The 56,621-nt window shown below is 61.9% G+C and carries 53 protein-coding genes (2 of these 53 cut by a window edge); 29 read left to right on the top strand and 24 right to left on the bottom strand.

What is annotated here, in order from left to right; all coding sequences use genetic code 11:
• Window positions 1-381: the 3' portion of a NifU family protein gene (locus EOC94_RS09570; RefSeq protein ID WP_095483050.1), read on the top strand. Its footprint begins 189 nt before the window's first position; only the last 381 of its 570 coding nucleotides appear in the window; the start codon falls outside the window, past its left edge; its stop codon occupies window positions 379-381.
• Window positions 382-482: 101 nt separating this feature from the next.
• Here EOC94_RS09570 and EOC94_RS09565 read toward each other — a convergent pair whose 3' ends face one another.
• Complete coding sequence (locus tag EOC94_RS09565) at window positions 483-1,100, bottom strand: L,D-transpeptidase (RefSeq protein WP_127290054.1); 618 nt, start codon at window positions 1,098-1,100, stop codon at window positions 483-485.
• A gap of 225 nt (window positions 1,101-1,325) precedes the next feature.
• On the opposite strand from EOC94_RS09565, the gene cueR reads away from it, so the two are divergent.
• Entirely contained in the window at window positions 1,326-1,748 is a 423-nt protein-coding gene (cueR, locus tag EOC94_RS09560) for a Cu(I)-responsive transcriptional regulator (RefSeq protein WP_127204054.1), read from the top strand.
• A 44-nt stretch (window positions 1,749-1,792) separates the two neighbouring features.
• Here the strand turns inward: cueR and EOC94_RS09555 are convergent, their stop codons facing one another.
• The gene (locus EOC94_RS09555) at window positions 1,793-2,119 is read right to left on the bottom strand and encodes a GYD domain-containing protein (RefSeq protein ID WP_095483041.1); all 327 of its coding nucleotides are present in this window, start codon (window positions 2,117-2,119) and stop codon (window positions 1,793-1,795) included.
• Between the two features lie 151 nt (window positions 2,120-2,270).
• Here EOC94_RS09555 and EOC94_RS09550 point away from each other — a divergent pair, with 151 nt between their 5' ends.
• Entirely contained in the window at window positions 2,271-2,570 is a 300-nt protein-coding gene (locus EOC94_RS09550; protein ID WP_127204055.1) for a DUF1330 domain-containing protein, read from the top strand.
• Window positions 2,571-2,647: 77 nt separating this feature from the next.
• The gene (locus tag EOC94_RS09545; protein ID WP_127290427.1) at window positions 2,648-3,148 is read left to right on the top strand and encodes an MmcB family DNA repair protein; all 501 of its coding nucleotides are present in this window, start codon (window positions 2,648-2,650) and stop codon (window positions 3,146-3,148) included.
• A gap of 324 nt (window positions 3,149-3,472) precedes the next feature.
• Here the strand turns inward: EOC94_RS09545 and nhaA are convergent, their stop codons facing one another.
• From nhaA to EOC94_RS09520, 5 genes are all read right to left on the bottom strand, one after another.
• The gene (gene nhaA, locus EOC94_RS09540) at window positions 3,473-4,669 is read right to left on the bottom strand and encodes a Na+/H+ antiporter NhaA (protein ID WP_127290052.1); all 1,197 of its coding nucleotides are present in this window, start codon (window positions 4,667-4,669) and stop codon (window positions 3,473-3,475) included.
• A gap of 94 nt (window positions 4,670-4,763) precedes the next feature.
• Window positions 4,764-5,327, bottom strand: a complete 564-nt coding sequence (locus tag EOC94_RS09535; RefSeq protein ID WP_082982096.1) for an ActR/PrrA/RegA family redox response regulator transcription factor — start codon at window positions 5,325-5,327, stop codon at window positions 4,764-4,766.
• 64 nt (window positions 5,328-5,391) lie between these two features.
• Window positions 5,392-6,717: an ActS/PrrB/RegB family redox-sensitive histidine kinase gene (locus tag EOC94_RS09530; protein ID WP_185928210.1), complete on the bottom strand. Its 1,326-nt coding sequence runs from the start codon at window positions 6,715-6,717 to the stop codon at window positions 5,392-5,394.
• 84 nt (window positions 6,718-6,801) lie between these two features.
• Window positions 6,802-9,264 (bottom strand): ATP-dependent helicase HrpB, encoded by a 2,463-nt coding sequence (gene hrpB, locus EOC94_RS09525; RefSeq protein WP_127290048.1) that lies wholly within the window; start codon window positions 9,262-9,264, stop codon window positions 6,802-6,804.
• Window positions 9,265-9,355: 91 nt separating this feature from the next.
• Window positions 9,356-10,246 carry a DMT family transporter gene (locus EOC94_RS09520; RefSeq protein ID WP_127290046.1) on the bottom strand — a complete coding sequence of 297 codons (891 nt, stop codon included), beginning with the start codon at window positions 10,244-10,246 and terminating at the stop codon, window positions 9,356-9,358.
• Window positions 10,247-10,272: 26 nt separating this feature from the next.
• On the opposite strand from EOC94_RS09520, the gene EOC94_RS09515 reads away from it, so the two are divergent.
• From EOC94_RS09515 to dhaK, 13 genes are all read left to right on the top strand, one after another.
• Complete coding sequence (locus EOC94_RS09515; RefSeq protein WP_127290044.1) at window positions 10,273-10,962, top strand: PIG-L deacetylase family protein; 690 nt, start codon at window positions 10,273-10,275, stop codon at window positions 10,960-10,962.
• Between the two features lie 242 nt (window positions 10,963-11,204).
• Entirely contained in the window at window positions 11,205-12,536 is a 1,332-nt protein-coding gene (locus tag EOC94_RS09510; RefSeq protein ID WP_127290042.1) for an extracellular solute-binding protein, read from the top strand.
• Between the two features lie 231 nt (window positions 12,537-12,767).
• Window positions 12,768-13,715: a sugar ABC transporter permease gene (locus EOC94_RS09505; protein ID WP_095485038.1), complete on the top strand. Its 948-nt coding sequence runs from the start codon at window positions 12,768-12,770 to the stop codon at window positions 13,713-13,715.
• Window positions 13,712-14,662 carry a carbohydrate ABC transporter permease gene (locus EOC94_RS09500; RefSeq protein WP_095484294.1) on the top strand — a complete coding sequence of 317 codons (951 nt, stop codon included), beginning with the start codon at window positions 13,712-13,714 and terminating at the stop codon, window positions 14,660-14,662. Before EOC94_RS09505 ends, EOC94_RS09500 begins: the two co-directional genes overlap by 4 nt.
• Before the next feature lie 346 nt (window positions 14,663-15,008).
• The gene (locus EOC94_RS09495; RefSeq protein ID WP_127290040.1) at window positions 15,009-15,212 is read left to right on the top strand and encodes a hypothetical protein; all 204 of its coding nucleotides are present in this window, start codon (window positions 15,009-15,011) and stop codon (window positions 15,210-15,212) included.
• A gap of 3 nt (window positions 15,213-15,215) precedes the next feature.
• Entirely contained in the window at window positions 15,216-16,328 is a 1,113-nt protein-coding gene (locus EOC94_RS09490) for an ABC transporter ATP-binding protein (RefSeq protein WP_126103878.1), read from the top strand.
• Window positions 16,321-17,340, top strand: coding sequence for an ABC transporter ATP-binding protein (locus EOC94_RS09485; RefSeq protein WP_127290038.1), 1,020 nt, complete (start codon window positions 16,321-16,323; stop codon window positions 17,338-17,340). The genes EOC94_RS09490 and EOC94_RS09485 overlap by 8 nt, the downstream gene beginning before the upstream one ends.
• A gap of 29 nt (window positions 17,341-17,369) precedes the next feature.
• Window positions 17,370-17,972, top strand: coding sequence for a dihydroxyacetone kinase subunit DhaL (gene dhaL, locus EOC94_RS09480; protein WP_127290425.1), 603 nt, complete (start codon window positions 17,370-17,372; stop codon window positions 17,970-17,972).
• Window positions 17,969-18,358, top strand: coding sequence for a dihydroxyacetone kinase phosphoryl donor subunit DhaM (gene dhaM / locus EOC94_RS09475; protein ID WP_127290036.1), 390 nt, complete (start codon window positions 17,969-17,971; stop codon window positions 18,356-18,358). The genes dhaL and dhaM overlap by 4 nt, the downstream gene beginning before the upstream one ends.
• 21 nt (window positions 18,359-18,379) lie before the next feature.
• A complete protein-coding gene (locus EOC94_RS09470; protein ID WP_127290034.1) occupies window positions 18,380-18,682 on the top strand; it encodes an HPr family phosphocarrier protein in 303 nt (100 codons plus the stop codon).
• On the top strand, window positions 18,666-20,252 hold the full coding sequence (ptsP, locus tag EOC94_RS09465; RefSeq protein ID WP_127290032.1) for a phosphoenolpyruvate--protein phosphotransferase: 1,587 nt from the start codon (window positions 18,666-18,668) through the stop codon (window positions 20,250-20,252). The genes EOC94_RS09470 and ptsP overlap by 17 nt, the downstream gene beginning before the upstream one ends.
• An 8-nt stretch (window positions 20,253-20,260) precedes the next feature.
• Window positions 20,261-20,686: a hypothetical protein gene (locus tag EOC94_RS09460; RefSeq protein WP_095484299.1), complete on the top strand. Its 426-nt coding sequence runs from the start codon at window positions 20,261-20,263 to the stop codon at window positions 20,684-20,686.
• A gap of 34 nt (window positions 20,687-20,720) precedes the next feature.
• Window positions 20,721-21,707, top strand: coding sequence for a dihydroxyacetone kinase subunit DhaK (gene dhaK / locus EOC94_RS09455; protein ID WP_127290030.1), 987 nt, complete (start codon window positions 20,721-20,723; stop codon window positions 21,705-21,707).
• Window positions 21,708-22,098: 391 nt separating this feature from the next.
• On the opposite strand, the gene EOC94_RS09450 is transcribed toward dhaK, so the two are convergent.
• Window positions 22,099-22,890: a DUF2259 domain-containing protein gene (locus EOC94_RS09450; protein ID WP_127204060.1), complete on the bottom strand. Its 792-nt coding sequence runs from the start codon at window positions 22,888-22,890 to the stop codon at window positions 22,099-22,101.
• Window positions 22,891-23,034: 144 nt separating this feature from the next.
• On the opposite strand from EOC94_RS09450, the gene EOC94_RS09445 reads away from it, so the two are divergent.
• Both EOC94_RS09445 and EOC94_RS09440 read left to right on the top strand, forming a co-directional pair.
• Window positions 23,035-24,942 carry a propionyl-CoA synthetase gene (locus tag EOC94_RS09445; protein WP_127290029.1) on the top strand — a complete coding sequence of 636 codons (1,908 nt, stop codon included), beginning with the start codon at window positions 23,035-23,037 and terminating at the stop codon, window positions 24,940-24,942.
• 100 nt (window positions 24,943-25,042) lie between these two features.
• Complete coding sequence (locus EOC94_RS09440) at window positions 25,043-26,122, top strand: acyltransferase (RefSeq protein ID WP_127290027.1); 1,080 nt, start codon at window positions 25,043-25,045, stop codon at window positions 26,120-26,122.
• A gap of 307 nt (window positions 26,123-26,429) precedes the next feature.
• Here the strand turns inward: EOC94_RS09440 and EOC94_RS09435 are convergent, their stop codons facing one another.
• The 6 genes from EOC94_RS09435 to EOC94_RS09410 all read right to left on the bottom strand — a co-directional run bounded on the left by EOC94_RS09435 (window position 26,430) and on the right by EOC94_RS09410 (window position 34,138).
• Window positions 26,430-28,808: a polysaccharide biosynthesis tyrosine autokinase gene (locus EOC94_RS09435; protein ID WP_127290025.1), complete on the bottom strand. Its 2,379-nt coding sequence runs from the start codon at window positions 28,806-28,808 to the stop codon at window positions 26,430-26,432.
• Window positions 28,809-29,079: 271 nt separating this feature from the next.
• Window positions 29,080-29,976 carry a UTP--glucose-1-phosphate uridylyltransferase gene (locus tag EOC94_RS09430; RefSeq protein ID WP_127204063.1) on the bottom strand — a complete coding sequence of 299 codons (897 nt, stop codon included), beginning with the start codon at window positions 29,974-29,976 and terminating at the stop codon, window positions 29,080-29,082.
• A gap of 57 nt (window positions 29,977-30,033) precedes the next feature.
• Entirely contained in the window at window positions 30,034-31,002 is a 969-nt protein-coding gene (locus tag EOC94_RS09425) for a glycosyltransferase family 2 protein (protein ID WP_245329811.1), read from the bottom strand.
• Window positions 30,992-31,942, bottom strand: coding sequence for a glycosyltransferase family 2 protein (locus tag EOC94_RS09420; protein ID WP_127290023.1), 951 nt, complete (start codon window positions 31,940-31,942; stop codon window positions 30,992-30,994). The genes EOC94_RS09425 and EOC94_RS09420 overlap by 11 nt, the downstream gene beginning before the upstream one ends.
• On the bottom strand, window positions 31,942-32,940 hold the full coding sequence (locus EOC94_RS09415; protein ID WP_127290021.1) for a glycosyltransferase family 2 protein: 999 nt from the start codon (window positions 32,938-32,940) through the stop codon (window positions 31,942-31,944). The genes EOC94_RS09420 and EOC94_RS09415 overlap by 1 nt, the downstream gene beginning before the upstream one ends.
• 25 nt (window positions 32,941-32,965) lie before the next feature.
• Window positions 32,966-34,138, bottom strand: coding sequence for a glycosyl transferase family 1 (locus tag EOC94_RS09410; RefSeq protein WP_127290019.1), 1,173 nt, complete (start codon window positions 34,136-34,138; stop codon window positions 32,966-32,968).
• 189 nt (window positions 34,139-34,327) lie between these two features.
• Between EOC94_RS09410 and EOC94_RS09405 the strand changes: the two genes are divergently transcribed.
• Both EOC94_RS09405 and EOC94_RS09400 read left to right on the top strand, forming a co-directional pair.
• Window positions 34,328-35,824, top strand: coding sequence for a lipopolysaccharide biosynthesis protein (locus tag EOC94_RS09405; RefSeq protein WP_095484308.1), 1,497 nt, complete (start codon window positions 34,328-34,330; stop codon window positions 35,822-35,824).
• A 38-nt stretch (window positions 35,825-35,862) separates the two neighbouring features.
• On the top strand, window positions 35,863-36,885 hold the full coding sequence (locus EOC94_RS09400) for a phosphoribosyltransferase family protein (RefSeq protein ID WP_095484309.1): 1,023 nt from the start codon (window positions 35,863-35,865) through the stop codon (window positions 36,883-36,885).
• A gap of 115 nt (window positions 36,886-37,000) precedes the next feature.
• Here the strand turns inward: EOC94_RS09400 and EOC94_RS09395 are convergent, their stop codons facing one another.
• The 8 genes from EOC94_RS09395 to EOC94_RS09355 form a co-directional block, all read right to left on the bottom strand.
• A complete protein-coding gene (locus tag EOC94_RS09395; RefSeq protein WP_127290017.1) occupies window positions 37,001-38,080 on the bottom strand; it encodes a glycosyltransferase in 1,080 nt (359 codons plus the stop codon).
• A 96-nt stretch (window positions 38,081-38,176) separates the two neighbouring features.
• Window positions 38,177-38,626 carry a hypothetical protein gene (locus EOC94_RS09390; protein ID WP_095484310.1) on the bottom strand — a complete coding sequence of 150 codons (450 nt, stop codon included), beginning with the start codon at window positions 38,624-38,626 and terminating at the stop codon, window positions 38,177-38,179.
• Complete coding sequence (locus EOC94_RS09385) at window positions 38,623-40,083, bottom strand: GMC family oxidoreductase (RefSeq protein ID WP_127290423.1); 1,461 nt, start codon at window positions 40,081-40,083, stop codon at window positions 38,623-38,625. The genes EOC94_RS09390 and EOC94_RS09385 overlap by 4 nt, the downstream gene beginning before the upstream one ends.
• A 100-nt stretch (window positions 40,084-40,183) precedes the next feature.
• Window positions 40,184-41,515: a UDP-glucose/GDP-mannose dehydrogenase family protein gene (locus EOC94_RS09380; RefSeq protein WP_127290015.1), complete on the bottom strand. Its 1,332-nt coding sequence runs from the start codon at window positions 41,513-41,515 to the stop codon at window positions 40,184-40,186.
• A 61-nt stretch (window positions 41,516-41,576) separates the two neighbouring features.
• Entirely contained in the window at window positions 41,577-42,446 is an 870-nt protein-coding gene (locus EOC94_RS09375) for a glycoside hydrolase family 16 protein (RefSeq protein WP_127290013.1), read from the bottom strand.
• A 164-nt stretch (window positions 42,447-42,610) separates the two neighbouring features.
• Entirely contained in the window at window positions 42,611-43,009 is a 399-nt protein-coding gene (locus EOC94_RS09370) for a hypothetical protein (RefSeq protein WP_095484313.1), read from the bottom strand.
• A 368-nt stretch (window positions 43,010-43,377) separates the two neighbouring features.
• The gene (locus EOC94_RS09365; RefSeq protein WP_127290011.1) at window positions 43,378-44,391 is read right to left on the bottom strand and encodes a glycosyltransferase family A protein; all 1,014 of its coding nucleotides are present in this window, start codon (window positions 44,389-44,391) and stop codon (window positions 43,378-43,380) included.
• Between the two features lie 533 nt (window positions 44,392-44,924).
• A complete protein-coding gene (locus EOC94_RS09355) occupies window positions 44,925-45,266 on the bottom strand; it encodes an exopolysaccharide production repressor exox (RefSeq protein WP_245465532.1) in 342 nt (113 codons plus the stop codon).
• A gap of 534 nt (window positions 45,267-45,800) precedes the next feature.
• Between EOC94_RS09355 and EOC94_RS09350 the strand changes: the two genes are divergently transcribed.
• Together EOC94_RS09350 and EOC94_RS09345 are read left to right on the top strand one after the other, a co-directional pair.
• A complete protein-coding gene (locus tag EOC94_RS09350; protein ID WP_095484316.1) occupies window positions 45,801-46,475 on the top strand; it encodes a sugar transferase in 675 nt (224 codons plus the stop codon).
• A 162-nt stretch (window positions 46,476-46,637) separates the two neighbouring features.
• Window positions 46,638-47,846 (top strand): polysaccharide biosynthesis/export family protein, encoded by a 1,209-nt coding sequence (locus EOC94_RS09345; RefSeq protein ID WP_127290009.1) that lies wholly within the window; start codon window positions 46,638-46,640, stop codon window positions 47,844-47,846.
• 787 nt (window positions 47,847-48,633) lie between these two features.
• On the opposite strand, the gene EOC94_RS09335 is transcribed toward EOC94_RS09345, so the two are convergent.
• Both EOC94_RS09335 and EOC94_RS34055 read right to left on the bottom strand, forming a co-directional pair.
• Complete coding sequence (locus EOC94_RS09335; protein ID WP_127290007.1) at window positions 48,634-49,896, bottom strand: O-antigen ligase; 1,263 nt, start codon at window positions 49,894-49,896, stop codon at window positions 48,634-48,636.
• Window positions 49,893-50,234, bottom strand: a complete 342-nt coding sequence (locus tag EOC94_RS34055; protein ID WP_185928199.1) for a hypothetical protein — start codon at window positions 50,232-50,234, stop codon at window positions 49,893-49,895. The genes EOC94_RS09335 and EOC94_RS34055 overlap by 4 nt, the downstream gene beginning before the upstream one ends.
• A gap of 122 nt (window positions 50,235-50,356) precedes the next feature.
• Between EOC94_RS34055 and EOC94_RS09325 the strand changes: the two genes are divergently transcribed.
• From EOC94_RS09325 to EOC94_RS09300, 6 genes are all read left to right on the top strand, one after another.
• Window positions 50,357-51,286: a TIR domain-containing protein gene (locus tag EOC94_RS09325; RefSeq protein ID WP_127290005.1), complete on the top strand. Its 930-nt coding sequence runs from the start codon at window positions 50,357-50,359 to the stop codon at window positions 51,284-51,286.
• A gap of 147 nt (window positions 51,287-51,433) precedes the next feature.
• Entirely contained in the window at window positions 51,434-52,186 is a 753-nt protein-coding gene (locus EOC94_RS09320; RefSeq protein WP_127290003.1) for an SDR family NAD(P)-dependent oxidoreductase, read from the top strand.
• 47 nt (window positions 52,187-52,233) lie between these two features.
• Complete coding sequence (locus EOC94_RS09315) at window positions 52,234-53,580, top strand: glucoamylase family protein (RefSeq protein WP_127290001.1); 1,347 nt, start codon at window positions 52,234-52,236, stop codon at window positions 53,578-53,580.
• Window positions 53,581-53,704: 124 nt separating this feature from the next.
• The gene (locus EOC94_RS09310) at window positions 53,705-54,355 is read left to right on the top strand and encodes a bifunctional DNA primase/polymerase (protein WP_127289999.1); all 651 of its coding nucleotides are present in this window, start codon (window positions 53,705-53,707) and stop codon (window positions 54,353-54,355) included.
• 20 nt (window positions 54,356-54,375) lie between these two features.
• Window positions 54,376-56,508: a glycosyltransferase gene (locus EOC94_RS09305; RefSeq protein WP_245465531.1), complete on the top strand. Its 2,133-nt coding sequence runs from the start codon at window positions 54,376-54,378 to the stop codon at window positions 56,506-56,508.
• A gap of 40 nt (window positions 56,509-56,548) precedes the next feature.
• Window positions 56,549-56,621: the beginning of a glycosyltransferase gene (locus EOC94_RS09300; RefSeq protein ID WP_127289995.1), read on the top strand. The gene runs 1,502 nt beyond the window's last position; 73 of the gene's 1,575 nt are visible here — the first part of the coding sequence; the start codon lies at window positions 56,549-56,551; the stop codon falls past the right edge of the window.

Below are 56,621 nucleotides of genomic sequence, written 5' to 3'. Positions count from 1 at the left end.
GTGACCAAGGACGGTCCCGACTGGCAGCATCTGAAGCCGGCGATCCTCGGCGCCATCATGGAACACTTTATGTCCGGCGCGCCTGTCATGGCCAAGGCCGGTCCCGCTGCAGAGACCAGCCAGACCGGCGAATTCTACGACAAGGCCGACGAGGAGCTGGTCATCACCATCAAGGAACTGCTCGACACGCGGGTGCGCCCGGCCGTCGCCCAGGACGGTGGCGACATCACCTTCCGCGGCTTCGAGAACGGCACCGTATTCCTGCACATGAAAGGCGCCTGCGCCGGCTGCCCGTCATCGACGGCGACGCTGAAGCATGGCATCCAGAACCTGCTCCGGCATTTTGTGCCCGAGGTTCAGCAGGTCGAGCAGGTCTCTTAAGGACTCCATTCGCCTTCTCGCGACAACAAAAAACCGGGCCGAATTGCCCGGTTTTCTGTTTTGGGACGTCAGTTGTTGCCTAGACGGTCCGCGTATGAGTTCTAAAGAACGATAACCTTGGCGCCGACGGAGGTGCGGTCGTAAAGGTCGATGATGTCCTGGTTCATCAGGCGGATGCAGCCCGACGACATCGCTTTGCCGATCGAGTTCCATTCCGGGCTGCCATGCAGGCGGTAGCCCGAATCGCCGCCTCTGTTGAACAGATACAGCGCGCGCGCGCCGAGTGGGTTCGTCAATCCCGGCTCCATGCCGCCGGCAAACTTGGCGAGATCCGGCTGGCGCTTGATCATCGCCGAAGGCGGCGTCCAGGTCGGCCATTCGCGCTTCACCGCGATGCGGGCGGTGCCGCGCCATTCAAATCCCTCGCGGCCGACGCCGATGCCGTAACGCATCGCCTCGCCGCCGCCCATGACGTAATAGAGAAACTTGTTCTGCGTATCGACGACGATAGTGCCCGGCTTTTCATCGGTGTCGTAGCTCACCACCTGCCGACGGTACTTGAACGGCACCTTTTCGATCGGAATGCGCGGCAGTTGATAGCCCGCATCGGTCATCGGGCCATAGTTGCTGGTGAATATCTGCGAGCCGATGGTGCTGCAACCAGCAATAGCCGTCGACAGCGCAAGTGCGGCGACGATTGCGAATGACTTCATGCGCATGAAAAGGTCCGATGCCCCGCCCGAAATAGAGCGGCTCGAGACGGCCGCTTTGTCACCATCATTCATGCTGGCATTTGCTTTGCTTGCCAAGCGCGCGATGCCTATATGCAGGGGCTTACGCGCCGGTAAGTGCGTAACTGTGGCTTTTCGGCAACGGCCTTCGCTAGATTGTGAAGGAAATTCAATGGGGCGGCTCGCCGGACCGCCGAAGGTCGAGGAACTGTCATGAATGTCGGAGATGCCGCCCGCCGTTCCGGCCTGCCGGCCAAGACCATCCGCTACTATGAGGAGATCGGCCTGATCCGTCCTGCGCGCGCCGGCAACGGCTACCGCGACTATTGCGGCGACGACATCCACCGGCTGACTTTTCTGCGCCGCTCGCGCAATCTCGGCTTTTCCATCGACGACTGCCGCCAATTGATGGCGCTCTACCAGGACCGCAGCCGCGCCAGCCATGATGTGCGCGAGATCGCCGCCGCGCATGTGACGGCGATCGAGGAGAAGGTGCGCGAGCTGCAGTCGATGCGTTCGACCTTGCAGAAGCTGATCCATGCCTGCCACGGCGACGACCGGCCGCACTGCCGTATCCTGGATGATATTGCCGGGGCTGCGCTGGCTGGAGATAAAATCGCTTCCGCGGCGGCATGAGCGACCAGCCTCCGGCACTCCGCGAGGCCGCAAACGGACGGCCCTTACGACCCCGGCGGGCGATACCGGATCGACTTTGCCTTCCCAAGCGCTTGCATCGTCTCTTCGACGCTTAGGAGGACGGTGGTCTCATGCGAGCTGAGCGCCCCGCCCGCACCGATAGCCAGCATGACAGATGCCATCGAGACATTGTCTGGCGCCTCCCACAGATTCCAACCATCGTGCTCTCCGAAGGCGTACCAGAACCCGTGCAGCTTTCCGCCCACCGATTCTATGTAGGAACGGGCCGCCTCGCGGCGATCCTCGGGGTTTTCGATCAAGCGCGCCCAGGTTTCGGGCGTATAGCTGAATTTCGTAAGATACATCGGCATGGTTCGTCTCCTCCCAGAGCTGCGCCAACGAACCCAGTTAAGCGCCCCAATCGGAGAGAAGGCGAGTCGTTTCCGAGGCGTAGTACCGCTGGCTTAGTTGCGGGGCCGCTAATGGAGGTGCTTCACTGGCTCTCTTCAGGGAGTAAGGCCAATGGCAGCCTATCTTATTGCTGATGTAGACATAACCGATGCCGCCGTTTTCGAGGAATACCGCCGGGATGTACCAGCAACCGAAGCGCGCTATGGAGGAAGATACATCGCTCGCGGCGGAGCCACCAAAGTGCTGGAAGGCGATTGGGAACCTCATCGCCTGGTCATTGTCGAGTTCCCGGACATGGCTTCGCTCATGGCATGGTACGACTCTCCAGAATACGGTCGGCTCAAAGCTATCCGCGAACGCTGCGCAAGGACGAGGATCATTGCGCTGGAGGGCATGATGCCGGTCAGTTAAAGGCCCGGGCTGCCAACCGGATAATCGCCTGAAGAAAGCGGGTTCAAACCGTGAACAGAATCTGGCATGGTGCTGCCATGCCAATCATCTCGCCTGTCCCTCTCAACCCGCTCATCGATGGCCGCCAGTCCGAGCGTGCCATGCTGGTGCGGCGCGGCGTGCAGCGGCTGCTTAAGGAAATGGGCGCGCATGTGCTGCCCGAACTGTCGCTGGCGACCGGGCGCCGCGCCGACCTTGTCGCGCTGACCCGCCAGGGCGACATCTGGATCATCGAGATCAAATCCTCGATCGAAGATTTCAGGGTCGACCGCAAATGGCCGGACTACCGGCTGCACTCCGACCGCTTCTTCTTCGCCACCCATCCCGGCGTGCCCTCGGAACTATTTCCGCAGGAATGCGGTTTTATCCTGTCCGACGGCTACGGCGCCGAAATCCTGCGCGACGCGCCGGAGCACCGCATGGCGGCGGCGACGCGCAAGGCGCTGATGCTGAGGATCGCACGGGCCGGAGCATCGCGGCTGCTCGCGGCGGAACTCGCCGGCGTCTCGGTGCCGGCGCTGGAGGGCGAGAGCGAGTAGAGAACGTTCGAGCTATCTGGATACAGTGCTTTGTGCTGCCTACCCGACTGCCAGCGTTCGTGGTTGGCGAAAGCCTAAGCGGCATCCGATCTCCCCCCTTGCGGGGGAGATGTCCGGCAGGACAGAGGGGGGTGGGAAGGATTGCCAACTTTCAGCTTAACACACCCCCAATCGGGAAACAGTCTTAGGGGTTTTGTTGCGATAGGTTTGGCAGGTCGGAGCGACAGCACCCCCTCTGCCCTGCCGGGCATCTCCCCCGCAAGGGGCGAGATCGGCAGCTTCGCCCGATGGCGAAATGATGATCAATCTCGACCTAGCCAGTTTCTATTCTTCTTCCTCGTCCGCCCCGTTCGCAGCCGGCGCGACCAGCAGCACGGCGGCGCCGAGGATCGCGGCGATGAAGGATCCGGCCAGGATGCCGACCTTGACCGCGTCCTGCAGCTCGACGTTGTTGGCGAAAGCGAGCAGGCCGATGAACAGGCTCATGGTGAAGCCGATGCCGCAGAGCAGCGAAATGCCAACCATGTGCAGCCAGCCGGCATTGACAGGCAGGTCGGCGAAGCCGAGCCGGATGGCAAGCGCGGAAGAGCCGAACACGCCGACCAGCTTGCCGGCGACGAGGCCGGCGGCAACGCCCAGCGTAAGCGGCTCGACCAGAGCGGCTGCGCTCAGGCCGGCCAACGAGACGCCGGCATTGGCAAAGCCGAAGATCGGGATGACGAACAACGGCACGATGTTATGCAGGCCGTGTTCGAGCCGATGCAGCGGCGAATGGTCGAGATCATGGCTGATGCCCGGAGTGACCTTCAGGGGTATGCTCAGGGCCAGCGCCACGCCGGCGAGCGTGGCATGCACGCCTGACTTCAGCACCAGCACCCACAGAACGGCTCCAAGCACGAGATAGGGCAGCAGCGTCAGCACGCCCATGCGGTTGAGCGCGATGAGCAGAGCGATGACCGCGAAGGCGGCGCCGAGATAGGCGAGCGACAGGCCGCTCGTGTAGAACACGGCGATGATGACGACCGCGCCGAGGTCGTCGATGATGGCAAGCGCGGTGAGGAATACCTTCAGCGACCCCGGCACGCGGTTGCCGAGCAGCGACAGCACGCCGAGCGCAAACGCGATGTCGGTAGCGGTCGGGATCGCCCAGCCGGACAGAGCGGCTGGGTTGTCGCGGTTGATGGCGACATAGACAAGTGCCGGCACCAGCATGCCGCCGGCGGCGGCGACGCCGGGCAGGACGCGCCGCGGCCAAGTCGAGAGCTGTCCGTCCAGCATCTCGCGCTTGATCTCCAGGCCGACCAGCAGGAAAAAGACGGCCATCAGGCCGTCATTGATCCAGTGCGATACGCTGAGCGGTCCCAGATAGGCGTGAAGGGCATCGAAGTAGGTTTCGGCCAGCGGCGAATTGGCGACGATCAGCGCCAGTGCTGCGGCAGCCATCAGGATGATGCCGCCGGCCGCCTCGCTGTCGAGGAATTCGCGAAAGATGGAGATCGGCCGCTGCTTCTGGTCCTGCATGTCGTCTCTCATGTTCCCGGTCGGACGGAATCACTTCGCAGGATGATGCTCAAGCCCCGGCAATGAGGCAAGCAGCCTGTCAGTCAGCCGTTAGTCAGCGCGGGGCGCGCTTGGCGAGTATCCGCTGCAGCGTGCGGCGGTGCATATTGAGCCGGCGCGCGGTCTCGGAGACGTTTCGGTCGCACATTTCGTAGACGCGCTGGATGTGCTCCCAGCGCACGCGGTCGGCCGACATCGGGTTTTCAGGCGGTGCGGCGCGTTCGCCAGCGGTGCGGGTAAGGGCGGCGAAAATGTCGTCGGCATCGGCCGGCTTCGACAGATAATCAATGGCTCCCAGCTTCACCGCCGTCACCGCGGTGGCGATGTTGCCGTAGCCGGTGAGGATGATGGCGCGGGCGTCGTCGCGCTTCTCGCGGATGGCGGCGACGACATCGAGGCCATTGCCGTCGGCGAGCCGCATGTCGACCACGGCATAGGCGGGCGGGTTGGCGCGCGCCTTGGCCACCGCCTCCTCGACGCTCTCGGCCGTCTCGACCACGAAACCCCTGGTTTCCATGGCGCGGGCAAGCCGTGTGAGGAATGGCTTATCGTCGTCGACGATCAACAGCGAGGTGTCCTCGCCTTCAACCATTGCGCCAATCGTTTCGTCGCCGTTCATCGTCTTCTAAATTCCTGCTGCCTGATTTTTACGCAAATATAGTTTTGGAGCGCTGTTGTCCAATTCAAGCCGTGTCAAACATGGTGGCCGAAGCCGATTCAGGATTGAGGAAGACGCTGCGTGGCCACGATATCTGCACGATGGCGCCCTCGCCCGGCTCGTTTGAATTGCGGAAATCAAGCGTGGCGCCCGAGCGCTCCAGCAAGGTCTTGGCGATGAAAAGCCCTAGGCCCAGGCCGCCGCCGGCCTCGGTGCCCTGGCGTGTCGACATATAGGGCTCGCCGATGCGGTCGATGATTTCGGGAGGGAAACCCGGCCCGTCGTCGGTGATCGAGAAGGTAACGGCGGCCTCGTTCCAGCTCCAGCGCACGGTGACGGCCTTGCGGGCAAAATCGACGGCGTTCTCGACCAGATTGCCGAGGCCGTAGATGACGCCGGGATTGCGCCGCCCTACCGGTTCGGGGCCGATGCGCTCGCCGGGACGAAGCTTGATCGAGATGCCGAAATCACGGTGCGGCGCCGTCATCTCCTCGACCAGCGAGGTCAGCGGCAGGCGGGAGAGATGCGCCTCGCCCTCAGACGAGAGGCTGGTGAGGCGTTTGAGGATTTCGCGGCAACGCTCGCTCTGCGAGCGCAGCAGCGTCACGTCCTCGCCGTATTTCGGATCGTTGCGGAGCGCCTTCTCCATCTCCTTGGCAACAAGAGTGATGGTGGCAAGCGGCGTGCCCAGCTCATGCGCAGCGGCGGCGGCAAGGCCGTCCAGCGCCGACAGGTGCTGCTCGCGCTGCAGCACCAGCTCGGTGGCGGCAAGCGCGTTGGCGAGCAAGCGTGCTTCCTCGGCCACGCGGAAGGCGTAGATCGCGGTGAAGGCGATCGAGGAAAACACCGCCATCCACATGCCTGCGACATAGATGAACGGCATCTCGAGCGGCGCGCCCTCATACCAGGGCAGCGGCAGATGGAAGAAGACCAGCAGGGTCGCCGCCACCATCACCAGCGCGCCGAGGATGGCCGTCAGGCGCAGCGGCAGCGACGTCGCCGAGATGACCACCGGCACGGTCACCAGCACCGAAAACGGATTGGTGAGGCCGCCGGTCATGTAGAGCAGGCCGGCAAGCTGCAGGCTGTCGATGGTCAGGATGGCAAAGGCCGGCAGCGGCGTCAGCCGATGCGCTGCCGGATAGCGGAAGGTCAGCAACAGGTTCATCCAGGCAGAGCAGGCGATCAGCGCGAAGCAGAGGCTGACAGGCAGCGGGAACTTCAGCCCGTAGGCGACGACGAGCACCGTCAGGCTCTGGCCGACGATGGCGAGCCAGCGCAGCCTGATCAGCGTGTTGAGACGCAGCCGCTGGCTTTGCTGGAAGTCGGGCGCCTGCAGGATGTTTATCATGACCAAGGATTATAGCCGGGAAAGGAGAAGCGGTAGATGTTTCTGTCTTCTTGTTGACCATGATCGGATCATGGTCGAGCTGCATCAGCTGCCACGCGGTTTGGCGCGGCTGGTGGCGGTGGCGAGAAGCGGGTTCTCCGGCCAGACGTGCCGGGGATAGCGGCCACGCATGTCGGCCCGCACATCGGCCCAGGAACCGCGCCAGAAGCTGGGCAGGTCACGCGTCGTCTGGATAGGCCGGTGCGCCGGCGATAAGAGCTCGAGTGTCAGCGGCACGGTGCCATTGGCAATCGAAGGGTGCCGGTCGAGCCCGAACAGCTCCTGCACGCGGATCGCCAGCACGGGCCATTCGCCGTCATAACGGATCGGCACGCGGCTGCCCGACGGCGCGTCGAAATGGGTCGGCGCCAGCGCCTCGATCCTGCGCTGGAGATCGTGCGGCACCAATGCCATGAGGCCGGCCGAAAGCACGCCCGGATCGATCGCGGCGAAGGACGCAGCGCCGGAGAGATACGGCAGCAGCCAATCGTCGAGACATTCGAGAAGCGCCGCGTCGGAAACGTCGGGCCAGGGCGCGCCGACGCCGCGATACAGCCAGCCGAGCCGTTGGCGCAGCGTTTCCGCCTCCTTGCCCCACGGCAAAAGCGACAGCCCGTGTTCGCGCAAGGCGTCAAGGATCGCGTGATCCGCCTCAGTGCCGGCCGGCGCCGGCAGCATGCGTTCGGACAGCGTGATGGCACCGAGGCGAACGGTTTCGCGCACGCGCACCGCGCGCCTGTCGCGGTCGAAGCTCGTTTCCCCGCGGGTCTCGATCTTGTCGGCAAGCGAAGCGCGAATGTCGGTCTCATCTATCGCCGCTGCTGCCGTGATGCGGGCATTCTGCGCCTTGCCCTGCAGGTCGGCGACGACGAGCCAGGTTTCGCCCGCCAGGGGATCAGCGGTGTCGAGCATGGCGCCCGAACCGTTGGCCAGCACGAAACGGCCGCGCTCGCCGCGCGCCCTGGCGACACGGTCCGGCCAGGCACGGATGAGGAGGGCGCCGGCGGAAGCCTGCTCATTGTTTCTCCCGCCACCGGCCTGCCTCGCCAGCCGCTCTGCAAGCTGCCGCGCCGATGTGGCGCGCGGCGATCTTTCGGATCGGAACCGCATCAGCCGGCGTTCGAGGTCGGCGCCGTCGCCGCCAAGGCCGCGCTCGGTGAGCAGCACGGCGAGCATGGCCGCCTCGAACGCCTGGCCGGTCTTCGCCGCCTCGGCGACCATGTGAGCGAGCCGCACCGGTAGCGCCAGCCTGCGCATCGCAGCACCCGCTTCCGTCAGGCGCCCTGCCTCGTCAATGGCATCGAGCGCACGAAGCAGCGACCTTGCCTCGTTGAGCGCCGGGGCCGGCGGCGGATCGAGGAACGAAAGGCTCGTTGGATCGGCGACACCGAAGGCGGCGCAATCGAGCAGAAGTCCGGAAAGATCGGCCTCGATGATCTCCGGCGGGGTGAACGCGGGAAGTGCCGCCGTCTGCTCGGCTCGCCACAGCCGGATGGCGACGCCCGGTTGTGTGCGTCCGGCGCGGCCGGCGCGCTGGTCGGCGGAGGCTCTGCTGACACGCACCGTCTCCAGCCGCGTCAGGCCGCTGGCCGGCTCGTAGCGCGGCAGCCGCGACAGACCGGAATCGATGACGACGCGCACACCGTCGATGGTGATCGAGGTTTCGGCGATCGACGTTGCCAGCACCACCTTGCGGCGGCCGGATGGCGCCGGCTTGATGGCCGCGTCCTGGGCCTTGCCGTCGAGCATGCCGTAGAGCGGCACGATGTCGGTGTCGGCGCTGACGCGGCCCTGCAGCCGCTCGGCGGTGCGCTCGATCTCGCGCTGGCCGGGCAGGAAGGCGAGCACGCTGCCGCTCTCCTCGGCAAGGGCCGCGCGGATCGCCTTGGCCATGGCGTCTTCGATGGCGATCCCGGCCGGCCGATCGTCGTAGCGCACGTCGACGGGAAAGGCGCGGCCTTCGCTCTCGATTAGCGGGGCGCCGGAAAGCAGCCGAGCGACACGCGCGCCGTCGAGCGTCGCCGACATCACCAGCAACCGCAGATCGGGCCTCAGCGCACCTTGCACATCGAGCGCCAGCGCCAGACCGAAATCGCCGTCGAGCGAGCGCTCGTGGAATTCGTCGAAGAACACCGCCGAGACACCGGGCAGTTCCGGATCGTCGAGGATCATGCGGGACAGCACGCCCTCGGTAACGACAAGAATTTTCGTCCTTGCCGAGGTCCGGTTTTCCATGCGCATGGCATAGCCGACCGTCTCGCCGGGCTCCTCGCCGAGCAGTTCGGCCATGCGGCGGGCAGCGGCGCGGGCAGCGAGCCGGCGCGGCTCGAGCAGAATGATCTTGCCCGTGCCGAGCCATGCTGCATCGAGCAGCGCCAGTGGCACCAGCGTCGTCTTGCCGGCGCCGGGCGGCGCCACCAGCACGGCGCTGTTGCCATGGCCAAGCGCCTCGCTGAGCGCCGGCAGCACGGCGGAGACCGGGAGTTCCGGCAAGGGTTTTCTGGTCATCGTCCCACGGACGTACTCATCCAATCGCGGCGGATCCGCAGCGCCCGCATATCAGCGGTGACGGTCGCCGCGCAACCGAGAGCGGGCCAACTCAAAGCCGGGTCCGCGAAAATGGGTTCCAGCGCACCGTGCCCAACCTCGCCTCCTCGCGCACCATCGTCAAAAGGCCGGAGCCACCGACGATGGCGAGACCGACAAGCGACAGAAAATCGGGATATTCCTGGAAGAACAGCGCGCCCAGGATCACCGCCCAGACGATCTGCGAATAATGCGTCGGCGCGATCCGGTTGGCTGGCGCGTATTTGACGGCCATAAGCTGAAGCAATTGTCCGCAAGACGTGAACGCACCCGACAGCACCAACCAGGTCAGCTGCCTTGCGTCCGGAAGCGTGAATGACGTGGCCGCGGCACCGATGCCGTTGAAGAACAGGCCGTAGCCAATCAGCACGCCGAGCATCGTCGTGCGCTTTTCCCCAGCCGCGAGCGAGCGCATCAGGATGATGCTGGCGGCGGCAAGGAAAGCAACGCCGAACGCAGCGAGGTGACCGAGATGCATCTCGCGAAAGCCCGGCCGCACGACCAGCATGACGCCGGCAAAGCCGGCGACCACCGCCAGCCATCGCCAAGGGCCGACCTTCTCCTTGAGGATGAGGGTGGAAAGGATGGTGACGCAGAGCGGCGCCAGGAAAATCAGCGCATAGGCTTCCGCCAGCGGGATGGTGGTGAAGGCATAGACGCTGAGCACGCCGGACGCGATACCGGCCCAGGCGCGGGCCTGAACCGCCCAAGGCCGCTTCGTGCGCCAGAAATCGCGCCAGCGTTCGCCGTTCGGCCGGGTGAAGAGAAGAAAGAAGCCGGCAAACAATGTCGAGAAGAACCCGATCTCGAACACCGTGAACTGCCCACCCAGGCTTTTGACAACGGCATCGTTGAATGAATAGCTTGCATAGGCGATCAGGGCGAGCAGAATTCCGTTCGTCACGTGTTTCCAGTTCCAGGGAGAGCAGGGTGAAGATACTGGCGCTCGGTGCGCATCCGGACGACATCGAGATTTTCATGTTCGGTACGATGGCAGCCTATGCCGCGCAAGGCGCAGAACTGGTTTTTGCGATAGCCACGGACGGCGCCAGGGGTGGGAGGGGCGATCCGGGACCGCTCGCCCGCGCCCGCCGCGAGGAAGCGGCTGTGGCGGCGGACCTGCTTGGCGCAACACCGCACTTCCTCGATTTTCCGGACGGCGCGCTGGTTGCCGACGCCGCGCTGATCGCGGCACTGAAGACGCTGATCGGCGACATGAAGCCGGACCTGGCGATCACCCATGCGCCGAACGACTATCATGGCGACCACCGTGCGCTGTCGGACAGCGTGCGGATCGCGGCGTCTTTCGCAGTGCCGGTGCTGCATGCCGATACGCTCGGCGGCACCGGTTTTTCGCCGACGCATTATGTCGATATATCAGGGCATTTCGATCTCAAGACGATGGCGATCCGGGCGCATCAGTCGCAGGATCCCGAACGTTTCGTCGACGCGGCGCGCACGCAGAACGCCTTTCGCGCCGGCCAGTGCAATGGCGCAGCCGGTTCCTTCGCCGAGGCCTTCCGCTTCGAGCCGGTCTTCCCCTTCGCCGACATACGCGCCCTGCTGCCGCCGGCCCCGGCGCTGCGGCCGGTGACAGTGAGCACCAGAACGGTCAAATGAACCGGTGCCCGGCGCGCCAAACAACCCGACAGAAGCCGCCTTTCCCGAACCAGCGCCCGGAGCCGACGCGTCATGCTGCGGTGCAGCGACGAATTCGCTTGCCTTGTTTAGTAAAAATTGCATCACTAAACAAATTACTAAACATCCGGCGCTCAACCCGTCATAGTGTTTAGGCCCCTGAGGAGGGGGGTTGAGGTTTTTGAAACCGTCATCCGGGCGCGTTTCGCAAATGGGAGGAAGGCATGAAATCGACCTTGAAACTGACGTTGGGACTGACCTCGGCGATGTTTGCGTCGACAGCCGTTTCGAACGTCGCGCATGCGGAAGATCTGACGCTTTGCTGGGCAGCCTGGGACCCGGCGAACGCTCTTGTGGAACTGTCCAAGGATTTCACCAAGGAATCCGGCATCGGCATGAAATTCGAGTTCGTGCCGTGGACCAACTATGCCGATCGCTTCCTCAACGAACTGAATTCCAAGGGCAAGCTGTGCGACCTGATCATCGGCGATAGCCAGTGGATCGGCGGCTCCGCCGAGAACGGCCATTACGTCAAGCTGAACGACTTCTTCGACAAGGAGAAGATCAGCATGGACGACTTCGTGCCGGCCACGGTCGTCGGCTACGCCGAATGGCCGAAGAACACGCCGAACTACTGGGCGCTGCCTGCCATGGGCGATGTCGTCGGCTGGACCTATCGCAAGGACTGGTTCTCCAAGCCGGAACTGCAGAAGGAATTCAAGGAGAAGTACGGCTGGGATCTCGCAGCGCCGACGACCTTTGACCAGTTGAAGCAGATCGCCGAGTTCTTCCAGAAGCGCGAGATCGACGGCAAGACCGTCTATGGCGCGTCGATCTATACCGAGCGCGGCTCCGAAGGCATCACCATGGGCGCCATGGACGTGCTCTACAGCTTCGGCTTCAAATACGAGAACCCCGACAAGCCCTACGAGATGGACGGCTTCGTCAACTCCGAGAAATCGGTGAAGGGTCTGGAGTTCTACAAGGCGCTCTACGACTGCTGCACGCCTCCCGGGGCTTCGAACAGCTACATGGGCGAAGGCGTCGATGCCTTCAAATCCGGCCAGGTGGCGATGCACATGAACTTCGCCTTTACCTGGCCAGGCCTGCAGAAGGACGAGAATGTCGGCGGCGACAAGATTGGCTATTTCGCCAATCCCAAAGGTCCCGACGGCGACCAGTTCGCCCAGCTCGGCGGCCAGGGCATCTCGGTGGTTTCCTATTCCGACAAGCAGGAAGCCGCGCTCAAATACATCAAGTGGTTCGCCAACAAGGACGTGCAGGCCAAATGGTGGTCGCTCGGCGGCTATTCCTGCCTCAACGCGGTCGTGAAAGACCCGAGCTTTCCGGCCAGCCAGCCTTATGCGCAGACCTTCCTCGACTCGATGGCCATCGTGAAGGACTTCTGGGCTGAGCCGAGCTATGCGCCGCTGCTGCAGGCGTCGCAGAAGCGCTTCCACGACTATGTCGTGGCCGGCCAGGGTTCGGCGAAGGACGCGCTCGACGGCCTGGTCAAGGACTGGACCGAGGTCTTCCAGGACGACGGCAAGATGTAATCGGCGAGAGACCGGCTCCTCCCGAGCCACGACCCCAGGGCCGGATGATTTCGGGTCTCCGACCCGAAATCATCCGGCCCCGGACCAAGAGCGAGTGAGCATGATGTCGTCCGAAAACCGCTTAACACTTTTCGGCATCATGCTCTGGTCCCGTGCCGCCCTTGGCACGGGACACAGTTCAGATAAATTCCAATGTCGAGACGACTTGAAGTGACCGAAGCGGGACTGACCATGCTCAATCGGACTGCGGACAGCGTTGCCCGGGCCACGCCTGAGCCGTTGGCCCGCAAGGTCCGGGGCATCAGCGACAAGGGCCTCGCCTGGCTGTTCATCTCGCCGACGATCCTGTTGCTGCTCGCCATCAACATCTTTCCGCTGTTCTGGGCGATCTATCTGTCCTTCACCAACTACCGCGCCAACCGCCCCAACGAGGTGGTGAAGAATGTCGGCCTTGCCAACTACAAGCGCATACTCGGCGACCAGGACATCTGGATCGCCATGCAGACGACGGCGCATTTCGTGTTCTGGACCATCCTGCTGCAGACGCTGATCGGTTTCACGCTGGCCTGGCTGATCGACCGGAAGTTTCGCGGCCATGCCTTCTGGACGACGATCATTCTGGTGCCGATGATGCTGTCGCCGGCAGTGGTCGGCAATTTCTGGCGCTTCCTCTACGAGCCGCAGATCGGCCTGTTCGCCTATGCCATCTCGTTCGTGTCAGGCATTCCGGCAACGGAGATCGGCATGCTCTCCAATGTCTCGCTGGCGCCGTGGTCGATCATCATCGTCGACACCTGGATGTGGACGCCGTACGTGATGCTGATCTGCCTCGCGGGCTTACGCTCGATCCCCGAATACATCTATGAGGCGGCCGAGGTCGACCGTGCCTCCAACTGGCGGCAGTTCTGGTCGATCACGCTGCCGATGGCGCTGCCCTTCATCATGCTGGCGGTGCTGTTCCGCGGCATCGAGAACTTCAAGATGTTCGACATGGTCAACCTGCTCACCGGCGGCGGACCCGGCTCGACCACCGAAGTCGCCTCAATCACGCTGAAGCGGCAGGCCTTCGAAAGCTGGCGGACGGGCTATTCCTCGGCCTTCGCCATCATCCTCTTCGTCGCGGTGTTCGGGCTGGCCAATATCTACGTCAAGGCGCTTAACAAGGTGAAGCAGAGATGAGCCTGACGTCAGCCCATTCGGTCGTCGCACCCTCGGCCACGTCGAAGCGCGTCGCCGGCACGATCATCGTGCTTTACGCGCTTATCTCGATCGTGCCGCTGCTGTGGATCTTCGCCACCAGCTTCAAGACGCCGCCGGATTCGATTGCGTATCCGCCGAAGATCCTGTTCCAGCCTAGCCTCGAAGGCTACTGCAATCTGTTCACGACGCGCACAAGGCAGACGCCGGAATACATCAACTCGCTTGGACCGGCGACCGGCTTCTGCGACGAGACCACGCGCAAGCGCAACATGGTGATCGCCGGCCCGTCCAACTTCATGCCGCGCTTCGTCAATTCGCTGATCATCGCCTTCGGCTCGACTTTTTGCGCGGTGTTCCTCGGCACGTTGTCGGCCTATGGCTTCTCGCGCTTCAAGGTGCCGCTGGCCGACGACCTTCTCTTCTTCATCCTGTCGACGCGGATGATGCCGCCGATCGCGGTCGCCATTCCCATATATCTGATGTATCGCGAGCTTGGCCTGTCGGACACCGCGCTCGGCATGATCCTGCTCTATACGGCGGTCAATGTGTCGCTTGCGGTGTGGCTGCTGAAGGGCTTCATCGACGAGATCCCGCGCGAGTACGAAGAAGCGGCGATGATCGACGGTTATACGCGGCTGCAGGCCTTCTGGCGCACCGTGCTGCCGCAGGCGACCACCGGTATTGCCGCGACCGCCATCTTCTGCCTGATCTTTGCCTGGAACGAATATGCGTTCGCCGCTCTGCTGACTTCGGGCACGGCGCAGACCGCGCCGCCCTTCATCCCGACCATCATTGGCGAAGGCGGCCAGGACTGGCCGGCGGTCGCTGCAGGCACGACGATCTTCCTGGTGCCGATCCTGGTGTTCACCATCCTGCTTCGCAAGCAATTGCTGCGTGGCATCACCTTCGGCGCGGTGCGCAAATGATTGATGTGGGAATAAGAAACCGACGGTGCCACCGTTTCCCTTCTCCTCGTCCACGGCTACGGGATCGACACATTTGCGAACGCTTACCGTTTAGCGATAGCGTGTATGACAAGCAGGCACATACATCTTCTCCCGCCGCGCCAGGTCGACCCCCACTCCGTCGAGCTTCGCTCGACACCTCTCCCCCGATCGACGGCGTAGAGGAAGGGTGCGAACTTAATTCAGCCAGACTCCCTTCCTCTCCCTCCGGAGGGGGGAGAGGTGGCGGTGCGAAGCAGCGGCGGAGTGGGGGAACCACCTGGCAACCGCCTCGCCCCGTGAACGGGAAGAAGGAAGGGAGTGGAGCATGACGCGTCCTGTTGTTCCCATAAGACCATCATGGCCGCGCGCGCTCCGCCGCGGGCTGATGGAAAACATCGCCACCGCGATCATCGCCATCGGCTTCCTGATGCTGTTTCAGCCCTTCGCGCTGTCGCTCTACACGTACTCCTTCGTCACCATGCTGGCCGGCACGGCGATGTTCATCATCGTCTCGAAGTTTCCGGAGTAGACGATGGCTGAAATCCGCGTTGAGCATCTGAGGAAGGCATTCGGCGATTTCGTCGCCGTGCAGGATTCCAACTTCGTCGTCGGGAATGGCGAGTTCTTCGTCATGCTGGGGCCGTCGGGTTGCGGCAAGACGACGACGTTGCGCATGATTGCCGGGCTCGAACTGCCGACCGGCGGCAAGATCCTGCTTGGCGGCGAGGACGTCACCATGCGACGTGCCCGCGAGCGCGACATCGCCTTCGTCTTTCAGCTGTTCGCGCTCTATCCGCACATGAATGTGCGTAAGAACATCGGCTTCCCGTTGCTGGCGCAGGGCATGCCCGGCATCGAAATCCGCCAGCGCGTCGAAGAGACGGCGAAGCTGTTGCGCATCGACCATCTGCTCAACAAATCGGTCTCCGGCCTTGCCGGCGGTGATCGCCAGCGCGTCGCGCTCGGCCGCGCCATCGTGCGGCGGCCAAAATGCTTCCTGATGGACGAGCCGCTCGGCACGCTCGACACCGAATTCCGCGATCTCATGGTCCATGAGCTGCGCGAACTGCACAACCGCATCCGCGCCACCACGGTCTACGTCACGCATGACCAGATGGAAGCGATGTCGATGGCCGACAAGATCGCGGTTATGAACCACGGCGTCATCGAACAGTTCGGCACCCCGCGCGAAATCTACGACCGGCCGGCTACCATGTTCGTCGCCGATTTCATCGGCTCGCCGCCGATGAATTTTCTCGGCTTCGGCGGCGGGCTTTCAAAGGGTGCCAGGGAGATAGTAGTGCAAGGTGCCAAGGTGGCGGTGCCGGAGGTGCGCGAGGACATCGCGCCGGCCGACATGGCGCTCGGTATCCGACCGGAACACATCCGCTTCGACGACGCGTCGAAGCTGCGTGGCGCCATCTATGGCACCGAATATCTCGGCACCACGCAGATCGTTGCGGTGGAGACATCCGGCGGCATCATCAAGGCGCGGGTGCCGGCCGAAATTCGGCTCAATGCGGGCGACCATGTCGGCCTGGCGCTGAGCAGCGCACGGCTGTCGCTGTTCGAGAGGGGCTCCGGCCGCGCGGTGCGAACCGCAATCCATGACGGGGCTTCCCAGGGAAGAGCACATCATGGCTGACGTGCAGATCAAAGGCGTGACCAAGAGCTTCGGCGAACATGTCGCCGTTGACACTCTCGATCTGCATGTCGCCGATGGCGAATTCGTCGTGCTGCTCGGCCCGACCGGCGCCGGCAAGACGACGACGCTCCGGCTTATTGCCGGATTGGAACGGCCGGATACTGGCTCAATCCATATCGGCGGACGCGACGCAACAGCACTCTCGCCGGCCGAGCGCGACACCGCCTTCGTCTTCCAGCAATATTCGCTTTATCCGCATCTGTCGGTCTACGACAATCTGGCCTTTCCGCTGCGCTCGCCTGCGCGGCGGCTGGGCGAGGACGCGGTGCGCCGCCGCGTCGAAGAGGTGGCCAAGATGGTGCGTATCCACCACAAGCTGAACAACCGCTCCACCAAGCTTTCCGGCGGCGAGATGCAGCGCGTCGCCATCGGGCGCGCCCTGGTGCGCAAGCCCTCGATCTATCTGATGGACGAGCCGCTGTCGTCGCTCGATGCCAAGCTGCGCGCCGACCTCCGGCTCGAGCTGAAGCGCATCCAGGCCGAGCTCGGCGCCACCATGCTTTATGTCACGCATGACCAGATCGAGGCGATGACGATGGCCGATCGCATCGGCATTCTCGCCGATGGCGTGCTGGTGCAGATCGGCACGCCGCGGACGATCTATTCCGAGCCGGCAAACCTTCATGTCGCCGCAAGGCTCGGCCAGCCGGCAATCAATCTGTTGCCGACGGGCCTGCTGCCGGATGGCGACATGCCGGCGGGAACCAAAACGATCGGCGCGCGTACAGAACATCTGTCGATCGGCAAGGCATCGAATGGCCCCGCCGACGGCGTTGTTAACTGGGTCGAGCATTTGGGCGACCAGAACCACCTGCATGTGACGGTGGGAAGCAGAAAGCTGGTGACGCTGACCGACCCCGACATCCAACTGGAAAAGGGCGACAGGGTGATTATCCGCTACCGGGCGCCGCTGTTCTTCGACCAGGCCGGCAACAGGATTGCAAACCGATGAGCGCTGAGACGCTGGACAAGACTGGGACGATGGACAAGGTTGACCTGAAGACGCTGGTATCCGTCACCGCCGACACGATTGCCGCCCACGCGGACGAACTGACCGCGCTCGACCAGGCGATCGGCGATGGCGACCATGGCCTGAACATGAAGCGCGGCTTCGAGGCGGTGCGGGCGGAGGCCGAGGGGTTTGCTGCAAAGCCATTGCCGGAGGCGCTGAAGGCGATCGGCACCAAGCTGGTGATGACGGTGGGCGGGGCATCGGGACCGCTGTTCGGGACGCTGTTCATGGCGCTCGGCAAGGAGATTTCCGCAGAGCCGGATCGCGCCAATCTGGCTACGGCTTTCGGCAAGGCAATCGAGGCGGTGGCAGCGAGGGGCAAGTCGCAAGTCGGGCAAAAGACCATGCTCGACGTGCTGCAGCCAGTGCATGAGGCGCTGTTGCAGGGAAAGACGGCAGCGGAAATCGCCGATGTCGCGGACCGTGCAGCCGATGCCACCGTGCCGATGAAGGCATTGCGCGGACGCGCTTCGTTCCTTGGCGACCGCTCGATCGGCCATATGGATGCCGGCGGGCGCTCGGTCGCGCTTCTGGTGCGGGCTGTCACTGAGACCATCGGGGAGCACGCATGAGCAATGTCGGCATCGTCATCGTATCACACTCGCCGCTGGTCGCCGAAGGCACGGCGGACATGGTGCGCCAGATGGTTGGCGACGAAGTGCCGCTTGCATGGTGCGGCGGAAACGGCCATGGCGGGCTGGGGACCAATGTCGAGGCGATCATGAGCGCCATCGACAAGGCCTGGTCGGAGGCGGGTGTCGCCATACTTGTCGATCTCGGCGGCGCCGAGACCAACAGCGAGATGGCGGTCGAGATGATCGGCGAGCCGCGCGCGCAGAAGATCATCGTCTGCAATGCGCCGATCGTCGAGGGCGCGGTGATGGCGGCGACGGAAGCTTCCGGCGGCGCTTCGCTCAGGGAAGTGGTGGCGACAGCACACGAACTGGCGCCGTCGTGAATGAACAGGAATTTTGACTCAATGTCCGCATCCGCAGAAGCCACCGTCCTGATCACCCACGAGGTGGGCCTGCATGCGCGCCCTTCGGTGAAGCTCACCAAACTCGCCAAGACATTTTCGGCCGAGGTCGAAGTGGCGCTCGCCGCCAACGGCCCTTGGTTCGACGCCAAGAGCATCGTCAAGGTAATGGCGGCCAAGGCGCCGAAAGGCACGGTTCTGCATATAAGGGCCAAAGGTGACGGCGCCGGCGAAGCGGTCGGCGCGCTTGTCGAGCTGGTGCGGCGCGATTTCGACGAGGGCGCGGACCATGCCCGAAGCGCTTAGGCTGAAGGGGATTTCGGCCTCGGCCGGCTATGCCGAGGGGCCGCTGTTCAACCTCGACCCGGTTGCCGCGCGCTATGCCGGTAAGGCAACGGCTGCTGAAGAGGAGGCTGCGCTCGATACGGCAATCGGTGTTGCGACAGGCAGGCTCACCGCGCTGATCGAAGCGAGTGAAGGCGATGCAGCCGACATTCTCGAATTCCAGCTCGCCATGCTGGAGGACGATGTGCTGACCGGCCCGGCCTTTGCCGCGATTGCCGCCGGCCAGCCAGCCGATGCGGCATGGCGGCAGGCACTGGATGCCGAGATCGCAGGCTACGAAACGTCGGATCAGGATTACTTCCGCGCACGCGCGGCCGACATGCGCGATATCAGAGACCAGGTGCTGCGCGCGCTGACCGAGGACAGCGAGGCAGCTGCGCCGGCGGGAGCCATTTTCTATGGCGAGGACATCGCTCCGACGCGCTTTCTCGAAACCAACTGGAGTTCCGGCGGCGGCATCGCGCTGAAAGCCGGCAGTGCCGCCAGTCATGTCGCCATGCTGGCGCGCTCGCGCGGCGTGCCGATGATCGTGGGGCTTGGTGCTTCGCCGGCTCATCTTGCCGGCATCGCACTGCTCGACGCCGAGCATGGCGGCATCGTGCTTTCGCCATCGAAGGCCGAGATCGAAGCTTTCCGCCGGTCTTCGTCGTCGTTCACGGCCCGTCGCGACAAGGCACAGACCTATCTGGAGAGGCCGGCGGTGACAAAAGCCGGCACAGCGGTGCGCGTGCAGGTCAACATCGCCGATCCATCCGATGTCGACGGCATCGATATCTCGACCTGTGACGGCATCGGGCTGATGCGCACCGAATTCCTGTTCGGCAAGACGCTGCCCGACGAGGAGACGCAATATTGCGCCTACCGCAAGGTGCTGGAATGGGCGGGCGAAAAGCCGGTGACCATCCGCACCGTCGATGCCGGCGGCGACAAGCCGGTGCCAGGCTTCACCGTGGACGAGGGCAATCCGTTTCTCGGCCTGCGCGGCATCAGGCTGTCGCTGGCGCGACCGGAGGTCTTTCGCGTGCAGATCCGGGCCCTGTTGCGCGCCGCCGTGCATGGCAATCTCAAGGTGATGTTCCCCATGATCGCCGTGGCGGACGAGTACGAACGTGCCGTCGCGCTATTTACGGAAGAACAGGCTGGCCTCGTGGCGCGCGGCGTCGCGCAAAAAATGCCTCCGCTCGGCATCATGGTCGAGGTGCCGTCGGTTGCGATCGCGCCGGAAGCGTTTGCCAACGTCGCCTTCTTCTCGATCGGCTCGAACGACCTGACCCAGTATGTGATGGCGGCGGCGCGTGACAATGCTTCCGTCGCCCATCTGAATTCCGTCCGGCACCCGGCCGTGCTCCGGCTGATCGCCTCGGTTGCCGCCTTCGGCCGCGCGCAAAAGATTCCGGTCAGCCTGTGCGGCGACGCCGGTGGCGATCCAGCGTCGATCCCGGCGCTGCTTGAGGCCGGCCTGCGCGACCTTTCCGTGGTTCCCGCCCAGCTCGCCATGGCCAAGGCGGCCATCGCGGACGTATCGATCTAGGCGCTGGCATGGCCGACAAGACACCTGAACCCGGCTCCGAAGAGGCGATCCGCGCCTACAAGACCATCCTGTCGCAGGTGATCGACCAGCGCCCGTCCGGCATGCGCCAGCGCCTCGCCGACGCGCTCGGCAAGCACCGCAGCTTCGTCACGCAGATTTCCAGCCCGGCCTATTCGATCCCGATCCCGTCAAAACATTTGCCGGCTATTTTCTCCGTCTGCCATTTCAGCCCGGCCGAACGCGACCATTTTCTTGCTGCCTACCACCAGGCGCATCCGGGAAAAATGTCGGTGGCGTCAGGCATGCGAAAGACGCGGCATGTCTCGCTGATCGTTCCCGATTTCGGTGACGACAAGCAGAACGCAGCACTCGACCGGGCAGTCAACGATTTCATCCAGAAGATCACCAGCATAGCCGGCAAGGGCGGGACATAGTCGCGCCGCGCCTGGCCATTTCGGGAGGACGGTCATGAAGAAATTTCTGAATTCGGTCGACACGGTGCTGACCGAAAGCCTCGATGGTTTCGTCGCCGCCCATGCCGACATCCTTGTGCTTGGCGACGAGCATAAATTCGTCCGCCGCAAGGCGCTGAAGCCCGGCAAGGTGGCGCTGATTTCCGGCGGTGGCTCTGGCCACGAACCGCTGCATGGCGGGCTGGTCGGGCATGGCATGCTGGATGCCGCCTGCCCCGGCCAGGTGTTCACCTCGCCAACACCGGACCAGATGCTGACCGCGGTAGAGGCCGTCAATACCGGCGCCGGCTGCCTGTTCATCGTCAAGAACTACGAGGGCGATGTGATGAATTTCGACATGGCCGCCGAAATGTCGGAGGGCGTCGTGCAGATGGTGACCAATGACGATGTCGCCGTCGAGAACTCGTCCTACACGACCGGCCGGCGCGGCGTCGCCGGAACGCTGGTGGTCGAGAAGATCCTCGGCGCGGCGGCCGAGCAAGGCATGGCTCTGAAAGAGCTGAAGGCGCTTGGCGAACGCGTCAATGGCGCGACCCGCTCTATGGGCGTGGCGCTGACCAGTTGCACCGTGCCGGCGGCCGGCAAGCCAACCTTCGATATCGGCGACGGCGAGATGGAGTTCGGCGTCGGCATTCATGGTGAGCCCGGCCGCCGCCGCGACACGCTGAAGAGCGCCGATGCCATCGCCGAGGAGATCTGCCTGGCGATCCTGGGCGATCTCGGCGACCGGGCGAAAGGCCCGGCGCTGCTCTTCATCAACGGCTTCGGCGGCACGCCGCTGATGGAGCTTTACCTGATGTACAACAGTGCCCGAAATATCTTCGAGAATAACGGTGTGACGGTCACCCGCTCGCTGGTCGGGTCCTATGTGACATCGCTCGACATGGCCGGCTGCTCGATCACGCTGACCATGCTCGACGACGAGACGACCGCCTTGTGGGACGCACCGGTGCATACGGCGGCACTGCGCTGGGGGATGTAGCGCGGCCAAACACGGCGCTGCCGCTTACCATCAAAAAGCAAGCCCGCTTCGATCTGCGAAGCGGGACTTTGCAAAGACGCCCCCAAAAATAATCGGTGACAACGCTGTCATGCGCCACGCCGAGCATTGTCAGACCAGTTTGGTGGATTTAGGCACAATGTTGCTTTCCTTACCTTTGGTAAGGTAAGGAATCCGGCGGGTTTTGGGAGGCGGAACATGCGTTACAATTGGGATCGGGCTCCGACGGGGTTCGAACGTCACCGAAAGGCGCTCGCCGCCGCTTTGCTGATCGCCGGCGGGGTCGGACTCGTGCTCGCGGCGCTGCCGCTCTAGAACCAATCCGAATAGGGCAGTCGAGATGGCGTCGAGGATGCCTGGGCGCGAGCGGCTTTCAAGGCACCTCGCCGGTCACGGCGATAAAGCGGCGGTCCCGTCCTTCAAATCCCTGACTGAAGCGTTGCACGAGCACGGCTAGCACTGCCGATTTGCCATCCGGGGTGAACGCATAGGATTCCGACAGGCTGTAGGAAGTCGGACAATTCCTCGAGCCGGGCACGGCTTTGTCCTCATGCAGCAGCTTGAACGGCTTGCCATCCTGTCCCTGCAGCGTCAGGCGGAAACCGAGCGCCTTGCCGGCCGTGGCGCCTTGCTGCGTCTCATCGAAACTTGACGAGCAATCCGTCGTGCTCCCGGCTAGGGTCTGGTCGAGCTGGATGGTCGAGATGCCAAGCTCGTCATAGCTCGGCGAAAGCCATTTCTGCGAAACCTGCTCCAGGCGCGCAATGTCTTGGTAACCGATCATGTCGTCGGGAAAGGTGAATTTGTCCACGGCCGTCCGTTCGCCGCGCGGCGCGATGGCATATCGGGCGAGCAGAGGTGCCGCCTGCGCGGCTGCCTGTGCCCTCGCCTGCTCCACCGTCAGGGTCGAATCCTCGGTCTCATCGACGATGCGGATGGGCTTGCCGCCGACGAACTCGTCGGTGCGTGTGTCGATGATGTCGATCTCCGACCAGCCCGAATCCGAAACACCGGCATCGAGCGTGCCGTATTGCTCGAAGGCGAAATAGTTGCCGTCCGGCGAAAAGCCGATAATGCGCCTCGCCGCCGCATCGCCGGCCTGAGCGGCGGAAGCGACCGTCAACAGCACAGCCGCCAACACGGCAACCTCGCATCGCGACTTCATTGCGCCTTGCCCCCATTATGACCCTAGACCATCATGCCGCGTTTTGCGGCCAAGGCGAGGTCGCCAAAAGACGAAATTGCACATGCTTGCAAAAACAGCATACGCTATTTCAAAGACAGCAAACATTCCTGGGGAGGAAGCTGGATGGCGTCACGCTACCACGAGGTCTATGACAGCTGGAAACGCGATCCGGAGAAATTCTGGGCGGATGCGGCCAAAGCCATCGACTGGTTCTCACCCTACGACAACGTGTTCGATCCGAATGCCGGCGTCTACGGGCGCTGGTTTGGCGGCGCCTCCTGCAACACCTGCTTCAACGCCGTTGACCGTCACGTGACGGGTGGCCGCGCCGATCAGATCGCGCTGATCCATGACAGCGCGATTTCAGGCACGATCAAGAAATTCACCTATGCCGAACTGAAGCGCGAGGTGGTCGCGCTGACTTCGGTGCTGAAGAACCGCGGCGTCCAGAAAGGCGATCGCGTCATCATCTACATGCCGATGGTTCCGGAAGCGGCCTTCGCCATGCTTGCCTGCGCCCGGATCGGCGCCGTGCATTCGGTCGTCTTCGGCGGCTTTGCCTCGCACGAGCTCGCCACGCGCATCGACGACGCCAAGCCGAAGCTGATCATCTCCGCCTCTTGCGGCCTGGAGCCTGGGCGCGTCGTCGCCTACAAGCCGCTGCTCGACAAGGCGATCGAGACGTCGCGGCACAAGCCCGACGCCTGCCTCATCCTGCAGCGCGACCAGCTGCGCTGCGAGCTCAGGGAAAACCATGACATCGACTATGCCGACGCCGTCGCCCGCGAGCGGGCCGCGGGCGCCAATGTCGACTGCGTTCCAGTGCTCGCCACCGACCCGCTCTACATCATCTACACGTCCGGAACGACCGGCCAGCCCAAGGGCATCGTGCGCGACAATGGCGGCCACATGGTTGCGCTGAAATGGTCGATGGAGAACGAGTTCGGCGTCAAGCCGGGAGAGGTGTTCTGGGCGGCTTCCGACGTCGGCTGGGTGGTCGGCCATTCCTATATCGTCTACGGCCCGCTGCTGCATGGCTGCACGACCGTCATGTTCGAGGGCAAGCCGGTCGGCACGCCCGACGCCGGCACCTACTGGCGGGGGATATCAGAGCATGGCGTGGTCGCGCTGTTCACCGCGCCGACCGCCTTCCGCGCCATCAAGGGACAGGATCCCAAGGGCGAATTCGTCCCGAAATACGACCTCTCGAAATTCCGCACGCTGTTCCTCGCCGGCGAGCGCGCCGATCCGGAAACCATCAAATGGGCGGAGCAGAAGTTGCACGTGCCGGTGATCGATCATTGGTGGCAGACCGAGACCGGCTCGCCGATGACGATCAACCCGGCCGGATTGGGCCTGCTGCCGGTGAAATACGGCTCGCCCGGCGTGCCGATGCCCGGCTATGACATCCGCGTGCTCGATGATGGAGGTCATGAGGTCGAGCGCGGCACGCTGGGCAATGTCGTGGTCAAGCTGCCGCTGCCGGCCGGCTGCCTGCCGACGCTGTGGAATGCCGATGACCGGTTTCGCCAAGCCTATCTCGACGAATTCCCCGGCTTCTACAAGACGGCGGATGCCGGCATGATGGACGAGGATGGCTATTTGTTCGTCATGGCCCGAACCGACGACATCATCAATGTCGCCGGCCACCGGCTGTCGACCGGCGCCATGGAGGAGGTGCTGGCCGCGCATCCGGACGTTGCCGAATGCGCCGTCATCGGCATCGCCGATCAGATGAAGGGCCAGGTTCCGCTCGGCTTCGTCGTGCTGAATGCGGGTGTCGACCGCGATACCGGCACTATCGAGACCGAGGTGGTCACCCTGGTGCGCGAGCGCATCGGCCCGGTCGCCGCCTTCAAGACGGTGGTGACGATCAAGCGCCTGCCAAAGACGCGCTCCGGCAAAATCCTGCGCGGCACCATGCAAAAGATTGCCGACAAGGAAGAATGGACTATGCCGGCGACCATCGACGATCCGGTCATTCTCGACGAAATTACCGCAGTGCTGAAGGGACGCGGGATCGGCCTGTAAGGACATCTGGCCATCGACAGCGCGCCGGTAGCCAATTGGCTATTGTGCAATGCAGCAAATCGCCATACAGTTTTGCCGGGGCGCCCACCGACGATACGGCATGGCTCAGCAAAAAACCACATTTGGCGGCGTCGACATTCTTCGATTTCTCGCCGCCGTCCTCGTGATGTTCTACCACTACGGTTACTGGGTGTGGGCCTTTCCCGCCGGCGTTTCGGCACGGGCCACCGGCGGCATCCCGCCGCATCCGGAACTGGAGATGCTCGGCTCCGGATGGGTCGGCGTACAGGTGTTTTTCGTCATCAGCGGCTTCGTCATCGCCTTCAGCGCCGAAAACTCAACCCCCTTGCGGTTTTTCGAGGCAAGGGTGAAGCGGCTGGCGCCGGCGGTCTGGATCTGCGCGCCGGTCACTGCGGCGGTGCTGCTCCTCGTCGGCCTCAGCTGGCCGACGGATGCCGTGAACCGGCTCGTTCGCACGGCATTGTTCGTTCCCTACTCCCCCTGGGTCGACAGCGTCTATTGGACGCTCGGCATCGAGATTGCCTTTTACGCCGTCGTCTGGACCTTGCTGTGGCTGGGCCGCTTCCATCTGATGGAGGTCGTGGCCATTGTGATCGGCATGGTCAGCACGCTCTTCTGGTGCCTGTATTATCCGCTCGACTGGTCGGCCTTTGCCGAGACGCGTTGGCTCGCCCTGCTGCTGGTGCATCATGGGTGCTTCTTTGCGACGGGCGTCATGATCTGGCTGATGCGCTTCAAGGCGGTGACGCCTTTCCGTCTTGTCCTCTGCGCGCTGTTTCTCGTCGGCTGCGTCCTCCAGATCGCCAGTTCGGTCGATGTTCACACCGTGAAGGTCGAAGAGCAGATGCCATACGCGCCACCGATCGTCTTCTTCCTCGTTGCCATCGCCCTGATGGCATGCTCGTTGCGGCTCGACCTCTCCTGGCGCGGCTGGCGCCGGATCGGCCTGATGACCTACCCTCTCTATCTGATCCACGATGTCGTCGGCGCTGCCATTCTCGGCGCCCTGATGCGTGCGGGAGTGCCATATCTGCTTTCGGTGGTCATCGTCGGGGCGACCATGGTCGCCGCGAGCTGGCTGATTGCGATCGAGGCCGAACCGCGAGTCCGGCTTCTGCTCGACCACACCATCTTCCGCTATCGTCTCAAGGCGGCGTAACCGCCGGCGTGTCACGCCGGTTCGTGGCTGCAAACGTGCTGCTGTGGAATGTGCGGCGCGAAGCATGGTGCCCACGCTCTTTGCAAGTGATGAGCCCTCTTTCCTACGTGTCGACCGGTCGCGGCGCGGTCAAGCGAGGCGATCGACCCACGCATAGGACATCATTCCCGTCGACACTGTCGCTTCATGCCCAGCCGCCGATCATTGCCTTGCTCGAGGGCATCCGTGTTCGCTCACGCCGCATCAGCCAGCATCGGCCTCGCCGCACAGGACGACGATCCGCTCAACATCCATTCCTATACGGGCCTCAGGTATTTGCCTTCGTCCGCGCTTCCGATTTTTCCAGATAGTAGCTCGAATACCTGTCGAAAAATTTCTCCGAGCCGCCGATCGATCCATACTTCGCCAGCTTCTTCAGATCGACCTTGTTCAACACCACGCCGACGATCTTGTTGGCGATGTAGGATTCCGAACTCAGTATGGATTGCACCATCGCGCGCGGCGTGCGCCCCCACTCGGTCACGAGCACGAAGCCGTCGGCAAGCGGAGCAAAGGCCTTGGCATCGACCACGGGGCCGAGCGGCGGCAGATCGACGACGATGTACTCGAAGGTTTCCTTGGCGTTGTCGATGAAACGTCGCATCCCGGCCGACGACAGAAGCTCGCTTGTGTGGGAGAAATGACCGCGCGGGACGGCCGGGACGATCGCCAGCTTGGTCTGTCGGTCGATCTTGCCGACGGACTGCCAGGTCTGCCCGCTCACCACCGCTTCCATCAGGCCTTGCTCGGCCTCCATGCCAAGGCTGCGGCTGAGGCCGGGGTTGCGCAGGTCGCCGTCCACCAGCAGCGTTTTGGAGCCGTTGGCGGCAAGCAGTCCGGCCAGATTCGCCGCCACGGTCGATTTGCCCTCGCCGGGAAGGACCGAGATCACGCCGATGACCCGGCTGCCTTGCCCTTCCAATACGACGTCGAAGGCAATCTTGGCGCTGCGGAGCGTTTCGGAAAACATCGATGCCGGGGCGTCGATGCTGACCCGCATGCGCGCGCGTCTTTCGGCGGCCGACGGTGATTGGGCGGTTTTGACATCCGCCTGACCGTCATCGTTCTTGGCGACCTTGCTGCCAATGACTGGCAGGTAGCCGAGGAATTTGAGGCCGACGCGATCGCGAACGTCCTCACCGGTCCTGAAGAACCGTTCCCTGAATTCGTTCAGGCCACCGACCCCGGCCCCCATCATCAGGCCAAGCACAAGCGAAAGTCCCAGCACGATGGACGTGCGCGGCGTTGCCGCCGACTGCGGCAGCGTCGCGTCTGAGATGACGCGGATCTTGCCGACCGGGAAGGATTGCTGCTGGGAGGCTTCCTCGTAGCGGCCAAGGAATGTCTGATAAAGTGTCGAGAGCGCCGTTGCCTTCTGCTCCAGCTCGCGCAGCTGGACCTGCGTCTGGTTGTCGATGGAACTCTTGCCGGCCGCTAACGCGACATTTGCGCGGAGCGCCGTCTCGCGCGCGAGAGCGACTTCGTATTCGTTGCGATAGCTTTCGGTCAGTTGCTTCAGCTCGCCGAAAATCTGCGCCGATATGTCGACCTTTTCCTTGGCCAGCGCGACCGCCTGGGGATGCTCGGCGCCGAAATTGGCTTCGATATCCTGCTGCCGCTTGGCGACAGTGAGATAGCGGGTCTTGAGCGTCGAAATGACCGAGCTGCTCGGCTGGTCGGCGGATATGGCGGCATCCCTGAATGCGTTGTCCGAACCGCTTTCGACGATCGACTTGTACTGCTGATAGCGGGCGCTGGCGCGCGCGGTATCGGCCTGCGCTTCAATGAGCTGCTCATTGAGGTCGGACAGTTGCTTGTCGCTGATCAACTGGCCATTGTTATTGACGGCCAATCCATGTTCGGCCCTGAACTTCTCGACCGCGAGCGCCGCTCCTTGGGAACTTTCGCGAAGCTCCGTCAGCCGGCCTTGCAGCCAGACCGCCGCTCGCTCGGTCGCATCGAAGCTCGCATCGAGCTGATCGGCGAGATAGGCGTCGGCATAGGCTTTGGTGATCGCCGTCGCGAGCGCAGGATCCGTCGCCTGATAGGCTATGGAGATCACATAGCTTCGACCGATTCGCTCGGCTTGCACCTCGTTCTGCAGTTTGAGGATTGCGTAATCGCGGCGTGACGAGGCGATCATCGCCTCACGCGTCGGCGCATCAAGCTGGGTAACGTCGGTGGTGCCCACCACGGCGGGGGTGGGACGGAAGTACCGGATCACGCCGCGCACAAAACCGGCGGCCTTCGACGCTGCCGACGTCGGCGGGTACAAGAAAGCGTCGTTCTGATCGAGCTTCTGCTTGTCGACGACCACCGCCGCCAGCCTCGCCGAGTGGAGAATTTCGATCTGGCTCAGAATGGCGGAATCGGTCTGCATGCTGACCGACGCCGCCGAGACCTCGTCGACGACCTTGTTCAAGCCTTCGTCGATCAGCACGCGGCTCGTTGCCATGTAGGTGGGAGGCGTGGTCTGCAGATAGAGCACGCCCAGAAAAAGACCGATGGCGGCACATACCGCGACCACCTTTGCCTGCCTTGCTGCCATGCTGAGCAGGCGCTCGACATCGATGAAGTCTTCGGCGCTTACGGCGTCTGAACTCGGCAATGGCTTCCTCTTGTCGAGAGGAAAATTGGCATAATTCATCTTCGGTCCAATTCTAGTTTGCATCTAGAGCGGCGGTCCCTCAAGTCGAACTGTGCCGCCGCTCTATCTCTTGTTTGAGCATAGGATTTTCCCAAAACCGGTCTCCGTTTTGGGTCCGATGCTCTGGTTTGCAGGCGCTAGAGCAAGATCGGGGGCATCAGCATATGTGCAACGCAAGCTTCATGCCAGACGCCGCGAAACCCGGGCGGCCAAACATATCGGCGTGTCTTGCGTCACCATTTCATACGCTAATACTCCCCAAAAATGGGCTTTATGCGGCTTCTACCCGGCGCTCATGCGACCGGACGAACTCCTGAAGCATCTCGAAGATCGGCCCCTTCATGTCGTCACGCGCCAGCGCGAAGGCGACATTGGCCTGGATGAACCCTTCTTTCGAGCCGCAGTCGAACATCCGGCCATTGAAGGGCTGGGCGAAGAAAGCCTGGCTCTGCGCAAGGCGGACCATGGCGTCGGTCAGCTGGATTTCGTTGCCGGCGCCGCGTTGCTGATTGCCGAGCAGCGCGAATATCTCAGGCTGCAGGATATAGCGGCCGTTGATGTAGTAGTTCGACGGCGCATTGGCGGGAGCCGGCTTTTCGACCATGGCGGTCACCTCGAAACCCGAGCCGACATCCGCGCCGCAGCCGACGATACCGTATTTGCTGGTTTCGGTCGGGTCGCAGCGCTCGACCGCGATGACGTTTCCGCCGGTCTGCGCATAGAGATCGGCAATTTCGGCGAGACATCCGCGCCCGCCGAAGGACACCATGTCCGGCAACAGCAATGCGAACGGCTCATCGCCGATGACCTCCCGGGCGCACCATACCGCATGGCCGAGACCTTGCGGCGACTGCTGCCGGATGAAGCTCGTCGCACCGGCCACGGGAAGCAGGCTTTCCAGCGCCTGAAGCTGCGCCTTCTTGCCGGTCTGCTCCAAAGTCCCGATCAATTCGGGATGCAGGTCGAAATAATCCTCGATGACCGCCTTGTTGCGGCCCGTCACGAAGACAATGTGCTCGATGCCGGCTTCGAACGCCTCGTCCACCGCATATTGCACGACAGGCCTGTCGACGACCGGCAGCATTTCCTTCGGCATCGACTTGGTCGCCGGCAGGAATCGCGTTCCAAGCCCCGCTACCGGTATGACTGCCTTCCTGACTTTCTTCATCGCATATTCCTTCTGAGGAGATCGACTTCAACTGTCGCAGGCCGCGAAAACTGTTTTTCACCTGCCTGCACCTTTCACCTCCCCCGCACCCACGGCAAATTGCGCCGCCACCCTTCGCAGCCGGACGGCGATCGGCATGCCCATATGCCGAACCGCCGCCGGATCGCTGAGCGCCGTCCACACCGCCTTGAGCGGGGACCGCGCCTTGATGTGCTGGACCAGCGACAGGAACGACGCCGCCTTGCGCAGGCTGCGCGTGCGCCTCGCGAAAGCGGCCTCGGCCTTTGCGTCCATCGAATGAGTTCTGGCGAAAACGAGATCGGCCTTGCGCATCGCCTCGACGTGATGAAGTTCGAGCACGCGGGAAATGGAGCCGGTGCGGATATGGTAGACATAGCCCGTCGTCGGCTCGACGACGCATTTGCCGCCCTTGGCCAGAGCACTGGCCAGCAGGATGTAATCTTCGCCGATGATCAGGCCTTCGTCATAGCGAAGCCCGTTTTCGTTCAAGAAACGTCGCTGGAAGATCGGCTTGAGATAGCCGAGATTGAATCTCGATTCGAAGACCACATTGCCGGCGATAAAGTCCGCCAGCGAGATTTCACTCAAGCCCTCCAGATAGTCGGCAGGGAACATCGTCTCTTCGGCAACGCCGTCCTCGCGAACGACCTGGAGATTGTCGACCGCGATCTCGGCGCCCGCTTTCTCCGCGCGGTCAATCATGGTGCAGATTCGCCCGGGATAGACCGCGTCGTCGGAATCGAGGACCGCGACCCATCTGCCGCGGGCAAGCTCAAGGCCGGCATTCCTGGCGCCGCCGGGGCCACGGTTTTGCTCAAGTGCGACAACACGCACGATGTCTTCTGGGTAGGATCGCGCCAGATCGAGCGTCCGGTCGCCCGACTGGTCGTCGACGACGATGATTTCGACGCTGACATCACGCTGGGCGATGGCGCTGGCGATCGCCCGCTCGATGGTCAGCTCCGCATTGTAGGCGGCAATGATAAAGGTGACGTCAGGCTGCACGCTTGCCCCCTTCCTGCGGCGAGGGCAGGCCATACTGGCGGATTTCACGCACACCGACGAGCCCGCTCACGACGCCGACATGCATGATGCCGCGAAGCACGCTGCGGTTCCTGCGCACGGGATTGATGGCGACCGGGATTGCCGATGCGAAACAAAAGACCGCCTTTGCCGAGGCAAGGCCGACTTGCCTGACCAATGCGAGGCCACTCGCGTCGCGTCCGAGGAGATGCCCATGCGTCTGCCCGACGCGGAACCGGCGGCGGCGGAGCCAGTCGAATGCGGCTCTGGCGCGCGGCACCACTTCGTCGACCCAGGCCTGCGGCGAAAAAGCGATGCGGCCGCCGGCCTTGACCATAAGGTCGAAGAATTCGGTGTCCTCGCCGCCGGTCTGGCCACGCGCGAGGCTGAATCGCCGGCCGCGCAGGCTGTCGGCGCCCATCCTGAGCAGAACGTTGCAGGTGTAACCAGTGCGGATCTCGCCGCGCACCCAGACGGGCAAGGTGGAGTGGAAATCGCCGCGTCGCATCCAGTCGGGCGCGTCCGGCCGATAGCGCGCCCGCACCGGTCCGAGCACTGCGGCGGCGCCACTCACTTCCGCCGTCGCAACCAGTTCGGCGAGCCATCCGGACGATGCCGTTTCGTCGTCGTCGAGAAAGGCGACGAAATCCGACGTGCTGGCGTCAAGGCAGGCGTTGCGGGCGATCGAGATGTTGCGCGCCGGACAATGACGATAGCTGACCGGCAGCCTCAACGTCTCCGCCAGCGTCGCCACCAGCAGCTCGGCCGTCGGCCCGTCATCATTGTCGGCGACAATGACGCGGATGTCGAACCCCGAAGGCACATCCAGGGCGGCAATGGAGCGGAGCGTGTCGGCAAGCTCCGGCCGCCGAAACGTGCAGACGCAAATGTCGATGCTGCGTTTTTTGTCGGCCACACCCATCACGCCACCCTCCTACCCTGTGATCGCGGCCCAAGCAGTTGCAGCCAGAAGCCGACGGACCAGCCGAAATGCATGACCATTGCCGAAATCCCGGCAAGCGCACTGTCCGGATTGCGCTGGCTGATGGCGGTCCATACGCCATAGCCGAGACAAACCGACGCCCACACCAGAAGCGGCATGACCGCCAGCCAATGCACGAAGAAAAAGGCAGAGAGAAGGACGACGGGGAATACCAGAAGCGGCACCATCTGCCGGACCTTCGGTATCATGCGGTGCTTGAGAACGTTCTTTGCCCGGCCGCGGCCATAGCCGAGATACTGGAAATAGAGGCCGGCGAGCGACGAGCGCGGGTAATAGATCATTTGCGTCTTGCCGCTCATCCAGATCCGGCAGCCGGCCTGACGGAGCCGGTAGTCGAGCTCCGCATCCTCGTTGTGGCTGAATGTCTCGTCATACCCGCCCACCGCCTTGAAGGCCGATACCCGCATCAGCGCATGATGGCCGTGATCGACCCACTCGCCAGCCGAGAGATGCCGGTGCTTGGAGCCGCCCGTGCCGAGCTTGGAATTCTGTGCAGCCGCCACCGCTTTCTGCACCGTGCCGCTGCCGCTGGTCAGCATGGAGACGACGACCGAATCCGCGCCGGTCGCCAGCGCCTCCTCGACCAGCCGATCGCAATAGTCCAGGGGATAGCCGCCATGCGCATCGATGCGAATGAGATACTCAGCCCCTTCGCCGTAACTGGCAACGGCGAGATTGATCGCCGCGCTCTGGAGGCGCTTTTCATTGTGAAGAAGGATGATCCGCGGGTCCTTCCCGGCGATCTCCTCCACGATCGCCCTTGTGCCGTCCGTGCTGCCGCCATCGGCAACGACGATCCGGGCACCGAGCCTCTCGGCCGCTGGTCGAAGCTGATCAACAAGCGCGCCGATGTGAGCCGCTTCGTTCAGGCACGGAATCACGATCAGGCTGGGCGCAAGCATTTCGGTTTGCGTCATTGGCCCATGTCCATCCCTAGCCATCCTAAGCCAGTGCCTCGGCGGCATATGGACCGGGCACGGCCGTCAACCCGCGAAGCTTCTCGACGAGCGCCCGGCAATCGCTGCGGTCGTGACTCCAGGTCCGTGGATTGCGGGCAAGAACACGCGCCCGGAAATTCCCGAAACGATGCTCCTCCATATCGCCCAAGGCGGCTTCGAGCGCCTCGGGCGTGGCTTGAGGCAAAAGAACGCCGATGCCCTGCCGGTCGAGGAACCGGCCGGTTTCGGTGTTGCCCATCGAGATCGGCACGGCGCCGAAGCGGCAGCCCTCGTAGAGGCGGTTGGGCAGCAGCCATTCGGAATTCAGCCCCTGCTCGAAAAAGTCGATGGCCCAGGAAAAATGAACCTCGCGGTAGATCGTCGCCATGTCCTCGGGGTTCCGATAGGGCCCGCCAAACGAGAGCCAGGGCTCGGATTCGACGAAACCGTGAAAATCCGGAAATTCGGAAAGCGCCGGACGGCCTCTGAGGATGATTTCGAAGCGCCCCTCGAGCCGTCGGGAAAATTCGGCCAGAAGCTCCAGGGAGCGGCGGCACCGGAGTGCGCCGAACCAGCCGATCCGCCAAGGCGGAGCGACGGGGGCCTCCGCCACCGTGCGATCATCCAGCAAAACCGCGGCAGGCTCGAAATATTTGTTTTCGAGCAGTTCGACCGGCGCGGTAATCTGCCCGAACGGCTTGAAATAGTTGGCGATGAAAGCCGGCGAACTGGTCACCAGGAGCTTTACATCCCTGGCCAGATAGCGTTCGGCGCCGCGCATCGCCTTGCCCAGAAAGTCGTCGCGAAGCACCAGGCGATGGATATCGAGACACTCATAGACGATCGGCACCGTTGCCTGGAACGCCGATCTGGCACGGCGGGCAAGCGCCAGCATTTCCAGATTGCGCGCGATGATGAGGTCGGGTCTTGGCATCGAACCGAGTTTCGAGACGATCGAGACCGCCGCCTTTGTGACCGCTGCCAGGCGCTGGCCGAATCGGCCGTCGCGCGTCGCGCCAAGATCGATCGGCTGCAAGCCCTCGACGTCGGCGATTGGGCTTGCTGTCCGACGGAAGCCCGCCAGTGTGACCTGGGCGCCGCCTGCCTTGAGCATTATGATCCGCCGGCGCACTGCCGGGTCGGAGACGTCGTGTACCAAGTACAAGACATGCAGCATGAAAATTCGACCGCTGTTGGCCCGCCCGCAAGAATCCTAGTACAGCTCGTGCTGCATCGCAACATTTTTGGTGCAGCGTAGCAAAAATCCACGTTTTTTGTTGCGCTGCAAAATTATTGCCGTAGTTTGATGGTGGCATCGGGCGCGGGTCGGGACGTCGGACCGGCACAAAAATCAGGGACCCTGAATTTGCAAGCCAATGCATTCGACCCGCCAGAGGGCTCTCTCCGCAGATCGGTCGGACGCGGCGCTATCATCACGGCTTTGGCGCAATCGGTGCGGGTTGCGACGCAGATCGTCTCCGTCATCGTGCTGTCGCGCCTGCTGTCGCCGCAGGACTTCGGTGTGGTGGCGATGTGCGCACCGGTGCTTGCCTTCATCGCGCTGTTCCAGGATTTCGGCCTGACCCAGGCCACGATCCAGAAAAGCGGGATAAGGCATGAGGAGATCAACTACCTCTTCTGGGTCAATGTCGCGGTCAGCACGTTGCTCGCTTGCGTGCTTGCCGGCTCGGCGCCGCTGGTCGCCGCTTTCTACGGCGAGCCGCGGGTGGCCGGTCTGGTGGCAGCGCTTGGGCTGCAGATCATAGCCTATGGGCTGGGCGCCCAGCATCTGGCGCTGCTGACACGCCGCATGCAGTTCGGCCGCCTGGCCATCATCGACGTCGCAAGTGCCGTCGCCGGCCTCGTCGTATCGATCGCTTGGACTTTCATCGACCGTTCCTACTGGGCACTTTTTGCCGGCACGCTGACAACAGCCGTGCTGCCCACACTTTGCTTCTGGGCAAACTCGCGATGGCGCCCCAGCCTGCCGCGCAAGGTCGATGGCATCAGCGACCTGATCAATTTCGGCGCCGGCATCACCGGGTTCAATTTCACCAATTTCTTTGCCCGCAATCTCGACAATGTGCTGATCGGAAAATATTGGGGCGAAGCGCAGCTTGGGCTTTATGACCGGGCCTACAAGCTGCTTCTGTTTCCGTTGAGCCAGATCACCAATCCGCTGTCGAAGGTCATGGTGCCGGCTCTTTCCAGGCTGAAGGACGAGCCGGACCGCTACCGCAGCGCCTATCTTCGCGTCATGCCGCTGATCTTGCTGGTTGCACTTCCCGGTGTCGCCTTCGCCACCGCCATGTCCGACCTGCTGATACCGTTTGTGCTCGGCGAGCAGTGGCGGCAGAGTTCCAACATCTTCCTGGCGCTCGGTTTTGCCGGGCTGCTGCAGCCGCTCAACAACCCGGCGGGTTGGCTTTTCATCAGCCAGGGTCGCTCGGGCGATTTCATGCGCTGGGGCATCATAGCGGCCGTGACGTCGGTGCTAGCCTTCCTGGTCGGCCTGCCTTATGGCGCGTTGGGGGTGGCGATCGCCTATGCGATCAGCGAGTATCTCAAAACACCTTTCCTGTGGCTGTATATCGGCAAGACCGGGCCGCTGCGGGCAAGCCACATGCTTCGCGCGGCAACGCCCTTCGTGCTTGGCGCGCATCTGGCGCTTGCCGCGATCTGGTTTGCCAAGCCGCTGCTGCCGCAACAGCACATCGTCGCCATGGCGAGCGCGGTTGTGCTGTCCTACATGATCACCATCGTGACCGCGCTGGCGTTTGCGTCCGGCCGCGAAGCATTGCGGGAGGCTCTGAAACTCCTGCCGGCACGGGCGCCCGCGGCAGCACCAAGCGAGGCGAAGTAACTTGCACGGACATCCATACGAGAAGCAGGTCTGATCCCATGCACTACCGATCGATCTCCGACATGAACGATGCGATTGTCAGGAACCTTCACCGGTTGCCGCGCGACATCGACCTGGTGGTCGGCGTTCCCCGAAGCGGGATTCTCGCCGCCACGCTGCTCAGCCTGACGGCGAACATCCCGATGACCGATCTGGACAGTTTTCTGGCCGGAAAGATTTATACTTCGGGAGTCACCAAACGCCGCGCCGCGCTCGACCGACAGGCCTCCGACATGCGCAAGGTTCTGGTGATCGACGACAGCGTCAGCGGCGGTGCCGCCATGCGCGAGGCGCGCAGCCGGGTAGAGGCCGCCGGCATCAAGGCGGACTTCATCTTTGCCGCGGTGTTCGGCCTGCTGCCTCAGCACGAGGAAACTGACGTCGTCCTGGAAGTCGTGCCGCATCCAAGGATGTTCCAATGGAACTTCATGCACCACAAATTCCTCGCGCAATGCTGCGTCGACATTGACGGCGTGCTCTGCCTGGACCCGACCGAAGCCGAAAACGACGACGGCCCGGCCTATGAGAAATTCCTGAGCGAAGCACTGCCTCTGTTTGGCCCGACCCGCAAGATCGGCTGGCTCGTCACCAGCCGGCTCGAGAAATACCGCGCGCTTACCGAAGCATGGCTCGCAAAGCATGGCATCGCATACGACAGACTGATCATGCTTGACCTGCCGAGCAAGGCGGAACGGCAACGGCTTGGCGTGCATGGCAGTTTCAAAGCCGATTTCTACCGCAAATCCGACGCCATCCTGTTCATCGAGAGCGAACACCAGCAGGCCCTCAAGATCGCCAAGCTTTCCGGCAAACCGGTGCTGTGCGTCGAAACGCATCTGGTAACTTATCCCGACACGCTGTCGCTTCCGGCACTAGGACAGACGGCACGCAACCTTCCCAGCAGATTGCGGGGGATCAGTTCGCCTGACGGGCGCAAGACGGCAATCAAGACCGTGGCGCGCACACTGCTCGGCGAACGCGGCTACGAGACGCTCAAGAGCCGGATCAAAAGACCTGCTTGAATCCGATTCAGAACTTAGAGCGGTTCAGCTTTGATAGAACCGCTGACCCGCTCTAAGCATTTGTTTTTACGCAATTCCGAACGGAAAACCGCTACGCACTTTTCCTGGAATTGCTCTAGGCGGCCTGTCGCGAAGGCTGCCGTGCCGCCCTGTCGAGCATCGAGAAGAAGGTCGCGAACTGACCAGCCGGATCGAGTTCCGGTCGCTCGGAGAATGCACGTGCCGCCGTTGAAAGCCGCCCATATTCCTGGCTGTCGGTCCACAGACGCCTGACCACTGCCACCCAATCGGCGAGCGGGGCGTCGTAATCCAGCACCACGCCACCGGAGCCGATCGCTTCGGGCAGGCCGCCACGACGCGAGCCGACGACGGGAATGCCGCTGCAATGGGCTTCCGACGCCACCCGGCCCCAGGCCTCTTCCCACTTGCTGGGGGCGAGCAGGATTTTCGTGCGGCCATAAACGGTTTTCATGTCGCTGGTCCGGCTCTCCAGCGTGACGTTGCCGAGCGGCGCAATCGTCTGCTCGATCCGGGCCCGATGATCGTCGTCAAGCTTCCAGCTTTCAACGAATAGGAACGGGATTTCGGAGCAGGCGGCGGCAATGCGCACCGCAAGCTCGAAGCCTTTTTCCTCATAGGGATTGATCAGCGTGACAAATTCGCCTGTCGTCGGCGTGCTGTAGAGGGCGGGATTGATGGTCGGCGGTATAACCGTCGAATCGATATCGAATTTTGCCTTGTAGGTGCGCGCCGTGAATTCGGAATTGGCGATGTAAAGCGCCGAATGCAGCTCGCGCAGATCGCCGCCCAATTCGTGGAACTCGACGTTTCTGAGATAGACGACCAGCGGCACGCCTTCGGCCTGCAGCGCCTTGCCGATCGGAACCGACTTGTGGCACTGGACCACGGCGACATCCGGCCTCAGCTTTTCGACGGCAAAACCCGCCGCCTCCCAGGGAAACCAGGCCCGCACGACAGGATAGCCCGGATAGCTGTCGATGACCGCGCGCTGTCTCAGAAGCTTCATCTTGGCGCGTGCCTTATAGCCGAAAACGCCTTGGCCAAACAGGGCGGCAAGCACCGACGCCTCATGCCCGTGCTCGAGCAACTGCTCGGCAAGATGATGGGTGCTGGACTGGACACCGCCGCTGAACTGGGGCGTGTAACCGTTGCCGCCTGCAAAAAGCACTTTCATGGTTTCGGCTCCTTGTCGCATTCTCAAGTTTACGAGCGATGACGCATTGCTTGTTAACGCATGGCTTGTTCACGCGTGATGGCTTGCGACCCGCTTTCAGGCATCCTGTTGCATCTCTAAATTGGCGAACGGATTGGTGCATGGCTGCCATCCGGTGAATCGGATCGGATCGGTTGGCGAACTGCGCCGGGCATAGTCGGTCAGCATATGGAACTCGGCAATAACCCAGCGGTCGAAATGGCTCAGATCTTCTTTTTTCTGGTCGGGGAGAAACCGGCGTGCGGCGCCCAATTTCAGCTCTTCAAGCAGAGTGACCGCATCGCCCAGCTTTTTGTTTGGAAATATCCAGGGGTTCCGCTTCTGGAATTCCAGGACGAACTGCTGCAGATGTTCGATGCGCATGTTCAGCCTGCCGAAATATCTTTCGAGCGTGACGCGCACCAGGTCCTCGTCCGAAAGCGAGGAAACGGCGGCATAGGCGATGCCGGTCGAAGCAACTCCGCCAGCCATGATGGCCAGTGCCGCGCGCCGCGAAACCTTGATCATCCGGCCATTTCCTTTCCCGCTATCCGGCTCGCCGCCCGCAAGGAGAGGGCTGCCGCGGTCAGGCTCGGGTTGGCACAGGAACAGCTTGGATATGTGCTCGAGCCGACGACGACCAGGTTCCTCAGCTGATGGTGGATCATGTCCCGGTCGACCACCGAATCCGCCGGGCTCAAGCCCATCCTCAACGTGCCCTGGACGTGCGACTCGGTCGGCCGGATGCCGCGATCGAAAATCTCTTCGACCGGCAGCGGGGCCAGAAGCGCCGGCAGTTTCTCCTTTGCCCACGCCATGCCCTTGACGGCATAGTCGGATGCCCCCTTGAAACTGACGAAGGCGTTTTCATCCTCGTCGAGGATGACGAGATTTTCCGGCTCGAGCAGGTTTTCGGTGACAATGATGAGGGGAAGCGTCTGACGGATACGCCCCTTTTCGGGGCGCATCCCGTGCTGCCAGCGGTTTTCGAAATAGACCAGCGCCGCCGCATGCTGCGATCTGTGGGCGCCGTCATAAAGGCCGAAATTCAAGCCGGTGGTGATGGTGCTGCCATCGAAATTGTCGACACCGTCGAGATAGGCTTCGAAATTCCATCCGTAGGATTCGTGCAGGCCACGCCCGACGAATTCGCCCGACAGGCCGGATCGCAACATGATCGCCGGGCTCTGGATGGCATTGGCGCCCAGAATGAAAAGATCGCCGCTGACCGAATATTCCTTGCCGTCCTGCACGAACACGACCGAACGGACCGATCCGCCGACGTGATCGAGCCGGCGCACTTCCGCGCCAAGGCAGACCGAAACGTCGGGATGCTCGAAGACGTGCATCAGGCCATTGTTGGCGGTGAATTTCGCGTCGACCGGGCATAACCCGCATCGCAAATTGGCGCAGCACGAAGACCGCTGCGCGGTCGGCACGCGCGCCCTGGCTGTCGGCACGACAAAGTGCTGGTCCGGCTGCGCCGCTTTCATCATCCGGTCCGGCGTCGACATGTGATGCGGTGGTTGTGGAAACGGCCTGGAACGCGGCATCATCGCCGCCATGTCGGGATCGCCTGAAATCGACATGACGTCCTCTGCATCGCAGTAGAACGGCTCGAGCTCGTCATAGCTGATCGGCCAGTCGTTGCCGACGCCGTAGAGGCTTTTCAGCCTGAAGTCGTTCGGATGAAAGCGCGGCGTCTGCGCGAACCAGCAATTCGTTCCGCCACCCAATCCGATCGTGTAGTTCCACGGCTTATCGGAGTTGGTCTTGTAGGTTGTCTCTTCGTCGATGTCGGTGTTGACGTTCTGGTCGAGCTGCCATTCATGCGTGTTGTGCCGGCCCCATTCCAGAACCAGAACGCGAGCCTTTCGCTGCTTCGCGAACGCATGCAGGAAGAACGCCGAACCGAAACCGGAACCGATGGCGACAAGATCGAAATGTTCGTTGGCGATCTGTTCCGGCCTGACGCCCAGCACCATCAGATAAAACCCTTTGTTGAAACGAGCGCGTTCATCAAAGCCTTCGTAATCGTCCTTGGTGTGCGAGCCAATCTTGCCATAGGCCTTTCCCGAATGGGCCTCACGCCGCCATCCTGCCGATCGAGTGGTATTCGATGCCGTGGCGGGCAATGACCTTCGGGTCGTAGAGGTTTCGGCCGTCGAAGATGATCGGCGTGGTCAACGCATCCTTCACCGCGTCGAAAGAAGGCGCGCGGAAGCTCTTCCACTCGGTGGCGATCAGGAGTGCGTCGGCGCCACGCAGCGCTGCCTCCTTGGTCCCGCACAAGAGGAGATCCTCGCGCAGCCCGTAGATGGCTTGGCATTCCTGCATCGCCTCGGGATCATAGGCCTGCACTTTGGCACCGGCCTTCCACAGCGCTTCCATCAGGACACGCGCCGGCGCCTCGCGCATGTCGTCGGTGTCGGGTTTGAAGGCTAAGCCCCAAAGCGCAAAGGTCTTGCCCTTCAGATTGCCCTCGAAGTACCGGTTCACCTTGTCGAACAGGACCGACTTCTGCTCGTTGTTGCGCTCCTCGACTGCGCGCAGCAGCTTGGCATCGAACTTGACGCCTTCCGCCGCCTTGATCAGGGCGCGCACATCCTTGGGGAAGCACGAGCCGCCATAGCCGAGACCCGGATAGATGAAATGGTAGCCGATGCGCGGATCGCTGCCGATGCCCTTGCGGACCTCCTCGATGTCGGCGCCCAGCTCCTCGGCCAGATTGGCCATTTCGTTCATGAAGCTGATCTTGGTCGCCAGCATGCAATTGGCCGCGTATTTGGTGAATTCGGCGCTGCGCACATCCATCACGATCATCTTCTCATGGTTGCGGTTGAACGGGGCATAAAGTTCACGCATCACCGCCTCGGTGCTTTCGCTGTTGGTGCCGACGATGATGCGATCGGGCTTCGTGCAGTCGGCCACCGCCGAGCCTTCCTTGAGGAATTCCGGATTGGAGGCCACGTCGAAAGCCAGATCCTCGCGACCCCGCGCCTTCAGCGTCGCGGCGATCCTGGCTTTTATCTTTTCGCAGGTGCCGACCGGCACGGTCGATTTGCCGACGACGATCTTGGGCGCGTCCATCTCCCGGCCGATGGCCTCGGCGACGGCCAGCACATATTTGAGGTCGGCCGAACCATCCTCTCCGGGAGGCGTGCCGACGGCGATCATCTGGATCTCGCCATGCTTGACCGCGGCGGCGGCGTCGGTGGTGAACTTGATGCGGCCGGCCGCGTGGTTCTCCTTGACGAGGTTTTCGAGCCCGGGCTCGAAAATCGGGATGAGGCCCTGATTGAGCCGCTCGACTTTTTTCACGTCGATGTCGACGCACACCACCTGGTGTCCGACTTCGGCAAGCACCGCCGCCTGCACGAGACCGACATAGCCAATTCCAAAGACCGTCAAATTCATTTGGTTTCATCCCTGTTCAAAGCTTCGGAGCGCTTTCGGTCCGGCCGGTTCAGATTAGCCTTCACTTTATGCTGCATGCCAGCGATTCCGGAAACTGGCATGGCTGGCCGAGCGCCGTGAAGGCGACGCGGTCCACTTGCATGGTGAGCTTGCGCCCCGGATCCGAAAACGGGCCCAGCCAGCCCTTCATCGTGTCGCTGCCCCAGAGGCTGAAGAATATCTTTTGCGCATGGCTGGGCAGCTTTGCCGGATCGGTGATCGTGTTCACCAGCTGGCCATTGACGTACCAGCGCAGCCGGTCCTTCTCCCAGACGAAGGCGTAGTCGTTGAATGCCTTGTCGGCGCCGCCCGCTACATCCACCAATTTCTCGTTGTTGCCCTTGCCGGCTATGTAGGCGTTGACCTGCACCTTGGAGGTGTCCTTGGTCAGCACCTCGAAGTCGATTTCATCCCATGGCTGCTTGTCGGAGGGGCCGATGTAGGAAAAGAAGGCGGCGTTGATGCCTGAGCCGGCATCGGTTTTCATCCGTGCCTCATAGGTGCCATAGCCGAAGCGCTGCTTGGTCTGGATCTCGCCGCAGGCAAAATCGCGATCCTTCAGCTTCCGCTTTTCGAAACCGAGCGTCAGCATGCCGTCGGAAAGCTCGACCTGGCTTTTGGACCAGGTGCAGTTCTGATGGCTGCCGTTCGTCCAGCCATCGGCAACGTACCAGCGCGCACGGTCGAAGCTGGTGAAATCATCGACGAACGATGGCGCAGTCGGGATATCCTGCGAACGGGAAGGGGTCGGGCCTGCAACCAGGCTGCCGAGCGCGACCAGCAGAAACGCGCCGCCAGAGCATAGCTGCCTCAGGTTCACTTGCCTGATCGAGCGCGTGAACGGGCTGCCGCCGGTTGCTGGGGTGGACGTGCTTTTCGGATCCGCGTTCATACCAAACTCACCTTTGTGCTGTGTGCCCCCAACCCAAAGTCGACGTTCGAACCATGACGAAACGAGCTGATCTTGACCTTCTCCCGGCACCTTCCTTGTGCTGCCTCTTTGTTGACCTGTGGCACTAAACCTCTTGCCTGCGGCGCCACCCAGAACTTTGAAGTTCACCCCGTGCCGGCGGCCGGTTTGGCGAAATCAGCCTTGGTGGTCGAGCCACGCTGACCGCTTTCATCGAAGATTGCATCCAGCGAATGACGGAGATCCTTCATCAATTCGTTTTGCCGCGCGAGCGCCGCGATGCGCTGCTCGCAATTCAGGATCGACTTCGTCAGTTCGCTGACTTCGGCGGATCTGCTGGAGGAGGCCGCTCCATTTTCCATCGCCTCGACCAGAAAGGCCGCGTTGGTGGCCTTTGTCCGGTAGCGATTCTCAAGTCCGTTTTTCTCCGCCTCGACCTCGGCTGCGATCTGGTCAAGCAGCTTTGCCAAGCGGTCAAGGCGCGAGATGTCGGTCTGCCTGTCTCGAGCCGGATCCCTTGATCTGAAGCCGAATATCGAGGCCATGCGCTCAGTCTCCTGTCATAGCCAGCCTATGGCAATCCCGTGCCCATCCAGGCCGAAAAAATCTTGTCGCATCGTCCAGCTCCTCTGACAGGGGACATTTTCGGGCCGATTCAAACGGCCAACCAAAATTGCTGCACCGCAACACACATGCCATCCCCAGAGCGAGTAGGCAACCACCTAATGCATGTTGCGCAAAAGTGCGCAGCGGTTTTGCGACAACGACATGCATAAGAACAAGAACTAAAGCGCGTCGCATGAATCTCATCAAACGCGACGCGCTTTAGTGTGGCGAATCGGAAATTCGCTTCACGTTGGAGCGGGGTAAGGACCTGTTGACATGATCGGCATGGCGCCGCTCGCGGACAAGCTCAAGTCTCGCCGAGCGGGCTGGTTGCGGCCATGAGAAAGCGCAGCGGCGGCACAGGCTGCTTCGAGGCAAAGCCGGCGCGGCGAAACAGCGCATCCAGCTTGTCGGCGGCCACGCCGCGAACGATGGGGATGAGGTTGGATTGGCTGGCCAGGGCGTAGGCCGCGGCCGACGTCAGCCCCCGCTCGTTCTTCACGTCGAGAAAGTTCCGCAACCGGTATTTGTCGCGCACCTGCCGTTCGTGCCTTCTGAGCACCGCCTTAGAGCCTTCCGGCAAACTGTCGATCGCCAGCAGCGCCAGATCCGCGTCGGCCAGACGCTTGAGATCCTGCGTCTTATGTTGGCCGCTCAGCGAATCCGCGCGAACGATGGCGCCATAGCCGCAGGACCTGATGACCTTGAAGCGTGCCCCGCAAGCAACCGCGCGCGCGTAGAGCTCATAGTCTTCGCCCAGCCGCAGGTTTTCGTCATAGCGCAGCCCATGCCGGTCGAGAAAAGCGCGGCTGATCACCGGTTTGAGGAAGCCCAGCTCACCTCTCTGCACACGGCGACTGGAGATATTGCCTTCGATGAAACGCTCGAAATCGAGAAATTCCGGGTCGGCCGAGAATCGCGGAGCGGCGATTTTCGAGACATCGGTCACCGCATCGTCCCTGATCATCATGATGTTATCGGCAGCGAAGTCCCAATCGGCGCTGGCGAACAACTCGCGATATCTGCCCTCGAGAAAAAAATCGTCGGCGTCCAGAATGCTGATGAACGGCGATTTGGAGCTGGCGATCGCGGCGTTGCGGGCGAAGGAAGGACCGCCGTTGACGTCGAGCCGGATTACGGAAAGCCTGCCGCTGCCATCGTCGGCTGCCCGAGCGACTTTCGCGGTATCGTCGGTGGAGGCGTCGTCGACGACGACGACTTCCGCCACCTCCGGCTCGCGCAACGCCGATGCGATGGCAACCGGGATTGTCCGCGCCGCGTTGCGGGCAGCGATGATCACGCAGACCTCGGGTTTTGTCATCAATTCGTCTCTCGACTGCAAAGGTGGCTCCGAATTTCTCGCTGCCCCCCGTTGAATGTCCGATGCAGCTCTCGTCCTCACCGACTGTCCGGCTTTCGAAAGAGCGTCAGCCGGCGCTTATGCTGCAAGTGCGAAGCAAAGCATCGCCAAAATCATTCGCTCCGTCCAGTCTTTCCTTTCGGTGTCGTCATGGCGCAAATCGATGGGCGGTGTAATGCCAGCGGCTCGACGCGCCGCTTCGCAAACCGTCCCTGCCATTCTGGATAGAGCCGTCAGCGCACTCGAATCGCTGATCACCAAGGCGATCGACGGGCTGCGGCGCGATGACGACCCTGACCGTCGCGCCGGCCGTCGATCTTCTCTTTCGCCGACCTGGTGGTCGCGATGGAAAACGGCCGCATCGTCAAGGTCGGGCAAAATCAGAGGCTGAATCAGGGGATCAGAGGCTGAAGGAAAATCCGAAGGCCAGTTGTCCAGGATGCTGTAAGGTGAGCAGTCCGACTGGAGTCCAGCCGACGCGACCTGACGCAGGGTCAGTGAAGGCTTCTCCTGGCACTGAACTTCTCGCCATCGGCCGTCTCGGTCGAACTCAGCTTTCGTTCGGCATCGCGAATCTTATCAGCCGATGTCGGGGTGTTTCTGGCAACCATGACGAAAACCAGCAAAAAGTAGCCCAGCTGAATGACGATGGCGCAAGCCATAGCGCGAAAAAGCGTCGTGCCGAGCGAAGCGCCGCCCAGATGAGACCATGCGACCACGATCGCCAGAGCGAAAATCATGCCGACAATGAATTTTGGTAGCGACATACCCGACAGCCCGTCAACCTGCTCGGGCAAAAATCGATGATTGACCCACCCCGAGCCTCCCTTCGCCATGCGAGCTCGTTGAGGCGGCCCGCTTTTTGGCCGGTTGCTTTCGGCCTTTCCCACGCTGTTCCATACTCTGACAGAAACAATTTGCAACTCTATTAAGGTGTGCAATAGCGGGCAAGGCCAACCACAAATAATTTTGGATGCGTTCGCGGGATCGACTCTGCCATGTTGCGATGCACACATCTGCATCATGGCCAATCACCGGATATGGAACCCCTCCAGTAAGACCCATAATATTAATTAGTATTTTACTCTAAAATCTCTATATGTCTCGGAAGCTAAAGCACGATTATGTTCCATGACGCGGTACAAAGAGCGATTCGCCTAAAATCAGCCTCAAAAAGGCACTAGATTTTTCAAAGTTGCCCATAATCTGTCACGAACGTGCCATAAAGATCAAAATTTGTGCAGGATCGGTTTATTATTTAGTCAATTCATGACGTGATTATTTCAAGCGATCGAGAAATTGTGTGTTGCGATGCAGCATTTTTTTGATATTGTGGGCGAAACCATCCGTTCAACGTATGGAGTTTACGCATGAGGGACGTAGCCAAGTCGGCCGATGCGGATTTTTCGCAGGCCGGCATCGATTTTCCACCAATCGGCGGCCTGCTAAAACGCAGCTTCGATATTGCCGGCTCACTGATTGGCCTGGTGGCTCTCAGTCCGCTGTTTGTTATGGTCGCGCTGCTTGTCAAGTTTTCCGACGGCGGGCCGATTTTCTACGGTCACAGCCGGATCGGTCGGGGAGGACGGATTTTCCCGTGCCTCAAGTTTCGCACCATGGTTCAGGATGGTGAACGGGTGCTGGCGGCATATCTTGCCGCCAATCCGGACGCCAATGCCGAATGGACAGCGACCCGCAAGCTCAAGAACGATCCGCGCGTCACGCGCGTCGGGGCCGTGCTGAGGAAGCTCAGCCTAGATGAACTGCCGCAGATCATCAACATCCTTCAGGGCGACATGAGCCTTGTCGGTCCTCGCCCCGTCGTGCGCGACGAGCTCGAAATCTATGGCAGTTCGGCTGTCTATTACCTGAAATCGCGCCCCGGCCTGACCGGGCTCTGGCAGGTCAGTGGCCGCAACGACGTTTCCTACGACAGCCGCGTCGCGTTCGATCGCCACTATGTTGAGAACTGGTCGCTATTCGAGGACATTCGCATCATCATCAAGACCGTGCCTGCGGTCTGGATGTCGCGGGGCTGCTACTGACCCGGCCGGGAGCCGGTGAGTGACGGTCCAGACGCCAAGCATTCTGCAGCAAGCTTCATCGGGCGGGGCCAAAGCGGATCGGAAAAAGCTCAGTTGAAAACAAACATCTTCGGAATCTCCTGCGCCGGCACTGTCAGCAATCACATGCGACGGATGCGGCTTATGACTGCTTGCCTCACGCTGACGCTCGCCGTTCCCCAACTAGCCACCGCCGACGAGTACCGCCTGGGATCGCAGGACAAGCTGACCATCCGCGTGGCCGAATGGCAGACCGTTGAAGGCACGTTCCGCGACTGGACGGCCGTCAACGGAGAGTACACGGTCGGTCCTGCTGGAACATTGTCCGTGCCATTCGTCGGCGAAATGCCGGCATCCGGCAAGACTACATCCGAGGTCGCGGCAGCGATCGGCCAGGCGCTCCAGCGCAAGCTCGCTCTGGCGGACCGGCCGGAAGCCTCCGTCGAAATGGCGCAGTACAGGCCGTTCTACATTTCCGGGGAGGTCCAGACGCCCGGTCAGTATCCTTACGTGCCGGACCTGACCGTGCTCAGGGCGATGAGCATCGCCGGCGGTGTCAGACGGAGTCCCGAAGGACAGCGGTACGACCGCGACATGATCAACGCCAAGGGCGATTTTGACGTTCTCCAAGACCAACGGGTCCGGCTGATCGTCAGGCGCGCGCGCATCGAAGCGGAGATAGCGGACAAGTCGACGTTCGACGTGCCGAAGGAGGTGGCCGACGATCCGAAACTGGCAAGCATCGTTGCCGACGAGATGGCGATCCTGACGGCCGATCAAAAGAATCTCAAACTGCGCCTTCAGGCGCTCGATGATTTGAAGACGCTGCTGCAGAGCGAGATTGATTCGCTGCAGAAAAAGATCGTCAACCAGCAGCGGCAGGTCGACTTGGCAAAGGAACAGCTGAGCGGCATCGGCTCGCTGGCGCAAAAGGGCCTTGTCGTCAATACGCGGGTTCTGACTTCGCAACAAACGATCGCCGACCTGGAAGGCCAGATCCTGGATTACGAAACGGCCATCCTCACCGCCAAGCAGTCGATCAGCAAGGCCAATCAGGACGCCATCGATCTGGAAAACACCCAGAATGCGGGCCTCGCCACCGATCGGCAACAGGCAGAAGCCGAGCTCAGTCAAACAATGCTCAAGATGAACATGCAAACAGGCCTGATGGCCGAAGCCATGTCGGGGAACCCGGCGTTGCAACGCTATCGCGACGGCGAAGAGCCAACAATGTCGTTTGGCCTGGTTCGGGTGGTCGACGGAAAGAGCAGCGAAATCGCCGCCAGCGAAGACACGCCCGTGCTGCCCGGGGACGTGATCAAGGTGAAGTTGGCGCCGATGGCTAGCCAATAGGCCGTTTCGAGAAATCGAATACCCCGAGGTCAGCTGACGCTCAAAGGGAGCGTCACGCCAAGGCCGTCCGCATAGATGCACGCTCCTCGGCGAGGAGCGGCTATCCGTGGGGGAAGCGTAGTGAATATCTATCGTGCTAGAAGGTATATTAAAGGCACAATCATTACATTCATTTGGGTAATGAGGGGTATCGAAATATCCGATCGAGTCTCGGTGCTTGGAGTCTCGCCTCATATAGCAGGAAAAGGCAATTTTAGATTTGGCTCTCGCGTTTCGTTTCGAGGGCTGGGGTCACGTTCCTGGTTTCATGCACGCCGGAACGCAAGCCTGTCAATTGGCTCTAAATCTTTTATAAACAGCGGAGTCATGATCGACGCATCAGTCGCAGTAAGCATCGGAAAAAGATGCCTTATTGGCGATTCGGTTGTAATCCAAGACTCAAACTATCATGAGGTCGAAGATGGTGCCGGTGTTAAAGCGAAAGCTGTCCTAATTGGTGATAATGTTTGGATAGGCCGAAATTCAATAATCCTGCCTGGGGTGGAAATCGGGGATCATAGCGTAATTGGAGCCGGCTCTGTGGTCACCAAAAGTGCACCGCCACGAAGCTTGGTTGCAGGAAATCCTGCCCGAATAATTCGCGAACTAGTGGCGCCCCAAGATTATATTCGTTTTTGATCTCATTTTGATAGACGAAAAGTAGAGCTGTTTGTTTTCGCGCAATTCCGGACGGAAAACCGCTGCACACTTTTCCTGGAATTGCTCTAGGTGACATTTAGCGCTTTGCTTAGCCCCTTGCGGTTTCTGGTTCCGCGAGGTTGCCCGCGGTCCACCGGGGACGGGCGACTAACACCCTCACCAGCTTGAAGTAGCTGTAATACAGCAGGAAGGAGCCCATAATGTAGGGGTTGAGGGTCTCGACCTCGACGAAGGACCGGATGAACAGAAGCACCATCACGCCGGCAAGAATCACAGACTCGGCTTGCCACGTCCTGAATATCAACGCCGATATGTGGCCCCACAGCGTGCGCACGATGATCAGCGAAATCAGCGTCGCCCCGACATAGCCAAGCTCGACGAGGGCTTCGATATAGGTATTGTGGAAGTGGAAGCCTGATCGGGTTGTGATGTAGAATTCGTTCCAAAGCCGCTCGGCCTCGGCAAAACCCTGCACCCAATAGCCCGCATAGCCGACGCCGAGGATCGGCGCTTGCTGCGCCGCCTCCCAGCCCTGCTCCCAGAGATAAGTCCGTCCGGTGAGCGTGGAATCCTTTCCGAAGACGCCAAGGACGAAATCCAGAAGTCCCGCAAAGGCAACCAGGGTGACCGCGATCAGCCCGCATGTGCCGACCAGGAAAATCACCCGTCGATAGCGGAGCGAAAGCTTCTTGGCCATGGCAAGCAGAGCCACCAGAGCGAGAACTGCCGGTATCGAAGCCATAGAGGTGGCCGAATGCGCAATGACCAGCAGATAGGCCGACAGGGCGACGACGGGCGCCGTCAAGAAAAGGCTTATTCGGCCGCGCCTGAGAAAAGCCAGGAAGACAACGCAGAAGTAGACACCCAGCGATGCGACAAAGCCGATCTGGTTCTTGGAGCTGAATGCGCCGACGAAATTGTACGTCCCGTCGAGAACGTCATAGGAATAACCCCCGACCATGAGCGAATAGAGCAGGACGAGAAAAATCCCGATCAGCGAGCCTATCGTCAACGTTCGGACGCTGACGGTGCGCGCCGCGATGTAGGCGCAGGCGATATGGGAGCAATACTGGACTGCCGTCCTCAACGTGATGCCGGGAGCATCCGACCAGAACACCGACAGGCAGACGTAGATGGCAAACGCCAGCGGGAGCCATGCGCTGGATACATGTCGCAACAGCCGCCGGTAGTCCACCAGGATGAGGGGGAGCCAAACCGCATAATAGGCCAGGATCAGGATCTGGCCGAAGACGGAGGAGTAGGAGAACGCCCAAATGGAGATGGCAACAGCAAATGTACCGTAGACCGTGTTCTTCTCCGGGTCGACCAACAGAGATTTTGGAATCTTCATCTCGGTAGCGGATTCCCGTCCATGCAGTTCAATGCCGATTTGCCGCCGCGCCAAGCGCGGGCGCTTCCGTTGTGCAGTGCAATATAACCCATCCCCCGCAGCCTGTCACCCAAATGAGGCAAAAACAGCCATAAGGATGCCCAAGGCGAGCGGTGAAAGACCGATAGGCCGGGCAAGAACCGAGCGCGCAGCCCGCTGTGGCCGCAAACATTGCCTAACGGCTGAGCATCACCGTCGGCACTGTCAAGAACCATCGCCGCCGCATTTATGAGCGGTTTGGCATCACCACCGCGGAACTGTTTTTCTTCCAGCACCTGACGAAAAATAGCAGCCGGCATTCATTGCATCCGTTGCAATAAATGAGACCCTCCGCGTACCCTATGTCGGGGACAATCAGACCAATGACCGCAGGATAATTGGCAGACGCTGGTCCCCCGATCTGCTGGGTTGGAGCAAACGGATGGACAAACCTCGAATCTTCCTGGGCTCGTCGGGGAAGCAGAAGAAATTGCTGCAGGCGCTGACACGCGGTCTTGAAGACATCGCGCATGTGGAACCCTGGACGACGTCCTTCAATCCTGGGACAACCACCCTGGGGCGCCTCCTCGAGCTTACACGTGAAGTCGACTTCGCCGCTTTCGTGTTCGCTCAAGACGATTGGACCAGTGTGAGCCAGCCGGCATCGTCTGCGACGGCATCCGCTCAAGCTTCTCCACGAGACAATGTGGTTTTCGAGGCCGGCCTTTTCGGCGGAGTCCTTGGAATGCGCCGGACGTTCATCCTCCATGCCAATGGCTCCAAGCTTCCAAGCGATCTCCTCGGTCTCACCTCCGTAAGGTATGGCGAGGCGACGACCGGCGCGGAGATGAGGGCGATCAACCAAAAGCTTCGGAATGCGATCGAGAATGAAAGTCGTGTCGCCCGGATAGAGGGCCTTTGGTGGCAATTTTCCCTGTCGGAACGGACCGTAAAGGAGCCGTCCGCCGTGAGCCTCTTGCGTATCTCGCGAGACCGCGATGGCGCGCTGGAGCTGACCGGTCGCTCATGGCAAGAGAATGGCAGTCTGTCAGCCAGATACTGGAGCGAAGCGGTAAAGGAGAGAAAGGAGCCTCCCGGCATCTTCTACTTTTGGAATGGAGAACGACCCTTGGACGCGAACGCGTCGCAGTTGTACGGGACAGGAGAGATCCGGCTGGAGTCCGCCGATCGCGCGTCCGGGTACTTCACCACACGAGCCGACACACCGCCAAAACTGAACGCGCGCACCTCCGGTGTCTATCTGCGCGCCGATCCCGAGGACTTAAGCATCCTGGACGGGCGTGACAATCAGCGGCGCGTGGAGTTGATCGCAGAGCGGCTGAGCCATTGGAAGTCGATCAAGAACGTCTGAACTGCGCGCGTGGGAGAGTAGCGGCCAGGAGGGGCTTCTCAACCGCCTGCTCCTGGCCCACCACGAACCTGTTCGGAGGCTCCAGACTCCGGCTTGAACTTCTCCGTCGCTGACTTCACATTTGCCGCCGATTGGGAGGATGAGCACATGACGATGAGTTTTGCGGGACGGTTTTCCGGACGATCGGCCGTGATCACCGGTGGCGCCTCAGGCATCGGCCTGGCTGTCGCGCAAAGAATCGTTGGAGAGGGCGGACGCGTTTGTGTCTGGGATCGCGACCCCACCCAGATCGAGCAGGCCAAGGCTGTCATTGCCGATTTGCATGGCGTGACTGTCGACGTCGCCGATCCCGCGGCGGTCGAACAGGCCGCCCGGCGGACGATCGATGCCCTTGGCGCGGTCGATATCCTGGTCACCAGCGCCGCCATCACCGGACCGAACATGACGACCTGGGACTATTCGGTGGAGGACTGGCGCCGGGTCATCGACATCAACATCAACGGCGTCTTCTTCTGCAACAAGGCGCTGGTTCCGCATATGCTCGAGCGCAATTACGGCAGGATCGTCAACATCGCCTCGATCGCCGGCAAGGAGGGAAATCCCAACGCGTCGGCCTACAGCACCTCGAAGGCTGCGGTGATCGGCCTGACCAAGTCGCTCGGCAAGGAACTGGCCAAGACCAAGGTGACGGTGAACTGCGTCACGCCGGCGGCCGTGCGCACCGCGATTTTCCAGCAGATGAGCCAGCAGCACATCGACTTCATGCTGTCGAAGATACCGATGGCGCGGTTTGGCGAGGTCGAGGAGGTGGCGGCACTGATCTCATGGATCGCTTCCGAGGAATGCTCCTTCACGACGGCTGCCGTCTTCGACGTCTCCGGCGGTCGGGCCACCTATTGAAGCACGTCAGGCGCGATCTGCCGCCGGCCGACTGGAGTTCACGTCGTTTGCTTAGGGTCGAACCTCCACTGTCCGATGAAGATCTGCTCGACCGCTTCCAGCACGCGGCCTTCGGTTATTTCCTGGAAACCGTGAACCCGGAGAACGGACTGGTCGCCGACACGTCGCGGCCAAATTGGCCGGCAAGCATCGCGGTCGTCGGCTTCGCCCTGTCCTGCTATCCGGTCGGGGTCGAGCGCGGCTGGATGACACGAGACGCAGCAGCCAAGCTGACGCTTGCCGCACTGCGTTTCTTCTGGAACAGCCGGCAAGGCAATGGCGACGGCGTCACCGGCCACAAGGGTTTTTATTACCATTTCCTCGACATGCGGACCGGCCTGCGCGCCTGGCGATGCGAATTGTCGATGGTGGACACGGCGCTTTTGATGGCCGGCTTGCTCGTGGCCGGCGCCTATTTCACGGGCGACAATGACGAAGAAACCGAAATCCGCGAATTGGGGGAAGCCCTCTACCGGCGCGTCGACTGGCGATGGGCGCAAGGCAGCAATTCGACCTTGCGGCAGGGCTGGAAGCCGAAGAGCGGCTTTCTGCGTTATGGCTGGGAAGGCTATAACGAAGCGACGGTGCTCTACGTTCTGGCAATGGCCGCTCCCGACAAGCCAGCCTCGGACGACAGCTATGCCGGCTGGACGGCGACATATCAGTGGGGAAATATCTACGGCTACGATGTGCTCTATGGCGGCCCGCTGTTCATGCACCAGTTCTCGCATGCATGGATCGACTTCGACGGCATCCGCGACGCGTTCATGCGGGAGAAGAACTCGGACTATTTCGAAAACAGCCGCCGCGCCACCTATCTTCACCGCGATTATGCGCAGCGCAATCCCTTCGGCTATGACGGCTACGGCGAAGGACTTTGGGGCCTTTCGGCGGGTGATGGACCCGGCAACTTTCGTGCGCGGATCGAGCGGCGACCGCGCAAATTTTCCGGCTATGCGGCGCGCGGCGCGCCGTTCGGCCCCGACGACGGAACGATAGCGCCGTGGTCGTATCTGGCATCGCTGCCCTTCGCGCCGGAAATCTGCCTGCCGGCGCTGCGCCATCTCAGAGAACGCCATCCTGAGGTGATCGACGGCTTCAGGATGCCGAGCGGCTTCAACCCGACGCTGGCGAACCGGCGGAAGTTCGGGCCGAGCGGCTGGATATCGGATGCGCATTACGGACTGGACCAGGGTATCGCCGTGCTGATGATCGAAAACCACCGCTCGCGCCTGATCTGGGACCTGATGCGGTCGAGCCCGCATATCCGTCGCGGCCTGAGCAAGGCCGGGTTCAGCGGCGGCTGGCTGTCGCAGCCCGCCGCAGCTGCCCAGGCCGGCCACCATGTCGGGTGATTCAACAGGGATCGCTCGCAACCTGGCAGGCGCCAGGCGACCGCGCCGCATCGAACGCTTGACGAAAGTGCTATTCGGCTAAAGAAGATTGAAATGGAATGGCACGGGGGCGGAACATTTCTGGATGTTGCCTAAAATAGAAACCGACTATGCGGTCCGGCTGCTGGCGCAGGGCTACATATGCCTGCCGCTTCGTGCCGGCGGCAAGCATCTCGACCTCGAGGCCATGGGGTATGATCCGCTGCATTTGCAGACCCGGCGCAAGGATCTGAAGGAACTCGCCTTCTGTTCCATTGCGTTCCAGCTGTCGCAGAAACCACCGACCGGCGGAGACATCGAGCGCTGGTTTCGAGACTTCGCCGGAAATGTCGGCATATTGGGAGGATTTTCCAACCTGCTGATCCTGGATTTCGACAACGCCGCCGCATATCGCGGCTGGTTCGGCATCCATGGTGAAATTGCAAACCGCACACCGGTCGCAAGGTCGCCCAACGGCTTCCACGTCTATCTGAGGACACGTGAACCGACGGTGTCATCCAGCCTGCATTTCGGCATGCGCCGGGTCGGCCATGCCAAGGCGCTTGGCGGTTACGTGGTCGGCAGTCCCTCGGTGCTGAAGGACGGATCCTCCTATAGCTGGTTGGAGAACCAGTCGCCGTTCGATGTCGAACCGCAGTTGGTCGAGAACCTCGCCAGTCTTTCGTTGCGCCCGGTCTCGCTGCTCAAGCATTATTATGATCGTGTGCGAAACCGCGGTTTTTTCGAGCGGCAGTGAGTAAATCAGAGGAAACGCGATTGGACGTCACGGTCGTCATTCCGGCAAGGAATGCTGCCGCGACGATCGATGCGACGCTGCGCGGCCTGATCTCAGACAGAGATCTGATCGGCGAGATCCTTCTGGTCGATGACGGTTCCGACGATCAGACCGCGTCTGCCGCGATCGCAAGCGCGCAACGATACGGATTGCCGCTGGAGGTCGTCAGCGTCGACCTCGGCAGCGCCGGTGCTGCGCGCAACGTCGGAATTGCGCGGGCCAGGGGCAAATCCATATTCTTCCTCGATGCGGATGACGAGTTGATGGAGGGAGGCCTGTCGCTTTTATATGACGCGCTCCTGCGCAATCCCGAAGCTGGCCTGTCGATCGGGGCCAGCATCCGTCGCACGAACGGGCGGCCGGACAAGCTCAAGACCCCGCACGGATACACCAGCGACAGAGCCCAAAACACCAGGCGATATCTTCTCAACGAGCTCTGGCCGATCGCCATGGGAAGCGCGCTGGTCGCGACATCGGCGACGGCCACGATCCGCTTTCCGGAAGCGATCGGCCTCGACGAAGACACATGCTACTGGGTGGCGCTGCTCGCACGCTTCGATGTGGCGATCGTCTCGGCTCCAGTGCTGCTCTACCATCACGACGAAACGAGAATGGCGCAGCGTTTCATTCTTGCGCCGCGCAGGACGTTTCTTGCCATTGCGCTCGAACTGGACCGGCTGGCTGGATCGGGCGTCGAGCGGGAGGCCCTTCAATGGCGAAAGTCCTGGATCGCGCAGCGGATTTCACGGCAGCTCATCAAGCACAAAAGATACGCCGACGCGGCGGGCATGATGCGGGCCGTTCGCGCCCACAAAGCATCCGGCCGGAGCTGGAAGGCATTGCAGTACAGCGCCCGTATCCACTTCGGAGCAATGACTGAAAAACGTAGTCCGGATGCAAGGTTTACCACCCCCGACCACGGCAAAGAGCGGCGCACGCTGGTGCTGTCCTACGATCCGGCCTTCCCTCCTGCCTCGGGCGCGGATCTCAGGAACCATTGCAACGCCGTGGCCGCAGCAGAATTCGGGCCAGTCTGCCTTGTCTCGGTCCGGCCGCAGGCCGATCCGTCGAAACCGGCCGATCGCCGCATTCAAACGGCTGCCTTGACCATCGAGGGGGAAGCCCGCACGGCTTCGATCGGCTGGTGGAGGATCCGTGCCGAGAACCGAATTCCTCGCTCCGCGCTGGCGCGTCTCGAGGCTATCGTTCGCGAATTCTCCCCCGACAGCATCGTGGTCGAGGGCATTGGGCTGTTCAAACTGCTGCGGCCCTTGCGGCCATTGGCCGGGCAGCTCATTCTCGACATGCACAATGTCGAGTCGGACCTGGCGGGACAGTTGCATCGCGCCGACGATGCAAGATCGATGCCTGCCGTCGCCGCCGCCTTTGGCGTCAGGCGCCTCGAAAGAAAGGCGCTCGCCATCGTCGACAGAGCCTGGGTCTGCTCGAGGCAGGACCACGAAAGACTAGCGGCACTTTCCTCGCGCAAGGTGCCGATCGACATCGTGCCGAACGGCATCCCTCGTTTCGAAGACAGCCCCGTCGACCTGCCGGTCGAGGCCGCGACCGACGGGGGCTTTCCGATGATCCTGTTTGTCGGGCATCTCGGATACAAGCCAAACATCGATGCCGCCGAGCGGCTGGCCGCCACCATCCTGCCGCGCATCCGGCAAAGACTGCCGACCGCAAGCCTGGTTCTCGCCGGCCGATATCCCAAGCCGGCCGTGAAAGCTCTGACCGGACTGCAAGGCGTGGACCTCGTCGAAAATCCGGACGATATGGGGCCACTGCTGTCGCGCGCGCATCTCAGCATCATCCCGCTTTCGGCAGGCGGCGGCACGCGCATCAAGGCTCTCGAAGCAATGGCCTGGGGCATTCCGGTGATTGCGACGCCGCTGGCGGTCGAGGGCCTGGACCTGGTCGACAATGAAGAGGTGCTTCTATCGGATTCGGATGAAAGACTTGCCGACATGGCCATCGAGCTTTGTCTGGACCGCAGGCGCATGGCGAGCCAGCGCGCTCGCGCGCATGAAGCGGCATGGTCCAGGTTCGGCCCTGAAGCCATCCGCAATGCCGTCCGCGGCGGCCTTGGGCTGGACGATGCCGGCACATGACACCCACGCTTTTTCCAAATCACCGATCGATGAGCCGCCGATGATCCCGCCCATCCTGCACCAGACGTGGAAGACCGACAGCATCCCTGCCCGCTTCCAGGGATATGTCGAAA

Origin of the sequence: Mesorhizobium sp. M6A.T.Ce.TU.016.01.1.1, assembly GCF_003997065.1 — a bacterium.
GTDB lineage: Bacteria > Pseudomonadota > Alphaproteobacteria > Rhizobiales > Rhizobiaceae > Mesorhizobium > Mesorhizobium mediterraneum.
Note: the sequence above shows the minus strand (reverse complement) of the source record. Positions and strands in the feature narration are given on the sequence as shown.

What these genes read in the sequence shown, in the direction of transcription:
- EOC94_RS09335 (WP_127290007.1), bottom strand. Translation starts at nt 49,896, where the DNA reads ATGAAGATTCCAAAATCTCTGTTGGTCGACCCGGAGAAGAACACGGTC.
- EOC94_RS09495 (WP_127290040.1), top strand. Translation starts at nt 15,009, where the DNA reads ATGACGCGTCCTGTTGTTCCCATAAGACCATCATGGCCGCGCGCGCTC.
- EOC94_RS09390 (WP_095484310.1), bottom strand. Translation starts at nt 38,626, where the DNA reads ATGATCAAGGTTTCGCGGCGCGCGGCACTGGCCATCATGGCTGGCGGA.
- EOC94_RS09415 (WP_127290021.1), bottom strand. Translation starts at nt 32,940, where the DNA reads ATGACGCAAACCGAAATGCTTGCGCCCAGCCTGATCGTGATTCCGTGC.
- EOC94_RS34055 (WP_185928199.1), bottom strand. Translation starts at nt 50,234, where the DNA reads ATGCCGGCTGCTATTTTTCGTCAGGTGCTGGAAGAAAAACAGTTCCGC.
- EOC94_RS09375 (WP_127290013.1), bottom strand. Translation starts at nt 42,446, where the DNA reads ATGAACGCGGATCCGAAAAGCACGTCCACCCCAGCAACCGGCGGCAGC.
- EOC94_RS09395 (WP_127290017.1), bottom strand. Translation starts at nt 38,080, where the DNA reads ATGAAAGTGCTTTTTGCAGGCGGCAACGGTTACACGCCCCAGTTCAGC.
- EOC94_RS09440 (WP_127290027.1), top strand. Translation starts at nt 25,043, where the DNA reads ATGGCTCAGCAAAAAACCACATTTGGCGGCGTCGACATTCTTCGATTT.
- EOC94_RS09320 (WP_127290003.1), top strand. Translation starts at nt 51,434, where the DNA reads ATGACGATGAGTTTTGCGGGACGGTTTTCCGGACGATCGGCCGTGATC.
- nhaA (WP_127290052.1), bottom strand. Translation starts at nt 4,669, where the DNA reads ATGCAGGACCAGAAGCAGCGGCCGATCTCCATCTTTCGCGAATTCCTC.
- EOC94_RS09345 (WP_127290009.1), top strand. Translation starts at nt 46,638, where the DNA reads ATGACTGCTTGCCTCACGCTGACGCTCGCCGTTCCCCAACTAGCCACC.
- dhaL (WP_127290425.1), top strand. Translation starts at nt 17,370, where the DNA reads ATGGACAAGGTTGACCTGAAGACGCTGGTATCCGTCACCGCCGACACG.
- EOC94_RS09325 (WP_127290005.1), top strand. Translation starts at nt 50,357, where the DNA reads ATGGACAAACCTCGAATCTTCCTGGGCTCGTCGGGGAAGCAGAAGAAA.
- EOC94_RS09400 (WP_095484309.1), top strand. Translation starts at nt 35,863, where the DNA reads ATGCACTACCGATCGATCTCCGACATGAACGATGCGATTGTCAGGAAC.
- EOC94_RS09430 (WP_127204063.1), bottom strand. Translation starts at nt 29,976, where the DNA reads ATGAAGAAAGTCAGGAAGGCAGTCATACCGGTAGCGGGGCTTGGAACG.
- EOC94_RS09460 (WP_095484299.1), top strand. Translation starts at nt 20,261, where the DNA reads ATGGCCGACAAGACACCTGAACCCGGCTCCGAAGAGGCGATCCGCGCC.
- EOC94_RS09535 (WP_082982096.1), bottom strand. Translation starts at nt 5,327, where the DNA reads ATGAACGGCGACGAAACGATTGGCGCAATGGTTGAAGGCGAGGACACC.
- EOC94_RS09370 (WP_095484313.1), bottom strand. Translation starts at nt 43,009, where the DNA reads ATGGCCTCGATATTCGGCTTCAGATCAAGGGATCCGGCTCGAGACAGG.
- EOC94_RS09435 (WP_127290025.1), bottom strand. Translation starts at nt 28,808, where the DNA reads ATGAATTATGCCAATTTTCCTCTCGACAAGAGGAAGCCATTGCCGAGT.
- EOC94_RS09350 (WP_095484316.1), top strand. Translation starts at nt 45,801, where the DNA reads ATGAGGGACGTAGCCAAGTCGGCCGATGCGGATTTTTCGCAGGCCGGC.
- EOC94_RS09545 (WP_127290427.1), top strand. Translation starts at nt 2,648, where the DNA reads ATGCCAATCATCTCGCCTGTCCCTCTCAACCCGCTCATCGATGGCCGC.
- dhaM (WP_127290036.1), top strand. Translation starts at nt 17,969, where the DNA reads ATGAGCAATGTCGGCATCGTCATCGTATCACACTCGCCGCTGGTCGCC.
- ptsP (WP_127290032.1), top strand. Translation starts at nt 18,666, where the DNA reads ATGCCCGAAGCGCTTAGGCTGAAGGGGATTTCGGCCTCGGCCGGCTAT.
- EOC94_RS09445 (WP_127290029.1), top strand. Translation starts at nt 23,035, where the DNA reads ATGGCGTCACGCTACCACGAGGTCTATGACAGCTGGAAACGCGATCCG.
- EOC94_RS09365 (WP_127290011.1), bottom strand. Translation starts at nt 44,391, where the DNA reads ATGACAAAACCCGAGGTCTGCGTGATCATCGCTGCCCGCAACGCGGCG.
- cueR (WP_127204054.1), top strand. Translation starts at nt 1,326, where the DNA reads ATGAATGTCGGAGATGCCGCCCGCCGTTCCGGCCTGCCGGCCAAGACC.
- EOC94_RS09510 (WP_127290042.1), top strand. Translation starts at nt 11,205, where the DNA reads ATGAAATCGACCTTGAAACTGACGTTGGGACTGACCTCGGCGATGTTT.
- EOC94_RS09355 (WP_245465532.1), bottom strand. Translation starts at nt 45,266, where the DNA reads ATGGCGAAGGGAGGCTCGGGGTGGGTCAATCATCGATTTTTGCCCGAG.
- EOC94_RS09565 (WP_127290054.1), bottom strand. Translation starts at nt 1,100, where the DNA reads ATGCGCATGAAGTCATTCGCAATCGTCGCCGCACTTGCGCTGTCGACG.
- EOC94_RS09310 (WP_127289999.1), top strand. Translation starts at nt 53,705, where the DNA reads ATGTTGCCTAAAATAGAAACCGACTATGCGGTCCGGCTGCTGGCGCAG.
- hrpB (WP_127290048.1), bottom strand. Translation starts at nt 9,264, where the DNA reads ATGACCAGAAAACCCTTGCCGGAACTCCCGGTCTCCGCCGTGCTGCCG.
- dhaK (WP_127290030.1), top strand. Translation starts at nt 20,721, where the DNA reads ATGAAGAAATTTCTGAATTCGGTCGACACGGTGCTGACCGAAAGCCTC.
- EOC94_RS09530 (WP_185928210.1), bottom strand. Translation starts at nt 6,717, where the DNA reads ATGATAAACATCCTGCAGGCGCCCGACTTCCAGCAAAGCCAGCGGCTG.
- EOC94_RS09380 (WP_127290015.1), bottom strand. Translation starts at nt 41,515, where the DNA reads ATGAATTTGACGGTCTTTGGAATTGGCTATGTCGGTCTCGTGCAGGCG.
- EOC94_RS09555 (WP_095483041.1), bottom strand. Translation starts at nt 2,119, where the DNA reads ATGCCGATGTATCTTACGAAATTCAGCTATACGCCCGAAACCTGGGCG.
- EOC94_RS09490 (WP_126103878.1), top strand. Translation starts at nt 15,216, where the DNA reads ATGGCTGAAATCCGCGTTGAGCATCTGAGGAAGGCATTCGGCGATTTC.
- EOC94_RS09550 (WP_127204055.1), top strand. Translation starts at nt 2,271, where the DNA reads ATGGCAGCCTATCTTATTGCTGATGTAGACATAACCGATGCCGCCGTT.
- EOC94_RS09470 (WP_127290034.1), top strand. Translation starts at nt 18,380, where the DNA reads ATGTCCGCATCCGCAGAAGCCACCGTCCTGATCACCCACGAGGTGGGC.
- EOC94_RS09420 (WP_127290023.1), bottom strand. Translation starts at nt 31,942, where the DNA reads ATGGGTGTGGCCGACAAAAAACGCAGCATCGACATTTGCGTCTGCACG.
- EOC94_RS09500 (WP_095484294.1), top strand. Translation starts at nt 13,712, where the DNA reads ATGAGCCTGACGTCAGCCCATTCGGTCGTCGCACCCTCGGCCACGTCG.
- EOC94_RS09410 (WP_127290019.1), bottom strand. Translation starts at nt 34,138, where the DNA reads ATGCTGCATGTCTTGTACTTGGTACACGACGTCTCCGACCCGGCAGTG.
- EOC94_RS09485 (WP_127290038.1), top strand. Translation starts at nt 16,321, where the DNA reads ATGGCTGACGTGCAGATCAAAGGCGTGACCAAGAGCTTCGGCGAACAT.
- EOC94_RS09385 (WP_127290423.1), bottom strand. Translation starts at nt 40,083, where the DNA reads ATGGTGCTGGGCGTCAGGCCGGAACAGATCGCCAACGAACATTTCGAT.
- EOC94_RS09450 (WP_127204060.1), bottom strand. Translation starts at nt 22,890, where the DNA reads ATGAAGTCGCGATGCGAGGTTGCCGTGTTGGCGGCTGTGCTGTTGACG.
- EOC94_RS09505 (WP_095485038.1), top strand. Translation starts at nt 12,768, where the DNA reads ATGCTCAATCGGACTGCGGACAGCGTTGCCCGGGCCACGCCTGAGCCG.